This window comes from Bacteroides sp. D20 (assembly GCF_003436255.1).
GTDB lineage: Bacteria > Bacteroidota > Bacteroidia > Bacteroidales > Bacteroidaceae > Bacteroides > Bacteroides uniformis.
On the sequence record NZ_QSOO01000007.1, the window covers coordinates 115,344 to 173,014 of the forward strand.

At 47.1% G+C, this 57,671-nt stretch carries 36 protein-coding genes (2 of these 36 cut by a window edge); 9 read left to right on the forward strand and 27 right to left on the reverse strand.

All coding sequences use genetic code 11. The features are described 5' to 3' along the window. The 3 genes in view from DXD78_RS09340 to DXD78_RS09350 are tightly spaced (at most 4 nt apart) and all read right to left on the reverse strand, a layout consistent with a single transcriptional unit that may run on beyond the window. A protein-coding gene (locus DXD78_RS09340; protein WP_005826357.1) for a Rossmann-like and DUF2520 domain-containing protein crosses the window boundary here: on the reverse strand, nucleotides 1–713 show its 5' portion. The gene continues 85 nt to the left of window position 1, outside the view; the window shows 713 of its 798 coding nt (coding positions 1–713); the start codon lies at nucleotides 711–713; the stop codon falls past the left edge of the window. 4 nt (nucleotides 714–717) lie between these two features. Next, nucleotides 718–1,053, reverse strand: a complete 336-nt coding sequence (locus DXD78_RS09345; RefSeq protein ID WP_005826356.1) for a hypothetical protein — start codon at nucleotides 1,051–1,053, stop codon at nucleotides 718–720. 2 nt (nucleotides 1,054–1,055) lie between these two features. Beyond that, the gene (locus DXD78_RS09350; RefSeq protein ID WP_005826354.1) at nucleotides 1,056–1,592 is read right to left on the reverse strand and encodes a nitroreductase family protein; all 537 of its coding nucleotides are present in this window, start codon (nucleotides 1,590–1,592) and stop codon (nucleotides 1,056–1,058) included. Nucleotides 1,593–1,685: 93 nt separating this feature from the next. Here DXD78_RS09350 and DXD78_RS09355 point away from each other — a divergent pair, with 93 nt between their 5' ends. Further along, nucleotides 1,686–2,669 carry a GNAT family N-acetyltransferase gene (locus DXD78_RS09355; RefSeq protein ID WP_005835764.1) on the forward strand — a complete coding sequence of 328 codons (984 nt, stop codon included), beginning with the start codon at nucleotides 1,686–1,688 and terminating at the stop codon, nucleotides 2,667–2,669. Between the two features lie 12 nt (nucleotides 2,670–2,681). Here the strand turns inward: DXD78_RS09355 and DXD78_RS09360 are convergent, their stop codons facing one another. The 15 genes from DXD78_RS09360 to DXD78_RS09435 all read right to left on the reverse strand — a co-directional run bounded on the left by DXD78_RS09360 (nucleotide 2,682) and on the right by DXD78_RS09435 (nucleotide 34,199). After that, nucleotides 2,682–5,261, reverse strand: a complete 2,580-nt coding sequence (locus tag DXD78_RS09360; protein ID WP_009036588.1) for an alpha-amylase family glycosyl hydrolase — start codon at nucleotides 5,259–5,261, stop codon at nucleotides 2,682–2,684. A gap of 171 nt (nucleotides 5,262–5,432) precedes the next feature. Continuing rightward, the gene (locus DXD78_RS09365) at nucleotides 5,433–7,193 is read right to left on the reverse strand and encodes an AAA family ATPase (RefSeq protein WP_009036587.1); all 1,761 of its coding nucleotides are present in this window, start codon (nucleotides 7,191–7,193) and stop codon (nucleotides 5,433–5,435) included. Between the two features lie 727 nt (nucleotides 7,194–7,920). After that, complete coding sequence (locus tag DXD78_RS09375; RefSeq protein WP_009036586.1) at nucleotides 7,921–9,810, reverse strand: glycoside hydrolase family 13 protein; 1,890 nt, start codon at nucleotides 9,808–9,810, stop codon at nucleotides 7,921–7,923. Between the two features lie 69 nt (nucleotides 9,811–9,879). Next, a complete protein-coding gene (locus DXD78_RS09380; protein WP_016273191.1) occupies nucleotides 9,880–10,980 on the reverse strand; it encodes a glycosyl hydrolase 53 family protein in 1,101 nt (366 codons plus the stop codon). A gap of 100 nt (nucleotides 10,981–11,080) precedes the next feature. Beyond that, nucleotides 11,081–12,538, reverse strand: a complete 1,458-nt coding sequence (locus DXD78_RS09385; protein ID WP_009036584.1) for a DUF5115 domain-containing protein — start codon at nucleotides 12,536–12,538, stop codon at nucleotides 11,081–11,083. Between the two features lie 34 nt (nucleotides 12,539–12,572). Beyond that, on the reverse strand, nucleotides 12,573–13,745 hold the full coding sequence (locus DXD78_RS09390) for a SusE domain-containing protein (RefSeq protein WP_009036583.1): 1,173 nt from the start codon (nucleotides 13,743–13,745) through the stop codon (nucleotides 12,573–12,575). A gap of 39 nt (nucleotides 13,746–13,784) precedes the next feature. Continuing rightward, nucleotides 13,785–15,461, reverse strand: a complete 1,677-nt coding sequence (gene susD / locus DXD78_RS09395; RefSeq protein WP_009036582.1) for a starch-binding outer membrane lipoprotein SusD — start codon at nucleotides 15,459–15,461, stop codon at nucleotides 13,785–13,787. Nucleotides 15,462–15,481: 20 nt separating this feature from the next. Beyond that, on the reverse strand, nucleotides 15,482–18,511 hold the full coding sequence (locus tag DXD78_RS09400; protein ID WP_009036581.1) for a TonB-dependent receptor: 3,030 nt from the start codon (nucleotides 18,509–18,511) through the stop codon (nucleotides 15,482–15,484). 719 nt (nucleotides 18,512–19,230) lie between these two features. After that, nucleotides 19,231–21,708: a glycoside hydrolase family 2 TIM barrel-domain containing protein gene (locus DXD78_RS09405; RefSeq protein ID WP_009036579.1), complete on the reverse strand. Its 2,478-nt coding sequence runs from the start codon at nucleotides 21,706–21,708 to the stop codon at nucleotides 19,231–19,233. 28 nt (nucleotides 21,709–21,736) lie between these two features. Continuing rightward, on the reverse strand, nucleotides 21,737–22,912 hold the full coding sequence (locus tag DXD78_RS09410; RefSeq protein WP_009036578.1) for a glycosyl hydrolase 53 family protein: 1,176 nt from the start codon (nucleotides 22,910–22,912) through the stop codon (nucleotides 21,737–21,739). A 77-nt stretch (nucleotides 22,913–22,989) separates the two neighbouring features. Further along, on the reverse strand, nucleotides 22,990–24,099 hold the full coding sequence (locus tag DXD78_RS09415) for a glycosyl hydrolase 53 family protein (protein ID WP_009036577.1): 1,110 nt from the start codon (nucleotides 24,097–24,099) through the stop codon (nucleotides 22,990–22,992). Between the two features lie 28 nt (nucleotides 24,100–24,127). Beyond that, complete coding sequence (locus DXD78_RS09420) at nucleotides 24,128–25,297, reverse strand: SusE domain-containing protein (protein ID WP_009036576.1); 1,170 nt, start codon at nucleotides 25,295–25,297, stop codon at nucleotides 24,128–24,130. Nucleotides 25,298–25,315: 18 nt separating this feature from the next. Further along, nucleotides 25,316–26,914 carry a RagB/SusD family nutrient uptake outer membrane protein gene (locus tag DXD78_RS09425; protein ID WP_227238581.1) on the reverse strand — a complete coding sequence of 533 codons (1,599 nt, stop codon included), beginning with the start codon at nucleotides 26,912–26,914 and terminating at the stop codon, nucleotides 25,316–25,318. A gap of 36 nt (nucleotides 26,915–26,950) precedes the next feature. Then, the gene (locus DXD78_RS09430) at nucleotides 26,951–30,019 is read right to left on the reverse strand and encodes a TonB-dependent receptor (RefSeq protein ID WP_034528579.1); all 3,069 of its coding nucleotides are present in this window, start codon (nucleotides 30,017–30,019) and stop codon (nucleotides 26,951–26,953) included. A 232-nt stretch (nucleotides 30,020–30,251) separates the two neighbouring features. Next, nucleotides 30,252–34,199 carry a two-component regulator propeller domain-containing protein gene (locus tag DXD78_RS09435; RefSeq protein ID WP_034528576.1) on the reverse strand — a complete coding sequence of 1,316 codons (3,948 nt, stop codon included), beginning with the start codon at nucleotides 34,197–34,199 and terminating at the stop codon, nucleotides 30,252–30,254. A gap of 168 nt (nucleotides 34,200–34,367) precedes the next feature. On the opposite strand from DXD78_RS09435, the gene DXD78_RS09440 reads away from it, so the two are divergent. The 6 genes from DXD78_RS09440 (at nucleotide 34,368) to DXD78_RS09465 (ending at nucleotide 44,901) form a co-directional block, all read left to right on the forward strand. Then, nucleotides 34,368–35,372, forward strand: coding sequence for a LacI family DNA-binding transcriptional regulator (locus tag DXD78_RS09440; RefSeq protein WP_009036572.1), 1,005 nt, complete (start codon nucleotides 34,368–34,370; stop codon nucleotides 35,370–35,372). Nucleotides 35,373–35,391: 19 nt separating this feature from the next. Beyond that, on the forward strand, nucleotides 35,392–36,759 hold the full coding sequence (locus tag DXD78_RS09445) for an MFS transporter (protein WP_009036571.1): 1,368 nt from the start codon (nucleotides 35,392–35,394) through the stop codon (nucleotides 36,757–36,759). Between the two features lie 224 nt (nucleotides 36,760–36,983). After that, nucleotides 36,984–39,302, forward strand: coding sequence for a family 65 glycosyl hydrolase domain-containing protein (locus tag DXD78_RS09450; RefSeq protein ID WP_009036570.1), 2,319 nt, complete (start codon nucleotides 36,984–36,986; stop codon nucleotides 39,300–39,302). A gap of 157 nt (nucleotides 39,303–39,459) precedes the next feature. Next, on the forward strand, nucleotides 39,460–40,512 hold the full coding sequence (locus DXD78_RS09455; protein ID WP_009036569.1) for an efflux RND transporter periplasmic adaptor subunit: 1,053 nt from the start codon (nucleotides 39,460–39,462) through the stop codon (nucleotides 40,510–40,512). Between the two features lie 50 nt (nucleotides 40,513–40,562). Then, the gene (locus tag DXD78_RS09460; protein ID WP_009036568.1) at nucleotides 40,563–43,592 is read left to right on the forward strand and encodes an efflux RND transporter permease subunit; all 3,030 of its coding nucleotides are present in this window, start codon (nucleotides 40,563–40,565) and stop codon (nucleotides 43,590–43,592) included. A gap of 34 nt (nucleotides 43,593–43,626) precedes the next feature. After that, nucleotides 43,627–44,901, forward strand: coding sequence for a TolC family protein (locus DXD78_RS09465; protein WP_009036567.1), 1,275 nt, complete (start codon nucleotides 43,627–43,629; stop codon nucleotides 44,899–44,901). An 89-nt stretch (nucleotides 44,902–44,990) separates the two neighbouring features. On the opposite strand, the gene DXD78_RS09470 is transcribed toward DXD78_RS09465, so the two are convergent. The 9 genes from DXD78_RS09470 to DXD78_RS09510 form a co-directional block, all read right to left on the reverse strand. Next, nucleotides 44,991–46,226, reverse strand: a complete 1,236-nt coding sequence (locus DXD78_RS09470) for a sodium ion-translocating decarboxylase subunit beta (RefSeq protein ID WP_117652689.1) — start codon at nucleotides 46,224–46,226, stop codon at nucleotides 44,991–44,993. Further along, a complete protein-coding gene (locus DXD78_RS09475) occupies nucleotides 46,226–48,064 on the reverse strand; it encodes a biotin/lipoyl-containing protein (protein WP_005826327.1) in 1,839 nt (612 codons plus the stop codon). The genes DXD78_RS09470 and DXD78_RS09475 overlap by 1 nt, the downstream gene beginning before the upstream one ends. 39 nt (nucleotides 48,065–48,103) lie before the next feature. After that, nucleotides 48,104–48,361, reverse strand: a complete 258-nt coding sequence (locus DXD78_RS09480) for an OadG family protein (RefSeq protein ID WP_005835732.1) — start codon at nucleotides 48,359–48,361, stop codon at nucleotides 48,104–48,106. A 192-nt stretch (nucleotides 48,362–48,553) separates the two neighbouring features. Then, entirely contained in the window at nucleotides 48,554–49,045 is a 492-nt protein-coding gene (locus DXD78_RS09485; protein ID WP_005835731.1) for an HU family DNA-binding protein, read from the reverse strand. Between the two features lie 451 nt (nucleotides 49,046–49,496). Then, nucleotides 49,497–49,631 carry a hypothetical protein gene (locus DXD78_RS21445; RefSeq protein ID WP_005826323.1) on the reverse strand — a complete coding sequence of 45 codons (135 nt, stop codon included), beginning with the start codon at nucleotides 49,629–49,631 and terminating at the stop codon, nucleotides 49,497–49,499. Nucleotides 49,632–49,852: 221 nt separating this feature from the next. After that, nucleotides 49,853–51,427: a peptide chain release factor 3 gene (locus DXD78_RS09495; protein ID WP_005835727.1), complete on the reverse strand. Its 1,575-nt coding sequence runs from the start codon at nucleotides 51,425–51,427 to the stop codon at nucleotides 49,853–49,855. 21 nt (nucleotides 51,428–51,448) lie between these two features. Continuing rightward, on the reverse strand, nucleotides 51,449–52,303 hold the full coding sequence (gene rfbD / locus DXD78_RS09500; protein ID WP_009036565.1) for a dTDP-4-dehydrorhamnose reductase: 855 nt from the start codon (nucleotides 52,301–52,303) through the stop codon (nucleotides 51,449–51,451). Nucleotides 52,304–52,377: 74 nt separating this feature from the next. Further along, the gene (locus DXD78_RS09505) at nucleotides 52,378–52,923 is read right to left on the reverse strand and encodes a DUF4924 family protein (protein WP_009036564.1); all 546 of its coding nucleotides are present in this window, start codon (nucleotides 52,921–52,923) and stop codon (nucleotides 52,378–52,380) included. Nucleotides 52,924–52,974: 51 nt separating this feature from the next. Next, entirely contained in the window at nucleotides 52,975–53,628 is a 654-nt protein-coding gene (locus DXD78_RS09510; RefSeq protein WP_008663916.1) for a LysE family translocator, read from the reverse strand. A gap of 141 nt (nucleotides 53,629–53,769) precedes the next feature. Here DXD78_RS09510 and DXD78_RS09515 point away from each other — a divergent pair, with 141 nt between their 5' ends. Together DXD78_RS09515 and purL are read left to right on the forward strand one after the other, a co-directional pair. Then, complete coding sequence (locus tag DXD78_RS09515; protein WP_034528573.1) at nucleotides 53,770–56,022, forward strand: family 20 glycosylhydrolase; 2,253 nt, start codon at nucleotides 53,770–53,772, stop codon at nucleotides 56,020–56,022. Nucleotides 56,023–56,210: 188 nt separating this feature from the next. Continuing rightward, nucleotides 56,211–57,671, forward strand: partial view of a phosphoribosylformylglycinamidine synthase gene (gene purL, locus DXD78_RS09520; protein ID WP_009036562.1) — the 5' end (the start) only. It continues 2,244 nt past the right edge of the window; only the first 1,461 of its 3,705 coding nucleotides appear in the window; it begins with the start codon at nucleotides 56,211–56,213; its stop codon lies off the right edge, out of view.

Genomic DNA, 57,671 nt, shown 5'->3' on the forward strand with positions numbered 1-57,671 from the left:
TGCTCGTCAATGACATTCTCATCATAGCGCACAGCCGGTCCTGTCTGTGCGGCAAGCGGTTCCAGCTCATGCACCTTGCGGGCCGTCTCGTCTATCAAGGGGAGCATTGCCTCGAACGGCAACCCGTACTTTTTCAGCAGTTCAGCAGCCAACACATACATGTGATTGGTAAAATTGCACGTAAACACAGCCGCCAGATGCAAACTTTTGCGCTGCTCAGAACTTGCTTCATACACTTTTTCCGATAGGGCGGAAGCAATGTCCTTCAGAAGCTGCACATCCTCTTCCGAGTTGCTTTCCACAAAACACGGTATCTGTCCAAAATCCACTTCACGCTGCTTACTGAAAGTCTGCATCGGATAAAGCACTCCATAACGCGCAACATGCCCCTGCCAAATATTCATAGGAATACTGCCGGCTGTATGCACCCATAAAGCATTCTCCTTTCCAGAAACAATCTGGGGTAATAATTCTACAAAAGCCGCGTCCTTCAGCGAAACGATATAAAGCTGCGCCTCCTTCGTAACCGCCTGCAGCTCCGTGGTATATGCAGCTTCCACCGTCTGTGCCAATCCCTGCGCCGATTCTTTTGTACGGCTGTAGACCTGCACAATACGAAACCCTTTCCGATAAAGAGCTTTTGCCAGATTAGTAGCTAGATTTCCGGCACCGATAAAGGCAATGGACATATCTTCTATACTTCTTCCTGCCATACGCTTATCTTGTTGCCAACCAATACAGAATAGCCCCTAATGCCAGCAACGCCAACGGCAGCAGATAAGCGGACATCGTACCGAGTAAGGCAGTTATCAACCCGAAGTTCAATATCAGCCACAAACCTATCAATACCAATCCCACTGACTTGTCATGCTTGAACAGCAGAAAAATCACTGCGGTATACAATAGAAAATTATCCTTATTCATCACCCACGGCAAGCCGATTGCAGAAAAATGCACCAATTTGTCCACCAAGTAAAGAATGCCGAATACAATCAGTGTGATGGCAGTGGCCTTATATGTATCACGGTTATTGTTTGCTTTTGCTGCACTCACTGTTACTTTCCTCCGTACTTATTGATATGTATCTTTTCCCACTGCAGATTGTCTTCGTTGAAAGGCTTGCGCTCCATCCCCTTATGGCCGATAGCAATAACACTAAGCACCTGCAACTGCAAAGGAATATCCAACACCTCGTGCACATACTCGCCGGAAGGCATACCGGAAGCCGTAAAACGTTCGCGCACCTGCACCCAGCAGCTTCCCAGCCCCATATCTTCGGCCTGAAGTTGCAGGTAGATGGAAGCAATGGAGGCATCTTCTATCCACACATCGCTTGCCAGCGGGTCGGCAACAACCACTACAGCCAGTGCCGCATCGGCAATGAACTGCGATGCCTGCTCCTTGCAATAGGACAATTCCTTCAATTTATCCTTCTCGTCCACCACTATGAACTGCCATGCATTGCTACGCTTCGACGTGGGTGCCATCAAAGCAGCTTTCATCAAAGTGACGACTTGTTCTTGTGTCAATTCTTCTTCTGTAAACTTCCGCATGCTGCGGCGTGCTTTTATCAATTCACTGAAACTTTCCATAATGATTTTATGTGCTAATATGCTAATGTGCACATCGACACATTAACAATAATTTTTGCAAAGATACGAGATTATTTTTTAAATTTGCAGACCATGCCTTTGAAACTCACTACATATTACCGTGGGAGCAAGGTTCCTGACCTGCCAGGCACCAACACCTTCCATTCCACAGAGTTGTTCCGAATCTACGAGGCAACTCCGGGGTATACCCCCATACTCATTGTGGCATCCGAAGATGACAAGCCCGTTGCGAAACTGCTTGCCGCCATACGTAAAAGTGTCCGCATGTTTCCACCCGGCATCATCAAAAGATGTGAGGTGTACGGTACGGGAGAATATTTCAATAACGAGGCAGACAAAGAGATTATCTTCAGTGACATGCTGCAAAGGCTTACCAATGAAGCATTGCGCGATTCTTTTCTCATCGAGTTCCGCAACCTGGAAAATGCCATGTTCGGATACAAATCTTTCCGGGACAACCAATACATCGCCATCAATTGGCTGCGGGTACGCAACTCGCTGCACAGCGTCGAAAAGGTGGAAGAGCGTTTCAGCCCGTCACGTATCCGGCAAATAAAGAAAGGGCTCAAAAACGGCGCCCAAGTGCGGGAAGCACGTACCAAAGAGGAGATTCTCTGTTTTGCCCAGATGTTGCGCCACGTATATTCTTCCAAGATACGGCGCCACTTCCCCAGCATCAAGTTCTTTCAGCATCTCGAAAACCAGTTGACAAAAGGGCAGCAAAGCAAAATCTTCATCGTCACTTATAAGGAGAAGATTATCGGTGGCAGCGCATGCATTTATTCAGATGATAGCGCCTATCTATGGTTCTCTGGTGGCATGCGCAAGACTTATGCCCTGCAATATCCGGGGATTCTTGCCGTATGGAAAGCACTGGATGATGCCAAACAACGCGGATACCGCCACTTAGAGTTCATGGACGTGGGACTTCCCTTCCGCAGGCATGGCTACCGTGAGTTCGTTCTCCGCTTCGGGGGAAAACAAAGCAGCACCCGACGCTGGTTCCGTTTCCGTTGGAACTGGCTGAATCGGGTGCTGATAAAGATGTATGAATGATTTTTACCGAAATTAGAAATTAGTGTAGACTACATATCCATGAGCCGGTACATTGACCTGTGTATTTATTGTTTCACTCTTTCCGGTAAAATAATTGGTCCAGTTACCAGCTGTTGCCGGGAAAGCTACATCAACCGCATTATGCGTAAAGTTGCCCATAACAACCAGCTGCTTGCCCGTTACACTTTCTACCAACAATGAACGACCGTTGTCCCAATCAGAAACTCCGACCTTCCATGTCAAGATGGCACTTGAATCGAACAATTCCGGATGGGCGTTACGCAATTTCATTAAATCCGCATAAACATCGTGCAGCTCCTTGCGGTTAGTATTCTCCAGATACTCCCAATGCAACGGTTTCCTGCCCGTACGTCCATTCTCCTCAATGGAAATGTCATATCCCATCTCTCCAAATTGCCAAACCATCTTAGGACCTGGAACAGTAAGGAAGAATGTAGTGTTCAGCGCCAACTGATTCATGCGAGCATCAAGGTCGGTTTTCAGTATACCTTCACCCCATTGCGACTGTTTGTAAGCTGCGCGTTCTTCATCATGACTTTCCATAAAACCTACCCATGCAGGTGTTTTCTCATAAAGGCTGCTAAAAGAACTATTTTCAGCATATCCCATAGCCGACTGACAATAGGCATTATTCAGGTTGCGCCATAAGTGCATGCCATCTGCAGCCAGTTCATTTTCTTCCTTTGAATCACAGAAATGCTCCAGGATAACATAAGAGCCCTCTTTCACTTCCTTGATGGCAGCATTATAATCCTTTAGGATAGCAATGCGACTTGCATCGTAATTGGATGCCGTGCTTTCAGTACAAGAAGTCTGTGTGAATCCTTTCGTCAGGTCAAAGCGGAACCCATCCACCTTATATTCCTTCAACAAGAATTGCAGATTGCGCTTCACAAACTTACGCACTAACGGGCTTTCATGATTGAAGTCATGGAACACACTATAAGGATGAGGTGCTTCCACATTGAAATATGGATTATTCTTTGCAGTCTTATCACCATCCCAATAAAGTTTAGCCAGCGGATTGTTTCCTGTAGCGTGATTATAGACCACATCCAGAATAACTGCCATACCCGCCTCATGGCAAGCGTCAATAAACTGCTTATACATGGCCTTTGTGCCATAAGCCTTATCCATCGCAAAAAAGAAGCAAGGATTATACCCCCAACTGTCGTTTCCGTCAAACTCCTGCACCGGCATCAGTTCGATGGCATTGACTCCCATAGCCTTCAGATAAGAAAGCTTGCCCATTGCACCATTGATGTCGCTGGAGGCGGTAAAGTCACGTAGATGCAATTCGTATATCACCAATTGCTCAGGATTTGCTATTTTAAAGTCATTGACCTTCCAGTTATAACTGTCTTTCTGTATCTTGAAGGTCGAAACGATTCCTACTCCTCCCTCAGGATAAGCCATACTTTCGTTATAGGTAGAAGCCGGAATATATTTATCATTATCAGGATCAAGAATCTTTTCCGTATAGGCATCAGCCAGGCGAACCACTTCACCCGCCTTCGTACCTACATAATATTGGAAAGCATACTCTTTGCCAGCATCCAGCCCCGCCAACGTAATCCACCAACATCCGGAAGCATCATCACGATACATCTGCGATTTTTCGTCATTGCCCAATGTCCAGTTATTGAAGTCGCCCACTACATGGGCAAAGTCCTTATGATTCCCATTCGCATCTTTGTCATAAAGTACCAGTGTCACCGTAGAATTATCCACTACATTGATACCCTCGACCATACCGGCCGGCACTGCTGCAGTTTTAATTTCACCAGGAACAAAACCTTCATATTTTGTGTCGGTCACCTCAACAAAGGAATCCGATTCTATCCCTTTCTTATTGCCGTCTGCACTGCGAATCACTATTCCGAGCCGGTTCACCGGTGTCTTCCCGCTTCCAAACCATTCCCGGATATTCGGGCTCAGCGTAATGCTCCATACGTTGGCTTCGGTTGAAGTCATCTTACATTTATCCTTGTTTTCCGTCCACTCTGCCGGAACGAACAGCCAAGTTCCTTCACTGACCACACCAATATGCACATACACATCTCCTTTATGCCCATAGAGAGCAGACTTTGCATCCGCTTTAAAAGTAATTACAAGGGACTGGTCGGCATCCGGTGCTGCCGGTGTAAAACTCAAACCATCCGGAGCTACAATCGCATTGGCAGCCTGAGTGACAGATATTTCTTTCTTCTTCGAACCGGATACAATATTCAATTGTGCCGTCCGCGCTTTCCCTGTCTCATTCTTGCCGACAGAAACCATAATCGTAGCTTTCCCGGACGTACCTTTTGCCGGACTGATGTTGCACCAACCGGTATCTTCACCACTCAGCTCGGCTGTCCACTGCTGCCCGGCCTCAAAACTGACGCTTTGCGAAGAAGCAGCTTCACCAAAGCTAAAACCTTGCTCAAAGATTGATTCACTACCAGAAGCAGGGGTCAAATACTCCTGTAACTCCTCTTTATCGTCACTACATGCCGTGAATGCCAGCACTAAACTGAAGCATATTAAATGCCATAAAACAGAAATCTTACGTTGATTGATAATTTTCATAATATGAAGTATTCAAAGTTATCACTTCACAAATATAGCCGGAAAAGAAAGGGCAAACCGATTAACGCAAGAGAAAAGTAGCAGCAAGCTTACGGAAACGTTTGCATGGCAAGCAAATGTTCCCGTACCACCATGTTTTATGAAAGCTGAATGACAAACTTTTGTAGCCAATCAACCTACTTCCTCGCAGATACGCATTTCCATACCTTTATACACCACCACAATCTTATGCAACCGGGTGGCGCCGATGCCACGCTTCACCGTTTCCGTATCGGCATAGCGGTCGGCCTGGGCGATGGCTTCCCGGCGAAGTTCCTCCACACGGGTTTCGGAATCCTTATACTTGGCATATTTCAGTTCTACGATGTAGCTGTGCTTCATGTCGGAGTAGATTTCCAGCATCGGGCAGAGGAAAATATCTACATAACCTTCCTGCGTGTCCTGCTCGGAGACGGGACGGTAGAAACGGTTCTGCGCAGTCATGGCAAGGGTGAAGCCGTGGACGAAGGACTCGCCTTTCTGCTTGTCGCGCTGCGAGGCATAGCGGTGCAGGCAGTCGGCAATGTAGCCGAAGTAGGATTGCCAGTCGCCGTCGTAAGCCAGAGCCGAGGAAAGTTCGCTCTTTTCGTAACTGCTGAAACTCAGGTCGGCATCGTCGTAAGTATTCAGCAGATAGGTATAGAGCTGTTCCTGCACCACCATGTTGGGGATGGTGAGCCTTGCCTTTCCCTTATACGTGCCGCTGATGGTGAGCATTCCGAAGTAGTAGAGCAGACTGATGAAGTTGTCGGGATTGGTGATGCTGACGGCAGGGAAGCTGTCTTTCAGTTCACCGGTGATGAAGCCTTGACTCACGAGAGTCTGTATGACGGAAGCATCGTGGGCAAACTCCTTGTCCTTGCGGATGAGCATACGCAGTTTCTCGTAGTCAATGCGGATGTTGCTCTCTATCATGTTGCGTGGTGCTTTGCCATCATCAATGTAGTTCTTGACGAAGTAAAGCACCATATTGGAGTTGTACATCGTGGTTTCACCGTAGCATTCCTGCGCGAAGCAGTAGTTGTCGTACCACGGTTTCATCATCTCTATCAACTCGTCCACGCTGTGGTGGAAGGGGCTGTTTGCTGAATAATAGGCCAACATTCCGCGCACCTCCTCCTCGGTGAATCCCATCATCTGGTTGAACTTCGGCGCGAGGGAGTAGTTGGTGCCGATGTTGAAACCGCTGGTCAGGTCGTCCATCGTCACGGGGCTTACGCCGGTAATGAAGCAACGCTTGATGCTGGAATAAGTTCCTGCTTTCACCTTGTTGAAAAAAGAGCGCAGATAGCCTTCGCCATGCGTCTCATCCGTATAGCGGTGCAGGCTTTCGGGACTGGAAAGGATGGCGTTGGTGAAGTGGTCGTACTCGTCGATGAAGAGATACATATCCTGTCCGGCACGTGCGCAAGCCTGATAGAGGTAATCCAACTGCTCCACGGCTCCGCTCACCGCACGCAGTCCTTCCAGAGTATCTTGCGGAAGGAGGTCGGCGTATATCTTGCAGAAGTTCTCGAAAGTAATGCCGCAATGCGCGTCCAGCCCCTTGCGGTAGTCGTTCAGCTCGCCGCTGATGCCCGAGAAGTTGAGATAGAGCACCAGATAGCTATTGCGGCTCGGCGTGGGGTGTTGCCCGATGTACAGGTCACCGAAAAGGGCTTCGAACTTGTCGCGGGTGCGCACGTCGTAGTAGTGTTGCAGCATATTCAGCGTGAGGCTCTTGCCGAAGCGGCGCGGACGGATGAAGAAGAAGAAGCGGTCCGCCTCCTCTATCATGGGGATGAAGCGGGTCTTGTCCACATAATAATAATTGTCTTGGCGGATATCCGCGAAGTTCATCATGCCGTAGGGAAGTCTCTTTCTGCCGGGTACTATGTATTTCAATGGGTCCATCTGCTGTCCTCCTGCTATTTTTTCTATTTAATCCGTCCTTTTCTGCCGTTAACGACACAAAGATAACAAAAGAAATAAACTTTATCTTCTTCATGCCATCAGATTTTCGAGTCATTGCCCTGCTCAAGGATTACATAGGGCTATAAACAAGATGGAAAACAGCAGTAAGGTTACGGAAAATTTGCATGGCAAGCAGTTCTTTCGTTTTGTCTGCCAAGAATAACGGAATATTCAGCAGATTCGTTGTCTGTGAATTGATTCTTTTTCCATGCAAAAAAGATAATTGCCGGATAATTCGTTAGGAATCTTTCGTCGTTCTAAAGATGTCACAAAGTCTGCTTTCCATGCTGACAGATGCTTAAATACTTCTCTTCCAAACATAGCATTTCACGTTTTTGATATCAGAAACGTGAACTTTCTCACATTTCTGATATGAGTTTTGTGCAAAAACACACATTTTCGGCAGTAAGCCGAACTATTCATTTACGTGAACAATAACGCTCACTATAGTGAACTGTTGACATACAAGGTGTTTTAATACAACAAACATCTGTAATCAAGCATAGTAACGCCTTGCCCTCATGGTTACTCTCATAGCTATATGCCCGATGAATAAAGGGATGCAGTACATTATGAGAGCATGAGGGTAAAACTGCATTCAACTCTTAGCTGGCCCTGAAAATGTCTTCTGAAGCAAGACAAACAAAGTATTTGATCCGCAACGCAATCATAATTCAAGCATAAGCACTTCTTTCGGTTGTAGTCGGATAATTGCTCCTAACTTCACATCAGTATCTGTCAGCACATTCCTTGCATCGGTTTTATTTCCTATTACCTCCTTATAATGAGCCAAATCCCAATCGACCTCTTTATTTACCCCATTCATCACGACCAATATACTTTTCCCATTGTACGAACGTTCATATACATATATATTGTTGCGAGGCATAAAGTGCTTCATCTTGCCTTTGGAAATAACATCATTCCCCTTACGCCAATGCAGTAACTTTTTCATAAAACCGAAAGCTTCTTGCTGTATAGCCGTTCTCCCACTCTCTTCGAAAACACTGAGTGCATCTTCTTTCCATCCTCCCGACATATCCGGACGTATATATCCAAAATCAATTTTTGTAGTACCAGTCATCAACAGTTCCTGCCCATAATACAATTGCGGAATGCCAGGAATTGTCAATAACAAGACAACTGCCTGCTTATAGGCATCCAAAGAACTCGGAGTTTCCAATAAGAAACGATCAGAATCATGGTTCTCAAGCAAACGCATCACATTATTAATATCAGAATAGCAAAAGTCATAAGCCAAATGTTCAAAAACGAGTTGCAGACCGGTATTCCAGGAGGTTTCTTCATGAAAAGCCTTACTTGCCACTTCCCTTAAACGGAAATCCATCACAGACTTTAGTCCCGTATCGGCCTTCTCATTAACCAAACTGCCTTGTTGCCAATATGCAGCACCAACCGTATTATTAGGAATCATCACTTCGCCCACAATATTGAAATTGGGATACTCCTCAAACACTTCTCGACACCAACGTACCATCATGTCCGGATCGGGATATACATATGTATCTTGACGTACACCATCCAAATTGGCATATTCAATCCACCATATTGAATTCTGAATTAAATAATCAGCCACAAAATGATTCCTCTGATTCAAGTCGGGCATTGTGGGAACGAACCAGCCATCTGTCATCTCCTCCTTATCTATATCCGAGGCGTAAGGATCAAAAAAGACGGTTTTATCATGATTGGTCTCAACATATTTGTCCTTATCCCAATTATTAAACCAATTATGCATTGGCGGGTCAAGCAACCAAGGATGCTTGCTTCCACAATGATTGAAGACCATGTCCATTATCAATTTCATTCCACGCCGATGCAGGCACTCTGCCAACCGGACATAATCTTCATTTGTCCCCAACCGAGGGTCTATTTTATAATAATCAGTTGCGGCATAACCGTGATAAGAACCTTCTCCCATATCATTTTCCAACACGGGTGTTGTCCAGATGGCAGTAACTCCCAAACTATCCAAATAATCAAGATGTTGCATAATACCCGCCAAATCACCGCCATGCCGGGCATTGACATCTTTACGATTTACAGCATAGGGATAATTCATTTTTATTTGGTCATTGCTTTCATCGCCATTAGCAAAGCGATCCGGCATCAATAGATAAACAACATCAGAAGAATTAAATCCAACCTTTTCATCACCATTTCCTTGACGTTGTTTCAATTCATAAGAGCAGTTCAGTTTCTTCTTTCCTTTCACAAACTCAATATCGAACTTCCCCGGCATTGCCTCTTCCACATCTAAGTATAATACCAGATAGTTGGGGCTTTCCATTGGATGCACACTTTTCAGCACAACTCCCGGATAATTAATGACAGGTTTGTAAGCGCCTATATCATCACCATAAACCATCAATTGCAGTTGGGGATTTTTCATACCGCACCACCAAAAGGCCGGTTCTACTTTTATTGAAGATGTGGATTTTACTTCCACCAAATCAGCAGAAGATAAACCTTGCCATGCAGCGCTCCATTGGCACAAGCATAAAGCGAATAATGCAATAAAATATCTGGTTTTCATATCTATTTTAGATTTGCGCGTTCATTATAATTAGAATACAATTCAATCCATTGACGACTTTGGATGAAGTTAACGGATAAACCCACTGAATTCCTTCATCGCCGGAAGCGATTTACCAGTGCGATTATCAAAAAGCCCCCGATTCAGCCAACCTTCCGTCACCGTATTTCCGCAGGCATTTTCTTCGGGAAACCACCAGAATAGGCCGGTCACGTTGGCATGACGGCGCAATTCGGCTACCAGTTCGTGAGTAAAGATACGTTGCCCTTCAGTGCTGATGGGATAAAACTCAGAATACTGGTCCGCACTCTTTGCCCATTGGTCTTTCTCATGCGAATAATAGGCGGCAGTTTCCACAATCATGACTTCCTTATCGGGAAAATTTACAGCGAGAGAATCGAGCGTAGCACCAAGAACTCCCACCGCTTTGTGCCACATAGGATAATAACTAAGTCCGATAACATCATAATCGAGCTGTCGCAAATGGTTATAATAAGATTTCGTCTTGTCCCATTCGCCCGCCTTCTCTGTATGAATAATAATCTTTGCCCGTGGACATACTTCACGGCAGGCCTTGGCACCACTCTCCAATAGTTTTACAAGTATGTCCCAGTTATCCTTTCCAAGCGGCTCCACCTTCGCCGCAGGCCACATCATCCCGTTGGTTATCTCATTCCCCACTTGTATCAAGTCGGGGCATGCACCGGCTTTCACCATCACTTCAAGGCTTTTTCTGGTATATTGATAGACACTGTCGGGAAGCGATGCTACACCGCTATTTTTCCAACGATACGGCATGAACTGCTTGCCAGGGTCGGCCCACGTATCAGAATAGTGGAAGTCAAGCATAAACTGATACCCGGCTTTTTTTATTCTTTGCCCCAGTTTCATCACATAATCCAAATCTTGACACACGCCTTCTCCCTTATGCTCTGCCGAAGCCCTGTCCGGTTCCACAAACAAACGTACACGAATGGCATTCCAACCTTCTTCCTTGAAATATTCGAGGGGAGCGACAGCTTTTCCTGCTTCGTCACGATATACGGTTCCTGCTTCTTCGTAACTTGGCAACAAAGAGATGTCCCCACCAAGAAGACGCTGCTGTGCATGAATTCCCAAGCACAATACAAACAGAAAAAACAAAGTGGACATTAATCTAAAAGTCTTCATATCAATATCTGTAAATGATTGTTTAACGAAAACATAAAAGCCCTCTTCCTCGTATTTTCCATTGCGAGAAAAAGGGCTTTATTCTTATTTAAAAAAAAGATTATTTGAAAGAACCTATGCCGTCAGTAAAGTTCAAGTAAGCTTTCTGACCGGCAGCAACCTTTACTCGTTCTTGATCATTACCACTACCACGATATACAATCTTTCCATCGAGAACGATGAATTCAGTCTTCCACCAGTCGTAACCGCCAAAGTTCACACACATACGCACTTCATCGGCAGCGCCAAAGGCGGGAGAAACGAATTCGCCGTCTTTTCCCGTAGGAACGGTGAACTTGTTAACGTCTGCAACCTCCCATTTACCATCAGCAGCAGTACCGCCAATCAGATAAATATTCGGAGCAAGCACATTGACTATGCGGTCGGTTGTGTTCACTACGTGCAGTAAGTACCAACCGGCATTCTTAGCTAACAGATTGGTGCCATCAGCAGTCAAGCCGGCACCGGCTTCGTCATTAATCGTTGCCTCGCCACCAAAGTCATTTCCCCAACCGGCTTGCGGAGCAAACTTAATCTGTTCGCCAGCTTCCAGATATACAATAGTCCAGAATTCGCCTTCGGCACTATGAATCGGAGTTAACTGTTTCCATGTATCACCCCAACCATAGTTGCTGCCGGTCATAAAGAGGTCGATTGTCTTGATGGCAACTTTAAAGCTCATGTTGACAACATCCAGCGTAACTATAAAATCATTGATGCCGCTAATGGCAGGTGCTTGTGGGCTGGGGCAAGAAGGATCGCCAACCCACGTCAGGAAGTTTTCAGTCGCCACATCGCCATCTTCGAAAGTTCCCAATACACCGGGATTGATGTCGTCGTCCCAAGAAGGATTCGTTGTATCGTAAGCACGATAGAACTTGAACCAAGACTTCTCGGCAGTAGTTGTCACAACTGCCTTGTAAAGACCATCCCCAATCTTCTCCATCACAATAGGTTCATTTGCATTCCATTTCTGGAAATCACCCATCATGCAATATCCCTTCTCACTGATAGCGGGAGTAGTAACCGGAGTCAACTTCACCTGTGCAGTACCCGATGTAGATACAGCCTCACCGGTAGTCAATTTGGCTGCGGCATCCACATTTACATCCAGAGTACGCTCCACGTGGGCACGGCTGTTAAAAGCTTTTCGAACAGCCAAGTCAAGTTCCAACGTGTTTACCTTAACCTTCCCGTCTTTAAACGCTGCATCAATGGCGACGCCATTCACATTTACGCTTTTGAAGGCAATGGAAGCTATATTCGCATTGCTGCTTGACAATGAAGCAATCACAACCGAATCTACTTTAAGACCTTCTGCATCATCAGCGTATTTGGCATATACATCGTCCATCACAATGGCAGCGTCAGTACCCGCCGCATAATTAATCTCATATTTGGCAGCAGCATCCTCCGGAGAATTGGATTGGGGGTTAGCCCAATCCGTATAATCATCCGTACAAGCACCTAAGGTAATTCCGGCAAGGAACATACCTGCGAGTATTTGATTTTTCTTCATAATGTTTTTCTTTTAAAATAGATTATCATTCAGGTTATTTCACCTCACCCGTTTCGTTGGCATCTACACCCGGAGTACCGAACTTGACGTACAGCTTCTGGCCTGCAGCAGGAACCACACTGTAATCAGAGCCCTTGTCGTTGGCCCAGCTGTCAGGAATGTTGAGATTACGCCAGAATACATTACCTTCGAAGAGTGTAAACTCTGTGCGCCACCACTCGAACGTACCAGCTTTTACGTAAGCGCGCATTTCGCCTCCGCCTACAAATGCCGGAGACACCCAAATGCCACTACCATCGGCAGGAGCCGTCAACTGCAAGGCAGGACTTGCTTCATCCCATCCACCGGTAGCATTACCAATGATATAAAGAGCCGCAGGATATACGGTCAGAGTATAGTCAATGGCTTCACCGTTAATCTTAGCCTTGAAGCAAAGTGTATACCAGCCACCTTTTGCAAACTTGATGTTACCACCATCATCCGAGATTCCGGCTCCGGCCTCGTCAGCGTAAGTCTTCACATCGGCATAGCCCAACCATTGTTCAGCGAAAGTACCCCATTTGAAAGCGCCTCCGTCGGCAATATATACCACTGTAAAATAATTACCGTCCAGACCGAACACACCGGCAAACGGCTTCCAAGTCTTCCAAGCTTCACCAATGTCAGAACCTGCAATGAACAACTTTTCGGGCAACGTGATGCTCGGGGCCTGATAGGTAGCCTTCACTTGCAGTTTGATTACGTTAGAGTAGCAACTGCCCAACTCCAACTTATTCACGTTAGCATGCAAACGCACATAAAGGTCTTTCACCTCGTTAGAAGGATATTCCACACCTTCATTAGCATCCTGGAACATAGTAACTACAGCATCGTTCATTCTCTTGCCCGACACTTTGATGGAAGTAGAAGTGGAACTTGTCACTACCTTATACACAGGTTCTTCTGCGCTAAAATCGTCAAAGGAAATCTCCACATCATAGTTAACGCTCAAAGGTATACCACCATAATCCGGCTGGCTGGTAGTAAAAGTGAGTTCATCGGCAGTCAGCAAGTCCAATACATTATTGGCTGCGTTGGCAGGCATATTCAATACAAATCCTGTAGTATTTTCGTGGAATGTAGGATTGCTATCTATATCCTTCTCACAAGAGGTGACCAACACCAATGCAAGGACGGGAAGCAACATTCTTAACAATATTTTTTTCATATTATTGTTTCGATTTTAATAAATTCGACAATTATTCTATTAGTAACGCGGGTTTTGAGTCAAGTTCTTATTACCATTGATGTCATCAGCCGGAATAGGATACACGTTGAAGAAATCTTCCACGCTCTTGCCTTCGGCTACACCACCCTTGAAATCCCAGAGGTACCCATCACCTGTGAAAAGGCCAAAACGAATCAAGTCACTGCGACGACGGCCTTCCATATAGAACTCACGGCACCATTCGTCAATGATATATTGTTCGGTGATGGTGGCTGGAGTAGAAGCGCCTGCACGGTCGCGCAAAACTTTAATATCATCGCGAGCCTGCTGTGGGTCACCGCTCAAACGGAACTTAGCCTCGGCACGGGTCAGATACATTTCGGCATAACGAATCAAAGGAATGTCCACATCAGGGAATTCATTGTGTGAGGTGGCTGCACCATCTGTGCGGATATTGCTCCATTTCACGATAGAAAGACCGGAATTGAAGCCTGCAATCTGATCGGCCTGCAATTTGCGGAGTCCGCCACCGCAACCGGAATAGAACAATGCACGGTCATCATTCGCTTTCGCCTGCACATCTTTGGTTGTAGTACCTGCCGCCTTATCAAGCGCAATAATATCAGCTTCGGTAGCATCTTTGGGAGCAGCCTCAGTAGCAAGCGGACAATCCTCGATAGTAGAGAAGAATTTCTTAACCAAAGCAGCACGAGAGAAGTTACAACTCCAGCCGTTGGAAGTACCTATATAGGGCATTCCGGTGATACGAGTGGAACTTACCAAATAGTTGGCACCACTATAACACTTTGTCTTGGCACCATCTTGGCGAATGGGTAGAATGATTTCTTTCATGGCTTGTACGTTCTGATCGTTGTCGGCCATAAATACCTGTTCGTAGCCGGTATAGCCATTCTTCTCTGCTTTAGAAAGCTCGTATTTTCCATCAAGCAAGTTACAATAGTCGATAGCCTTCTGGTAATCTTTCACGGCACCTTTAGTATAAACCTCCGAGTTCAAGGCCAAACGGGCGTGAAGCATATAAGCAGCTCCCTTGTCGGCACGGCCAAAATTGGCGGAATTATTGAACTCACCCACTTCAGCAAGCTGCGGTTCTATATCGGTCAATTCCTGGTCAATCCAGTCGTAAAGGTCTTTACCGGCCTTCTCTACCGGCAACTCGTAAATGTCGTATGTAGTCTTGAAAGGAGCTTTGCCCCAAAGGTCAAGGAAATACCACAGATGAAGAGCACGCAGGAAACGAACCTCAGCACGATAAAGTTTGTAATTGGGGTCATCAGCCTTATCTTCAGTGTTAGTAAGATAGAAGTTGCAAAGTGTCACATCAAATGCCAAACGTTGGAATGTCCATTGCACACGAGGAGATGAAGCCGTCCAGTCGATATTGGTGATTTGAGGAATATCGGTGTCAGTCTGCCAAGCCCAAAGACATTCATCAGTACAGAGTTCCTGCAAATTGAATGTAGTACGGTAAAATCCACTTTCACCTTCATCACTACTGATATCGCCACTACCGGCAGGACCTTTTTGCCCTGTCAGGCCCAGCGTACTGTAAACTTTCGCCAGCAATTCCATATCTTCATAAGACGAACTGGATTGCGGGTCGATGGACGAAATATTCAAGTCGTTGATACACGACGTTGCCACTCCACCTATCAGAAGGGCGGCAAGGGCTGTTTTCAAAAATATATGTTTCATCTTTATATACATTTAACGGATTAGAAATTCAGGCTCAAGCCAATTTGAATACTGAAAGGACGTGGATAAGGATTGGAGTCGATACCGCTTGCCACTTCAGGGTCGATACCTTTGTACTTGGATATAATGAATGGATTTTGAGTAGTAACGAATGCACGGCCGGAACATGTTTCATGACCTGCGACCTTGAACAGTGCGGGGAAAGAATATCCCAAAGTAATGTTGGAGCACTTCAAGTAGGAAGCATTACGTACGAAATAGTCACTCAAATAGTTGTCGTTGCCGGCTCCTACACCTGTAAAGCCCAATGCCACAGCTTCGGGAGTAGAGTTGTGCAGAGCACTGTTGGAATACAGACCAGACTGGCTGACCACTGCACGGTTGGACAAAAAGTCATAGTAAACATAGTTACCGAGGGAAGCACGGAAAGACATGCTCAAATCCCAATTCTTATAGAGGAATTTAGTGGTAAAGCCCATGATGACATCGGCAGAGGGTTTCTTGTAGAAATAGCGGTCGCCATTGTCAATACGTCCGTTACCGTCACGGTCCACATACATACCTTCAATGGGTTTGCCATTCTCGTCATATACTTGCTGATACACAAAGAATGAATTAGTCGATTCACCTACAGTATTGGCCTGGATCAAAGTATTGTTACCACGACCGATCTTATCTCCGGCCCATGCATAATAGCCGGCTTCACCATCTACCAGGTCAGTAATCTCATTGTGATTCCAAGCGACATTATAGCTTACATCCCAAGTGAAATCTTTTGTAACAATGGGTTTTGCATTGATGGAGAATTCCACACCATAATTCTTCAACGAACCGATATTCTTGGTCAACTGAGAACCGAACTGCATACCAACAGGAATAGTGATGGAGTTCAGCAAATCCTTCGTTTCACGATAGTAACCATCAATATTAGCAGTGATACGGTTGTTCAAAAAGCCGAGGTCGAAACCAGCATTATAAGTAGTAGTAGTCTCCCACTTCAAGTCGGGGTTATAAGCCGATGGACGCATTGTACCATAGTAAGTATCACCAAAGGGATACTGGGCAAAAGAGTCGCTTGAAGTATAATGAGTTTCATAACCGAAGTCAGTTTTGATATCCTGCTGACCGGTCATACCCCAACCCAGACGAAGCTTAAACTCGTTCCACCAGGTAAGCTTTTTCATAAATGTCTCTTCATTGATTTTCCATGCCAATGCCACTGAAGGGAAGTAACCCCATCTGTTGTCATCAGAGAAACGAGAGGAACCGTCGGCACGGAACGTAGCCGTAAGCATGTATCTGTTGAGTAAAGTATAGTTCAAACGGCCGAAGTAAGAAACCAAAGAACTGTGAGTGGCCCATGCCTGTTCTTCTCTCAGCTTAGCGTCATGAGGTTCACCATTGTAAGGGTCGGTACCCTGCCCGTAGTCATAACCACTGCGGTGGAAATGGCTCTCTTCACCACCAACCATAATGTCAAAGTTATGTGCACCGATTTCTTTCACATACTGGGCATAAGCATTGGCAGTGATACTATATTTATAAGTCTGAGTCACGCCGTTCCAACCGTAGTAGTTGGGGCTATAAGCATATTTAGAAGTTATATCGTCCTGCTTGCTCTCTGTGTACTGACCTCCATAACTTGCATGCAGACGCAAATCCTCAAAGCCATGTACCTTATAATCCACATCAAAATTACCCGTAAAGTCATTGGCTACAGCTTTCGTTTCTTTGAGCATCAGCAGAGCCAAGGGATTCTGGGGAGCGTTGGGGTTATTAGTATATTTCCACTCGGGATTGAGGTCCTTGGGTGCCTGCGTATGCTGGAAATAGCCGCCAAAGAAAGGAGCACGCTCATCATCAGCGTCGAAATAAACAGGCTGCGTAGGATCCATTGAGAGGGCTGCTCCTATCGCACCGCCTGCATCAGCATAACGGTCTTTTTCGTACATATACTTGGCATTAATCTTCAAATTGAGATGATTGTCAAAGAAAGAGGGAGAAAGGCTCAAGCCGACATTGGCACGACGCATCCAAGAGGTTTCGACGATACCGTCAGAAGAATTATATCCCACACTCAAACGGTAAGGCATGTTCTTCAAACCGCCGGACACCGATACATTGTGGCTGTGAGAGATGGCTGTACGGAAAATCAAGTCCTGCCAGTCGGTATTGGCCTTGCCCATACCGACTTCACCGGCTTTGTCGCCCCACATGTTATTAATAAGATCGCGGAATTCATCGCCATCAAGCACATCATACTTTTTCTGGACCATAGAGATGGTCATGTCACCATTGTAGGATACTTTGGGAGCAGATCCGCTCTTACCTTTCTTCGTAGTAATGATGATAACGCCATTGGATGCACGGCTACCATAGATGGCAGTGGCCGAAGCATCCTTCAAAACGGTGAAAGTCTCGATATCGTTCGGATTGACCATCGCCAAAGGATTACTCATGCCTTTCGGAGTTTCGTTATCGATAGTCAAACCATCGATTACAATCAGCGGGTCATTAGAAGCATTCAGAGAAGAACCGCCACGTACACGAATCTGCGCACCGGCGCCCGGGGTACCTCCCGCAGTGATAACGTCCACACCGGCAACTTTACCGACCAACATATCCTGCGCATTGTTGGTGATACCTTTACTGAGTTCATCCGGTTTAATAGCAGTAACCGAACCAGTCAAGTCATCTTTCTTAGTGCGGCCATAGCCCACAACAACAACTTCGTCCAGCAATTCGCTATCTTCTACTAAAGTTACGATGATACTGGGAGCCGCAGCCACTTCCTGAGTTTTATAACCGATGAAAGAAATAACCAAAGTGGAACCCTTCGGAACATTTAATGAGAAATTACCATCCAAATCGGTAATAGTACCATTTGTAGCATTCCCTTTTTCCACTATACTCGCGCCTATCACGCCACCCAAGGCATCTTTCACATGCCCTTTCACAGTGATGTTCTGTGCATAAGCGCCTACAGACAAGAATAGCCCTAAGATTAGGGTAAGAATCGTTTGACAGATTCTAAGATTAACTTGCTTCATGCATTTAATAAATTAAAGTTAACAATATTAATTACCTATATATATTATTCGAAAAATAATTTTCGTACTTTCGCTTTCTAACGTCTTTCAAGTACCCAAAGCATGACGCAACAAAAATATGCTTTATTACCTTAGTAAAGTATAAAGAGAGTGTAAAATGTGGGAAACGAACAGTGCAAACGATTGCATGCGGTTGCACAAGATAGAAAAATCACTTGATATATCATAATACAGCGCTTCTCTCCACTCTACATGTGGCATTCTTGCACATAACATATATGTTTATTCTGCTAAAGTACAGAGATTTTCACCGCCTAACGGCCGTTAGGCGATTTGTCGATGGCCGTTGACAGATCGCTTTACGGCCGTCAACAAATCGCTTTACGACCGTTAAGTACTACACAACATCAAGACAAAACAAAAGAAACACAAAGCTTTTACTGAAGAAATGCCATGCATGTATAAACCAAGCAACATACTTTCAGGATATGAATAACGTGTCTGCACAATATTAATATGCCATTAACACGATATTAACAAAATGGCCGACATGATATTAACTTGTTACATTACAATAAGTTAACATCATGTCGGCCCTAAAAACAGAGGTGGAAGCAAAATTTGCTTCCACCTTTTTCTGTTGCTTCCACCGCACCTCAAACACCGATGAACAAAGGGTTACAGAGCAGGTGTGGTAGAGTGGAAGCAAATAGTGCTATTTATTTCTCTGAAGTATAAAGTACCAGCTTTCCGGACTTCAATCCTTTAGCCCTTGCCTCAAACACAATCTCACCGGCTTGCTCGCCACTCTGCACAATAGCCGTCAGCTGACCGCTGAAAGCCGGCATCTTGGGCAAATGGAACAAATCGAGGCTGGTAGCATCTCCATTGGCAGCAGCACGATATTTTCCGGCACCCTTCACCGAGAAGTTTACCATGCGGCTGTCTGCCGGACAAAGGTTACCGTCCTTATCCACGACACGGACTGTGATATATGCCAGGTCCTTACCATCGGCAGACAAGCGGGTGCGGTCGGCAACCAGCTCCAGATGATGGGGCTTGCCAGCGGTACGAATCACCTTTTCTTCTGCAGGCTTACCGGAAGCATCATAAGCTACCACTTTCACTTCGCCCGGTTCATAAGGAACATCCATCCACATCAAGCGATAGCGACGCTGCAAAGCAAGGGAGTCCTGACCTTCCAAAGCACGGCTTTCATCAGCAGTAAGTTTCCGCTGTTTGCCATAACTCTTTCCGTTGACGAACAGTTCGGCACTGGGATAGCTGGTGTAAACAAAAACCGGAGTATTCTCCCCTTCCCTGCCCGGCCACGTCCAGTGCGGAAGGACATGCAAGGTATTTGCCTGCTTGTTCCATAGGCTGCGGTACAGATAGAAACGGTCTTTGGGGAGGCTTGCCAAGTCTATGATACCGAAAACGGAGCTGTGGCTGGGCCAGGAATCCGTACTATAAGGAGAAGGTTCACCCAAATAATCAAAACCTGTCCAGACGAACTGTCCGATTGTCCAGTCATAATCATCAGCCAAAGCAAAATCCTCATCGGGAAGATTCGACCAGGAACAACACTCCACATCATAACCGGAGCACTGATGGTCATCGTACATCACACTGGCTCCCTTCTGTACGGGAAATTTATAGACACCACGGGAACTTACAGTGGAAGCCGTCTCCGAACCGAGCACAATATTCTGTGGAAGAGTCTCATAAGACTCCACATAGCGGTGAGCCCGATAATTAAGACCGGGTACATCAATCATTGCCGCAAACCCGTTGGCAAGCACACAAGTCACCTGGTCCATACCGCAAGTAACGGGGCGTGTAGGGTCTTCGCGATGGCAAATATCCTGCAGGAAAGAAGCCACTTTGTAGCCCTCGGGACTACATTGGGTAGGAACCTCATTTCCTATACTCCACATTACCACACAAGGATTGTTCCGATACTGATGCAGCATATTTACCATATCCTTTTCTGCCCATTCGTTGAAATAGCGGTGATATCCATTCTCACATTTGGCAATATCCCATTCATCGAAAGGTTCCAGCATCATCATGAAGCCCATCTCGTCACAGAGTTCCACCAATTCGGGGGCAGGCATATTGTGGGAGGTACGGACTGCATCACATCCCATATCCTTCAATAATGTCAACTGACGGCGAAGAGCAGCCACATTGACAGCCGCACCCAACGGACCCAAATCGTGGTGATTGCATACCCCCTGGAATTTACGGTGCTTACCATTTAGGAAGAATCCCTTATCAGCTATAATCTCAATACTGCGGATACCAAAACGCGTGGTATATTCGTCAGTCTGTTTGCCATCTACATAAATCTTAGATACTGCCTTATATAAATAAGGTGTCTCAGGAGACCACAGAGACGGAGCATTTATCAGAAAATTCTGCTCAAATGGCTGTCCGTGATTAATTTTCCGGCTATTATCCTTACGGGCTACTATCTTACCGTCCGGCGCAATAATATCAGTAGAAATACGAACATCCGCATCACCGGCATTCCGTATTGTAGTACGCAGACGCACGGAAGCGTATTCAGCAGAGACATGCGGTGTGGTGAGCTGTGTACCCCAAACCGGAACATGGACACGTTCCGTAGTAACCAGGCGGACATTGCGATACAATCCCGCCCCCGGATACCAACGGGAGGACTGGGGTCTGTTTTCCAGACGGACAGCCAGCACATTGTTTTTACCGTCGGCATTCAGCAAACCGGTAACATCGCAATGAAAAGAGTTATATCCGAAAGGCCAGAAACAAGCTTCTTTCCCATTGACATAGACCCGAGCCTCACTCATTGCACCATCGAAAACCAGAGTGACCTGCTTGTCTGCAGAAGCATCAAAAGCCGTACGATACCAACCGACACCCACATAAGGCAACCCTCCGGTACGCCCGGTCTTTACGGAAGCTTGCTTTTCAAGGTCTTGCGTAACCGCTACCTCCTGCAAATCGTTGTTGCGGTCGAACGGACCAAAGATGGCCCAATCATGAGGAATGGTCACTGTTTCCCACTTACTGTCGTCGAAATTTGTTTGTGTTGCTTCGGGAACATCTCCCTTGGTGAACTTCCAGTTCTTTTCCAACAATGCTTCTGTACGCTGCGCCATTGCCGCCAAGGCAAAAAAAGCGCAGCAGGAAAAGATAAGTATTGTCTTTCTCATTCTTCTTTAAAAGATTTTGTTAATATAATTATTTAAAAGCATCCATTATCACAGTGGGGCGGCCGTCTTCAGTGAATGCCCCCAGCCGATATTGGTTCGGCCTGCATTCCGGTTCCCAGTAGAACACACCCTTGCAGCGTCCGTCAGTATTCTCTTTGCACTCTTTCAGGACACGGGCCAGTTGGCGTTTCCCTTCTGCCAGTACGGAAGCACTTGCCAGGTTCCCTTTGTCGTCGGCACACTCCATACCGGTTTCCACCACCATCACATCACAGTTATACTTCGCACTTACCGCTTTGATATTTTTGATGCAGTCCGTAATAACGGCATCAGCCGCTGTATATTCCGGCTTGGCATCGCGCGACCAGTAAGGATAGAGTGACATACCTATCATATCCCACTTGCCTCCGTTCTTCTTCAGTTCGTCGAAAAACCAGTTGAACAAACCATTGTCCCATCCGTTGTCCAGGTGAACAATGACGATGGCATCGGGGCAGACCGACTTCACGGCATCATATCCGGTAGTGATAAATGCGCCGAGATTGGCCCAATTCATGGGATATACCACCTCGGAAGAAGCGTTTGCCGGAGCATCTTTCAAGTCGGATTCCTTCACGTCATAGGATGCGCCGCTCAAAGCCTTGTCTTTATCCCACAGCATGCCCGGACGGATTTCATTGCCCACTTGCACCCATTTGGGAGTGACACCGACCGCCTTCAGTTCCCGAAGCACACTCACCGTATGGTCGCTGAGAGCTTTCTTCAAGTCCGCCAGATTCTTACCAACCCATGCGGCAGGTTTATTCTGCTGGGCGGGGTCTGCCCACCAGTCACTGTAGTGGAAATCTATCATCACATCCATATTCAGCGCTTTGGCTCTTTGGGCCTTCACCACCACGTCGGCAGTATTGCACCAGTTGTCGCTCGGGTCTACCCATACACGGATGCGGATGGCATTGAGTCCCAGCTCTTTCATCAAAGCCGTACATTCACGCTTCTCGCCTTTAGCATTGTAGAAGTCGTATCCTTTGGATTCATATTCGGTGCACCAGCCTATGTCGGCACCTTTAGCAAAGTCCGTAGTAAGAGGCTCTTCCTTATCGGGAAGTCCACCTGCGTTGGGGTCTGTCTCATTATTGCTGCTGCATGCAAATACAGCAAAGGCAATACAAAAAAAGAAAGTCAAAAACTTCATGTGTTTCATGGCGTTATCTTAATTATTTCCGCAAATATAATAATTTAGCACATTTACTAAGGGATGAGGTTCCCAATAATTTGAAATCAACGGTCAATCGGCTGTACAAACCGTCTGAGCTCTTCCATTGCCGGAAGCACCTTTCCCGTATGGTTATCAAAGAGTCCACGGTTCAACCATCCCTCCGTCACAGTATTGCCACTGGCATTCTCCTCGGGAAACCACCAGAACAGCCCGGTTACATTGGCATGACGGCGCAGTTCAGCTACCAGCTCACGAGTGAAGATACGTTGCCCTTCTGCACTGACCGGATAAAACTCGGAATATTCGTCCGCACTTTTTGCCCATCTGTCATTCTCGTGCGAATAATAAGCTGCAGTCTCCACTATCATCACCTCCTTATTCGGGAAGTGGACTGCCAAAGAATCGAGCGTAGCGGCAAGTACCCCCACCGCCTTGTGCCACATAGGATAATAACTGAGTCCGATAATATCATAATCAAGCTGCTGCAGACGATTGTAGTAGGTCCTGGTTTTATTCCATTCGCCGGCTTTCTCGGTATGGATAATTATCTTTGCTTTGGGACAGACTTCACGGCAAGCCCTGGCGCCACTTTCCAAAAGTCTCACTAACAAATCCCAGTTATCACTTCCCAACGGATCGACTTTGGCAGCAGGCCACATCATCCCATTCGTTATCTCATTTCCTACTTGTATCAAATCGGGACATGCACCGGCTTCCACCATAGACCGAAGGGTGTTTTTAGTGTATCGGTACACACTGTCAGGCAATGAGGCCGTTTCGGCATCCAGCCAACAGTCCGGCATGAACTGTTTCCCCGGGTCAGCCCATGTATCGGAATAATGAAAGTCGAGCATGAACTGATAACCCATATCCTTTATCCGTTGTCCGAATTTGGTTACGTAATCCAAATCCTGGCATACTCCTTCTCCCTTATGCTCCGCGGAGGCTTTGGAAGGCTCAACGAAAAGCCGTACACGAACAGCATTCCAACCTTGTTCCTTGAAAAAGTCAAGGGGAGCAACCGGCTCTCCAACTGCATTTCTATATACAGTTCCTGCCGCCTCGTAAGAGGGGAGCAAAGAAATATCTCCCCCCAAAAGACGCTGCTGGGCATGCCCCAACAAAACTTGGAAAGCCAGCAGAATTCCTGAAAACAATACTTTTTTCTTCATATCGAATCTTACCTTATTATTTCATTAATTATTTGCTGAAGAAATGATAATAACCGTCAATGTCATTCAGGATAGCTACGTATTTGCCGGCAACTACCGGAATATTGGCACCTCCGTTCACTCCGAATCCATATGGGAAAGTGGAAGCTCCCCAGTTGGGGGTCCATCCAGCATATAAGAATTTTGCCGTGGTATCTCCACTTGTCGCATCCAACTCATACTTCCAGACATGATTGACCACACCTTCAACCGTATTTACGGGAATCATCTTCGTATCAGTACCCCAACCGTTGAAGTCACCGGAAATCAATAATCCATCATAAACATTTTTCGGTTCATCAGTGGCAACGATGGAGAGAGTGTTCTCTTTCGTGTTCAAGGAAATCTTATAATATCCACTGGCAGGAACATAAAAATCACTTCCCTCACCATCGGCATCCTTGAGACGCGGTTTGTTGAAGTCACCTCCATCAGCTCCCCACTGGTCATCCCACTCACCGGGTACCCTTACAATCTTGAAACCTTTGTCGGATGGGAAGTAACCGGTATAGGTCAATTCTCCCTTACCCGTAACATCATCATACTTGGCACCTTCCACCGGTGACAATGGAATGACTCCCGTACCTACTTCGCTTCCCCAAGAACCATCACCGATACAGCTTCCAATCAGGTACCACAGTTCCGGAGCAGCTGATACCAAAGCTACATAATAGGGAGCAACAGAAAGTTCTATGACATTTGAATAGCACTCGTAACCGGCATTCAGCCTTGCCCTCATTCTCACGTACAAGGATATCCCTTCAGCAGGCAGTTGGCTCGGGTCAGTATAATTGCCCAATTTCATGATAGCTTTGTTCACCAAATCAGCCGCCGCACCAAACTCACATACTGTGACAGAGCCGTCCATTTCGATATATGTAGCGTCATCCGCTTCTGCAGAAGTGGCGTCATTCCAGGTACCGGAGACAGAAATCTGCGCATAATACTTGACGGGAGCCGTATAACCATAGTCTGGTTGTTCATAGGTCAACCTAATGGAGTCTGTGTTAGCCAAGTCATATACACCGCCTCCCAAGGCAGGCATATTCAGTTCGAAAGTACTGGGTTGCTGTACTGTCGGATTGGAATCTCTATCATCTGTACATGCAGTGAACATCGCCAATCCCGCCAACAACAAAGTGAATAAATATCTTTTCATATTCTGTTCTTTTTTTGATTAATAACCCGGATTCTGAATTAAGTTGGAATTGTTCGCCAAATCGTTTTCAGGAAGCGCAAAAATCGCTCTGATATTGCTGAATTGCGCACCTTCATAAGTGCCTCCCATCCATTCCCATTTATAGGATGCCTGACCGGCATATTTATTGAACCGTATCAAATCCATGCGGCGGCGGCCTTCAAACCAGAATTCTCTCGCCCACTCATCACAAATATCATCCAACGTATATAGATTCTTCTGGGCAGCATTGGCACGGGAACGAAGTTCATTGATTTTCTCCTTTGCATCCGTATTAGACCCGTTCAAACGGGTAGAAGCTTCTGCATAAATCAAATAAGCCTCAGCAACACGGAAAAAAGGAAGGTCCGCATTTACATAATCGACCACCTGATTGGATTGTCCATCCGAACGGACATTACGAAACTTCACACATGCAAAACCTGCAGTCGCATCCGTTTCGTCTTTAATGGAAGCGGAAAAGCCGTCACCATAGAAAAGAGCACGGTCATCATTGGCCGGAGCTGTCATTTCCGCAACCGTCTTTCCCGAAGGAGGAGTTGCCGTATAGAACTTGTCAAGCAATTGCTTGCGGACCCGGGCGCACTTTCCCCAGCTGCAATTCGTGCCAGAAGGAATCGTAACATCCATTGTTGAATTATAAGTGGCAAGAACCAGAAAATTCATCCCACCATAGCTTTTTGTAGTAACCCCGTCAAAGAGTATCGGAAAAATGTTTTCATACTGTGCCCCATTCGTATTGTTGTCTGCCAGGAAAAGCATCTGATAGGCGGAATAAACCTCACCAGTCACCGGATTGGTAGCTCCCTCCGTACACAGATGATAATACCCGTTGTTTATCACCTTTTCTGCGTAATCCATGGCATTCTGCCACTGGGCAGTACCGGTATAAACCTCAGCATTCAAGTAGAGACGGGCCAGCAAATTCCATGCAGCTACCTTGTCTACACGCCCATAAGTATTCTGTCCCGGTTCTGCCATATCAGCCTCACACTCTTTCAGTTCTTTCTCAATATAATCGAAATACTGGGTACGTGTATAGCGTTCTGCCAATTCAGAAGAGACTTCTTCCGTAAATGCTGCGTTACCATACAAGTCCATGATGTAATAATACTGTAAAGCACGGATAAAACGGACTTCCGCACGTTGCATGGAAGACGTCCCGCCATCATCCGGAATCTGCTCCAAGAAAAAGTTACACAACGTGACAGTAAAATAAAGACGATAATATAGTCCGATAGAGAATGCGGCACTCGCTCCATAAGAATTGTGGAGCATTTCATCCATACCGGTATCTGTGAGCCATATCCAGTGTGCCTCATCCGTAGTGAGCTCATTCAAGTTCCATGCCATGCGGAAAAATTCTGAACGTCCTTCGTCCATGTCGTCAATATCCGCATTACCGCTTGGGCCGGTCTGTCCGGTCAAACAGAAGCTTGCATATATCTTGTTAAAAAGAGCATTTTGATCCAAAGTCATGGTTTGCTGCGGATTGATAGGCTTTACATCCAAATCTCCCACACAAGACGAAAACCCTATCATAAGTGTAAAGGCAGCAACCGGAATTAATGATTTCATATTGTTGAATTTCATACTATTCTTAGTTTTAAAGGATTAAAAATTAAGGCTGAGTCCGAAAATTCCCACCAGAGGACGAGGATAGATACTGCCATCATATCCACCGTTGATTTCAGGATCCAGACCTTTGTACTTGGTTATCGTAAACACATTCTGGGCCGTGAGATAAGCACGCCCGCTGATTTTCTGCCCGAACAATTTGTCGAAAGAATAGCCCAGCGTAATGTTGTCACACTTCAAGAAAGAGGCATTCTGGATGAAATAATCAGAAAGGGCATCCAGGGCATCCACTTTCTTCCAGTTCTTGGCCAGTGACATCTGAGGCACATTGTGCCATGCATTGCCCGAATAAATACCGGTAACCGACAAATCAGAACGGCTACATTCAACAGCATTATAAGCATAATTACCCAGACTGGCACGCAGCGAGAAACTAAAATCCCAATTTTTATAAATCAATTTCGAGGAAAGTCCCATCAATACGTCCGGGTCTGATTTCTTATAGAAATAACGGTCGTTGTCATTGATGATGCCATTATTGTCACGGTCTACAAATTCGCCCTCTATCGGCTGGCCTTTCTCATCATAGACTTGCTGATAGGTGTAGAAGGCAGAGACAGCTTCGCCTACGGAATATCCCTTGATTCCATTGGAACCACTATCACCAACGGCAATTCCTCCATGACGAATGATGTATTTGTCACCTGTACTCTTCACCAGCTCGTCTATTTCATTAGTGTTGTGTGTCAGATTGAATCCCAACTCCCAACGCCAATCCTTCTGCTGAATGGCTCTCCATGTCACTGCAAATTCAAAACCCTTATTATGCAGTGAACCGATATTGCTCGTCACCTTATTCTTGAAATTGGAACCGGCAGCTACATAAACATCATTAATCAAATCCTTCGTCTTGCGATAGTAATAATCAAAATTGGCAGTGATTCTGTTGTCCAGGAATCCCAAATCAACCCCAATGTTATAAGTAGTGGTCTTTTCCCAGGTCAAGTCATTATTATAGGCATCCGGACGGTAAGTGATGCCATTACCCAAAACTGGATAATATGCTCCTTCCGAATTGGGGGTATATGAAGCAAAATAGGTATAATCGCCAATGCCTTCCTGCTGTCCGGTGATACCATAACCTGCACGAAACTTGAAATCGGAAACAGCATCCACATCTTTCAAGAAACCCTCCTCTTTCACCTTCCATGCCAATGCAACGGACGGGAACAATCCCCAACGGTTCTTTTTGGAGAAACGGGAAGAGCCATCATCACGCAAGGTGAAGGTCAGCAGATAACGGTCGAGTAAAGAGTAGTTCATACGGCCAAAGAAAGAAACCAGATAGTTCTCCGTCTTGTAGAGTGTATTTTCTGACGGATTATAGATTTCACCGGCATGTTCAAGGTTCGTATCAGGGTAAGTTCCATAATAATAGTAATCTGTCTCTTTGTGGAAATGCTGCCATTCATAACCGGCCATGATATCAAAATGGTGCGCTTTCCCGAAGTCCTTCATGTACTGTGCATACATGTTCAATGACAAATTGTATGTATCTTGTGTATTCCAACCGACACGTCCATAATAATAATTGTCAAGGTCAAAACGGTTGTAATTCTTGTTGGACTTGCCGCTTGCCACATCCATACCACCATTAACATGCAAATGCAAATCCTCGAAACCATGAATCTTATAATCCAGTTCAATGTTCCCCATCAGCACTTTTGACTTTCCTTTATCCGAACGGTTATTCAGCATCCCGACGGGATTGGCTGTAGCCAAAGTATTGATGTTGTATCCCCATTCAGAATCTTTCCAGTCTACTGCTTCGGGCCATTCCCAATATCCACCAAAGTTTTTATCATAAAATTCCGTCCCGCCATAAACCGGCTTGGTAGGGTCCATTGAAGTGGCAGCTCCAATGGCATCGGTATTGGCATAGCTTGTCACAGAATACATGCCCTTTGCGTTGAAGTTAACCTTCAAATGCTCATCAAAAAGAGAAGGGGAAAGATTCACACTGGCCGTATAACGCTCAAAACTTGATGTTTTCAGGATACCTTGCTGATTGGTGTAGCCCAGGGAAACACGATAAGGCATATTTTTCAATCCACCGGAAACAGTGATATTATGGTCGGTACTGACTGCCGTACGATAAATCTCGTCCTGCCAGTCGGTATCGGCAAAAAGATGCTCGCCCTGAGCATTCATATATCCTAATGCCTGATATTCCGCACTCGCCAGAAACTCTTCATCAGAATAACCATATGTGTTCTGTACAAGTTTCATGAACTCTTTGGCATTCAGTACATCCAGTTTGTCCGTAACCATGCTGACGGACACATTACCATTATAAGAAATACGGGGTTTAGAGTTACTCTGTCCTTTCTTAGTAGTAATCAGGATAACGCCATTGGAGGCACGGGAACCATAAATAGCTGTAGCCGAAGCATCTTTCAACACAGTAAAACTCTCTATATCAGCCGGATTCACCAAAGCCAATGGATTGGACATTCCTTGCACTCCATAATTATCCATGGCAAGTCCGTCAATTACAATCAACGGGTCATTACTGGCATTCAATGAAGAACCGCCACGGATACGAATAGTGGCACTGCCACCCGGCTCACCACCATTGTTAACAACACTGACACCGGCAATCTTGCCTTGCATCATGTCTTGGGCAGATGTCGTCAGCCCCTTGTTCATTTCATCCGGTTTAATTGCCGTTACAGACCCGGTCAAATCATTTTTCCTAGCCACACCGTAACCGATGACCACAACCTCATCCAACAATTCACTGTCTTCCTGCAGGGTCACGACTACACTGGAAGCTGCAACCACCTCCTGAGTCTTATAACCGATAAAAGAAACTACCAAAGTAGAACCTTTGGGTACATTCAGTGAAAAATTACCGTCAAGATCGGTGATAGTCCCGTTTGTGGTATTTCCTTTTTCTACTACACTTGCACCTATCACTCCACCCAGGGCATCTTTAACATGCCCTTTCACAGTGATGCTTTGTGCATAAGTGCCTACTGACAAGAATAGCCCTAGGATTAAGGGCAGAATCATCCGATAGATTCTAAGATTAACTTGCTTCATGCATTCAATAAATTAAAGTTAACAATATCAATTATCTGTATATTTGTACGTAAGAAAGTATCTGTAACCAGGAGTCTATTCTTCCGCTATCAAATTCAAGTCTTGCCTTTCACCGGCAAATTTAGAGCAACATCATTTTCCCCGAAAGCAGATATCGGACATAAGAGGATAAAAAAAGGACAAACCCTCACCAGATATATTCTGATGAGGGTTTGTCCTTGTAAAAGCGGCATTATTCTGCCGCGTATTGTTTAGGGGGAAGTCCGAACTCTGCCTGAAAACATTTAGAAAAATAAGAGTGATTGGAAAAGCCTACCATATACATTACCTCTGCCACTGTAAACTTTTTCTGCTGCAACAACATGGCTGCTTTTTTCATGCGGATGGACTTGATATATTCCACAGGGGTCATTCCCGTCAGCTGTTTCAGTTTGCGGTACATCTGCTTGTTGTTGGTCGCCGCCCAGTCACAAAGAGTATTCACATTCAGCTCGGAATCCGAAATATGCTCTTCTATCAAGCGAGTGACATTTGCCAGAAATTTCTCGTCATACGAAACGGCCTCTATCGCTTTCGGAGTAGCAAGTACCTCCATACGCGCCTTGGCCTCATGAGTCTGCTTGCTGGAGAGTAACTGCTCTACCCGCAAGAGCAGGATATCCGGCTCGAAAGGTTTGGCTATGAAGGTATCAACGTGTAACTGTATACTCTCAAGTTCTGTCTCCTTATCACTCTTAGCCGTCAGCAGAATGATCGGGATGGTGGATGTAGGGATATGTTTTTTCAAACGCCGTACCATCTCTAACCCATCCATTACAGGCATCATTACATCCGAAACAATCAAATCGGGCAGCAATTCCATGGCAAGCTCCAATCCGGATTTGCCATTTTCTGCCACACGACAGCGATATTTGGCATGCAGAATCTGGTAAATGAATTCCGCCACTTCCGCATTATCATCTACAATCAATACAAGAGGAGCATCCGGTGAAAGAATATCCGGTGATGAATCAGGTACCCCTACCGGAGCTGTCTGCTCTTGATTCACAACCGGCAAAGTCAGGGTTACCGTAGTACCAACATTCTCCTCTGACATCAGCCGAACATTGCCACCATGCAATTCCGTATAGGTTTTCACCAAATAAAGTCCGATTCCAGTTCCCTCATTTTTTCCCGCAGTCTTGGATGATTGGAAGAAACGCTGGAAAATATACGGTTGGTCCTGAACTGGTATTCCGGTACCGGTATCTGCCACAGAAATATACACCTCCCTCCCACCTTCGGGAGCATCCAAAGAAAGAGTAACGGTTCCGCCTTCCGGCGTATATTTTACAGCATTGGAAAGCAGATTATCCAAAACAGACTCCAACTTGATGGCATCCATCTGAATGTATAGTTGTTCCCGATTCGTCCGAAATTCACAAGCGAGCTGTTTTTCCTTCATTTTTCCTTCTGTATAGAGTGCAAGCAAATCACGTGCAAAAGAGACCAGTTCTATCTGTGATAAAATCAATAAAGTCCTATTGCCGCTATCCACCCGGTTCAAGTCCAGCCCTTGATGAATCAATGAATTCAGTTTCATGGCATTGCGCTGAACCAATTCGAGCTGCTTCTTCTCCTGCTGATTCCTAATTTCCGGCAACATCCTGCTGATAGGGGCAATAATCATACTTAAAGGTGTCTTGAGGTCATGGGAAAGATTGGTAAAGAATTCCAGTTTGGCACGCGACTGTTCCAAAATCTTCTCCTTTTCCAAATGTTCCAGCTTCAAGCGGTTTTTCACACGGAAAAAGTGAATGGTCCAAACAATCAAAGCGCAGCATAACAGCATATAAAATGCCTTCGCCCACGAAGTATAGTACCATGGTGGAAGGATATGGACATCCAGACTATATATTTGTTCAAAGGGTTTGCCATAGGAATCCAGCTTACTTGCCATTAACCGATAGTTTCCATAATCCAGATTATTATAAATGATGCGGTTGGTATTGGGAGCCAGAAGAGTCCACTCACGCTCTACCCCTTCCAGACGATATACAATCCTGCTTTTCTCCTCCAGCGAGTAAGGCAAATCCGACAGTTCAAAAGCAAGATTATTCTGGTTGTACTCCAAGTTTATCTGTTCCATAAGACGGATGCTCCGGCAGTTTTTCTCCGAACCGGGCAAATAAAGCCGGTTATTCACATAAAGGGCTGTCAGCAATAACGGGCGTTCCGGATGTTCCGCCAGCAATGCATCCGGGGAGGAAATGGCAAAGCCATCCGCTGTGCCCAAGTATAGTTCACCCTCTTTCCTATCAAAGAACAAGCTGGTAAAACGTTTGTCGGCAATACTCAGGCGTCGCACTTCCAATGTCCGCTGGTCTGCCACCCAAAATCCGTCAGTAGTGGATATCCATATCTTTCCTTCAGCCTCTATCATGGAAAGCACTTCATAATGATTGAAAGCATCGAACGGCAAAACCTTTACCCTATTATCCGAAGGCTCCACACGCATTACTCCACCGGGAAAGCCAATCCAAATACAACCATCCTCGGCACACAAGACAAAATTGGGCCTTTGCCCCTCCTTGAACTCTCCTGAAGCAATATGGGTAATATTATTGGTAGAAGAATTTATTTTCTCAACACTGTTGGCACTACTGAGCAGGGCCAGTGCATTTCCTTCACTGTCGGGAACCATCTGGTTGATGAACATACCCGACAAACCATTGTGTATGGAATAGGTTCCTTCGGCTACATATGGGTGTGTAGAGGCATGCAGCAGTTTATGTTTGTCCACGACAAAAATACCGCCCAAACAAGTAGCTACCCATAACTTTCCATTCTTGTCTTCGAAAAGACCATATGCCCAGTTAGTATTGTAGCGACGGGTACTGTCTACTATACTATAAGGTATAAACTGGCGGCTTTCCTCATCATAGCGGCTGATGCTCCCGTCTGTTGCCACCCAAAGGTATCCGTCCCGGTCTTCATACAACTGTCGTACCCGGTTATGGGTCAAAGGAAAATTCTTATCTCCCATCTTGTACCAGGTAACATCCCTGCCCTTTCCCGGCACCCGGCCTTCCGGCCTTTCCTCCTCAGAAAACGTGAAACGGATAAGTCCATTTGTTCCCCCAAACCAAAAATTACCATGCACATCACGCAACATGGAATAAAACTGGTTTCCTTCCCCCGTCCCGGTAATCCGCGATATGGGAACATAGCGTAATGTCTCTTTACAACGTGCCATGGATATGCCATAGTCCGTCCCCAGCCAGATATTCCGTTCACAATCCGCATAAACAGTCCATACAATGTTGTTGGACAGTGACTGGAGGTTCCGCGAATCATGCACGATATGCTGTAAAGGTGAATCTTCTCCGTATATGTACAGTCCATTGTCTGTCCCCACCAACAATTGCCCATATCCATCCAAAGCCATTGATTTGACAGAATTGTCATGAAAAGCATCAATTCTCTGTATTTGCCCGTCGGCAGGAGTATATTTGAAAAGACATCCTTCCGTACCTATCCAAATACATTTCCTCACCGCATCTTCCAACAAAGAGTTTACAAACAGATTACTTTTATTCCTGCTAGCAGGTAGTTCTATCATTTCAAAACGTCCGGTAACGGATGTATAGCGGCAACAGCCATTATAGGTACCAATGTAAAGCTGATGGTCTGAAGAATGGATAAGAGAGTAAATTGTCTGATGAGGGATACCTTCTTTTACGGAAGAAATCTCACGGGTCTGTGGATGATACGTATACAGCCCGTTCAGTGTGCCCAACCACAGCAACCCATCGTACATCACCAGTGTACGGATGTCCGTCGGAAAATCAATTCCCGGTTCCTCATAAGTATCTGTCCGGTAATTGTATATCAATAACCCGTTGTCTGCTCCCAGATAAAGATAGGTACTGTCTACTACTTCTCCGCAATAAATACGCGTATTGCTACGTTCGCCAAAAATGAAATGCGGTTGGGTGGAATAGCCGTCATAGCTGAACAGACCTTTATCCGAACCTATCCATATCAGTCCTTGTGTATCTTGCAGAAAACAGCTGATGACAGATGCCTCTGTCCCTAAACTGATATTCTGAAACAACCGGTAATCGGGCTTCTGTGCCCACATATGGCAAGGAAGGACAGTCTGTAAAAGTATAAAAACAAAAAGAATATATTTGTACATACTCAAGGTTATATTCATTAAAGGTCCGGACAAAGATAAGAAACCGCAATCGTTTGCACAAACTTACAACCCGATAAACCTCAACGAATAAGCACAATTTACCATATTACGTTATTTTTGCAATCGGATTAGGGAAGTTTACCTTATCTTTGTCCTCAAAACTATACCATGAATAAACCGCAGATTACCATCAAGGATATTGCCCGGGCGCTGAATGTCTCTCCTTCCACCGTGTCAAGAGCGCTGAAAGACAATCCGGACATCAGCAAGGAAACTCGTGACCTTGTACATGCCTATGCGCGCGAACATAACTACAAGCCCAATGTACTGGCTGTAAACCTCCGCGCAAGCCGCAGCAATACCATCGGCGTCATTGTTCCCCAGCTGGTACACCACTTCTTTTCCTGCGTATTGAGCGGAATTGAGAAAGCGGCGGCAGATGCCGGATATAATATCATAGTGGCGCAGAGCAGCGAATCGTACGAGCAGGAAGTGAAGATTGTGCATTCTTTCCTTGCCGCCCGTGTCTGCGGAGTCATCGCTTCACTTGCCAAGGACACTTCCCAATACGACCATTACCAGGAACTGCTGAACAACGACATTCCCATCGTCTTTTACGACCGTATCTGCACGGGACTGAAAACCGAGCGAGTGGTGGTGGACGACTATGCCGGCTCCTTTGCCGCCGTGGAATACATGATACAGACCGGATGCAAGCGTATCCTTTTCTATGGTGCGGCTCCCCACCTGGAGATTACCAAAAATCGCCGGAACGGCTACCTGGATGCCATGAAGAAGTATAAAATTCCGGTGGACGACAGCATGATTCTGTTGTGCGACACCCGTGAACGCGCCATCTCCATCACTCCCGACCTGCTGGAAAGCGAAGACCGCCCTGACGGTTTCTTTGCCATCAACGACGAGACAGCTTCGGGCATACTGTATGCCTGCAAACTGGTCGGCGTAAAAGTTCCCGACGAAGTATCCATCTGCGGATTCACCGACGGAGCCATTGCGCAAAGCACCGACCCGAAGCTGACTACCGTGGAGCAGCATGGCGAGGAAGTAGGTAAAAGCGCTTTCAGCATTCTGACCGGAAGGCTGGAGGGAGAAGAGAAAAGCAACAACAAGATAGTACGTACCAATCTGGTGATAAGAGGAACAACGAAATAATAAAACATATTAAACCATCATGAAAGTAAAACCCGATTTAAGTTTCTGGAAGCTGTGGAACATCAGCTTTGGTTTTTTCGGCGTACAGATTGCATATGCTTTGCAGAGTGCAAACATCAGCCGTATCTTTTCCACTTTGGGTGCAGACCCGCATAATTTGAGCTATTTCTGGATACTGCCGCCGTTGGCAGGTATCATTGTACAACCCATTGTGGGAGCCGCCAGTGACAAGACCTGGACACGCTTCGGACGGCGCATCCCTTATCTGTTTATAGGTTCGTTGGTGGCCGTACTCGTCATGTGCCTGCTACCCAATGCCGGAAGCTTCGGCATGGCAGTAAGTACAGCCATGATTTTCGGACTGGTATCGCTGATGTTCCTCGATACCTCCATCAATATGGCCATGCAACCCTTCAAAATGATGGTGGGTGACATGGTGAATGAGAAACAAAAAGGGCTCGCCTACTCCATCCAGAGTTTTCTCTGCAATGCAGGCAGCCTGGTAGGCTATCTCTTCCCGTTCATCTTTGCATGGATTGGCATCAGCAATACAGCTCCCCAAGGAGTAATCCCCGACTCGGTGATTTACTCATTCTACATCGGAGCAGCCATCCTTATCTTCTGCGTCATCTACACTTCGATCAAAGTAAAAGAGATGCCGCCTGCCGAATATGCAGAGTATCACGGCATCACCGAAGAAGAGGAACATGAAAAGACCAACATGCTGAAGCTGCTCATCAAGGCTCCGAAAGCATTCTGGACTATCGGACTGGTACAGTTCTTCTGCTGGTTTGCCTTTATGTTCATGTGGACCTATACCAACGGCAGTATCGCTGCCAATGCTTTTGACGCCCCTACAGTGGAGCACCTGGTAGATGGTGTGACCAAAATAGTACTCGACACCAAGAGCCTGCAATATCAGAATGCCGCCGACTGGGTAGGCGTACTGTTTGCCGTGCAAGCCATCGGCTCTGTGCTTTGGGCCATCTGCATACCGATGTTCAAGGACCGCCGCCGCGTCTACTCACTCAGCCTTGTTCTGGGAGGTATAGGTTTCATTTCCACCTATTTTATGCATAATCCGTATATGTTGTTCATTTCCTTCCTGCTGATAGGTTGTGCATGGGCTGCCATGCTGGCACTGCCGTTCACCATCTTGACCAATGCACTGAGCGGAGGACATATGGGTACCTACTTAGGTCTTTTCAATGGTACCATCTGTATTCCACAGATTATTGCGGCAGCTTTGGGCGGCAGTATTCTGTCCTTGTTTACTCCGAAAGGAGTACTGCCCCCCGAAATCAATATGCTTGTATTGGCAGGAGTGATGCTGATAATAGGTGCTTTCTGTGTATATTTAATTAAAGAGACTAAGGGAGAGAAATAGAACCAAGCTCCTACTTCTGCACACAGATGACACAGATAAGGCAGATGAACATGGATTATTAGACAAACTTATCCATGTTCATCTGCCTTATCTGTGTCATCTGTGTGCTATATTATCTTTTTTAATCCCCTCCCTTCCCCTTTCACTATTTTTGTCCTCACTCTTCTCTTTTATTTCCGCATATTGCGTATCTTTACGGCGATAACTACAGAAAACACGTCGCCATGAAAAAATACCTCAAGACCGATGAATGGAACATCATCGAAGACCAATTCCACCCCGACCGTCAACGGATGTCGGAAAGTATATTCAGTCTCGGAAACGGACGTTTCGGGCAACGGGGGTATTTTGAGGAGCCTTACAGCAGTGACAGTTACCGTGGTTCATTTGTGGCCGGCATCACTTTCCTGGACAAAACCCGCGTAGGATGGTGGAAGAACGGATTTCCCCCATATTACACCCGTATACCCAAGGCTGCTGACTGGAGCCGCATCAACCTGCGCCTCATCGATGAGGAACTCGATTTGGCAGGCTGGGATGTCGACAGCTTCAACCGCCGCCTGGATATGAAGGAAGGTATCTCCTACCGGGACATGGAAGTGACGTCTCCTCGCGGAAACCAGCTCCACATCCATGTAGAGCATATCACAAATATGGCAAGACCCAACCTCTGTCTCATCAAGTACAGCGTGTCTTCCATCAACTATACCGGCAGAATCTCACTCGTGCCCATCCTTGACGGGAATATAGTAGACGATGCCGACCTGCCAAACCTGAAAATATGGAACATACTGCGTTCCGGTTCTACCAGCAGCTGTGCCTATCTCTGGACACAGACCCGCCGGGAAGATGCACAAGTGTGCTACGCCATGACTTACCAATTCTTCAAAAACAACAAGGAAACCACTGCCAACCCCATACGGATAGAAAAGGAAAAGCAGACCGGTTTCAGCGTAGGTGCCGACGTAAAACCCGGAGACAACGTGACACTCATCAAATACACCGCCATCGCTTCTTCTCTTTACCACGAACGGAGTGAATTGGTGGAGCACTCCATGACCGAGGCACGCGAAGCCAAGAGCATAGGCTGGAATACGCTGGTAGAAGAGCATCGAAGGGCCTGGCAGGAAATCTGGGACGAAACGGATGTCGTCATCGAAGGGGACCCGGAAGCACAACAAGGTATCCGGTACAACATATTCCAGCTGTATCAGACTTACCGGGGAGATGATCCGCGCCTGAACATCGGCCCCAAAGGATTCACCGGAGAAAAATATGGCGGAAATACTTATTGGAACACGGAACTGTGTTGTGTACCGTTTTTTCTGCTCTCCACTCCCAAAGAGATTGCAAAGAACTTGCTGGCATATCGGTACAACCAGCTTCCCAAAGCCATCGAAAACGCCCGTAAACTGGGTTTCAAGGACGGTGCAGCGTTGTTTCCGCAGGTAACCAACAATGGAGAGGAATGCCACAGTGAGTGGGAAATAACCTTCGAGGAAATCCACCGTAACAATATCATTGTCTATGCCATCGTTCAGCATGCAGCGCTGACGGGCAATATGGACTATATCGCTAAATATGGCCTGGAAGTAATGATTGCCGTCAGCCGTTTCTGGAGACAACGGGTATCCTTCTCCCAACCCAAACAGAAATATGTCATACTGGGGGTTACCGGCCCGGATGAATACGAAAACAATGTGGACAACAACTGGTACACTAACTATTCCTGTATACAGTGCCTCAAGATGACCCTCCGTTTTCTGGAAATGGTGGCACAGCAATATCCAGATGAATATGCCCACATACGCCGCATCACCAATCTCGACCAAGTGAAGGAAAGTGCCCGGTGGAGAGACATCATCGAACACATGTATCTGCCGGAAGACAAGGAACGGGGTATTTTTATCCAAAATGACGGCTATATGGATAAAGTACTGGAAAGTACAGATAACATTCCTGCCGAAGAACGCCCCATCAACCAACATTGGTCATGGGACCGCATTCTGCGCTCTTGCTACATCAAGCAGAGTGACGTGTTGCTCGGACTTTACCTCTATTATTTCTATTTTGACACGGAAACCGTCCGCCGCAATTTCGAGTTCTATGAGCCGATGACCGTACACGAATCCTCCCTTTCTCCCCACATCCATTCCATCCTGGCTGCACGCATCGGCAAAGTGGAAAAAGCTTACCAGCTTTTCCTGCATGCCACACGGCTTGACCTGGACGACTACAACAACGAAGCAGACCAAGGTCTGCACATAACCAGTATGCCCGGCAGCTGGCTGGCCATTGTACGCGGATTTGCAGGTATGCAGGTGCTGAAGGAGACGTTGTGTTTCTCCCCTGTCATACCGCAAAAATGGGACAGCTATTCATTCAAGGTGAATTATCTGAAAAACACACTTCACATACGGGTAGGAAAAGAAATCGAAATCTCGCTTACAGCAGGCAGCAAAGTGGACATACAAGTCTACGGACACCCATATACGCTGGAACGGGGGACGGAATTGAAAATTAATATGCCAATGTGCCAATGACCTGCGGCGTGATAGCGCAGCATAAACATTGCGCAGCCAATTAGCACATTGGCACATTAAATCATCATTTATCCTATAACCGGGAGAACATTTGGTTGTTTTCCCGGTTTTATGTTTTTATATATACCTGAACGAATAACTATATACTTGTTTACCAATGAAAAAGATGTTTCTTTTCGCCCTGGTCATGGCGTTGCTCATCACGTCGTGCGGGCAAAAACAAAAGGGTAGCAATACCCTTATCCGACCGGTGAAGACTGCGCAAGTCAGTTCACAGTCGGTTATCCGCAAAGACTTCTCCGGAATAGTGGAAGCCGTGGAATATGTGAGACTTGCCTTCCGCGTCAGCGGACAAATCATCAGCCTCCCGGTTGTAGAGGGACAGCGGGTAAAAAAGGGGCAACTGATTGCCGCCATCGACCCACGCGACATCTCCCTGCAATATGCAGCCGACAAGGCTGCCTACGAAACAGCTGCCGCACAAGTGGAACGTAACAAACGGCTGCTTGGCCGCCAGGCTATCTCCGTGCAGGAATACGAAATCAGCGTAGCCAACTATCAGAAAGCAAAATCCACTTACGAGTTGTCCGGCAACAATATGCGGGATACGCGGCTGACAGCCCCTTTCGAGGGTTCCATCGAAAAACGGCTGGTAGAGAACTATCAGCGTGTCAATGCAGGAGAAGGGGTTGTACAGCTGGTAAATACACAGAAGCTACGAATCAAGTTCACCGTACCGGATGATTATCTCTATCTGCTCCGTGCCAAAGACGTAAAGTTCAAGGTGGTGTTCGACAGCTACCCCACAGAGGCTTTCGATGCCAGACTGGAAGAGTATCTTGACATCTCCACAGCAGGGACGGGTATTCCGGTGACAATAACAATTGACGACCCGCACTTTGACCGTACACGTTATGACGTAAAACCGGGATTCACATGCAAAATAAAGCTGGCATCGGATGTCGCTCCCTTTCTGGAAGAAAAGCTGATGAATGTACCGTTAAGCGCCGTATTTGGCGACAGTGAAAACCGGAAAACGTATGTATGGGTGGTGGAAGGTAATAAAGTCAGTCGCCGCGAAGTGACCGTTTATTCTCCAACGGGAGAGGCAAACCTGCTTATTTCTAAAGGGTTGGAACCGGGAGAAACCGTTGTGACGGCCGGAGTATACCAGCTGACAGAAGGAGAAGCAATAAAGGTACTAATGTGATTAATCACATTGGCACATTACATTCCCCATTTATCTAAAAAATATTCATTATGAATCTAGCCCAATATTCATTAGACAACACGAAGATAGTCTACTTCTTTCTGGCTGTGCTGCTTATCGGCGGTATACTGTCATTCGGCAGGTTGGGAAAGAAGGAAGACGCACCTTTCGTCATCAAGTCGGCAGTCATCATGACACGCTACCCGGGAGCGGAGCCGGCAGAAGTGGAACGGCTCGTCACCGAACCCATCTCCCGAGAAATACAGTCGATGAGCGGCGTCTACAAGATAAAGTCAGAGTCTATGTACGGACTCTCCAAGATAACCTTCGAACTGCAACCGTCACTCTCTGCCGCATCCATTCCGCAGAAGTGGGACGAACTGCGGCGTAAAGTGCTCAATATACAGCCCCAACTGCCCGCAGGCTCTTCTGTACCGACCGTCTCGGATGATTTTGGAGACGTTTTCGGCATCTATTACGGCCTGGTGGGTGACGACGGTTTCTCTTATGAAGAAATGAGAAACTGGGCGGAACGAATCAAGACACAAGTCATCACGGCAGACGGTGTGATGAAGGTAGCCCTTTTCGGTACACAGACAGAGGTCATCCATATATTCATCTCCGTAAACAAGCTGGCAGGAATGGGTATCGACCCCAAGCAGCTGGCCAGCCTGCTACAATCGCAGAACCAGATTATCAATACGGGTGAAATCAGCGCCGGAGAACAACAGTTACGCATTGTGGCCAACGGTACCTACACGACTGTCGATGATATCCGCAACCAGGTTATCACTACCTCCGGCGGACAAGTCAAGCTGGGTGACATCGCCATCATTGAAAAGGGATACATGGAACCTCCCGGCAATATCATGCACGTCAACGGAAAGCGCGCCATCGGTATCGGCATCTCCACCGACCCGACAAAGGATGTGGTAAAAACCGGTGAACTGGTAGACCGGAGGCTTGCCGAACTCATGCCCCTCATCCCCGTGGGGCTGGAACTGGAAAGTCTGTATCCCGAAAACGTGATTGCCAAAGAAGCCAACAACGGGTTCATCATCAATCTGATAGAATCCATCCTGATTGTGATTGTAATCATCATGCTGGTGATGGGCATGCGTGCAGGAGTACTGATTGGCTCTTCCCTTATATTCTCTATCGGAGGCACACTGCTCATTATGTCGTTTCTTGGCGTAGGTCTGAACCGGACCTCCCTCGCCGGATTCATCATAGCCATGGGAATGCTGGTGGACAATGCCATCGTGGTGACAGATAATGCCCAAATTGCCATTGCCCGCGGCATCGACCGCCGAAAAGCGCTGATAGACGGTGCCACCGGTCCCCAATGGGGATTGCTGGGAGCAACGTTCATTGCCATCTGTTCGTTTCTGCCACTGTATCTGGCTCCCTCTTCCGTAGCCGAAATCGTGAAACCGCTATTCGTAGTGTTGGCCATTTCCCTGGGATTAAGTTGGGTGCTGGCGTTGACACAAACCACTACATTCGGCAACTTCATACTGAAAGCAAAGGCTAAAGATGGTAGCAAGGACCCATACGACAAGCCTTTCTACCATAAATTCGCCTCCATCCTCAGCACACTGATACGCAAGAAGGCGTTGACCCTTGGAAGCATTACAGCACTGTTCATCCTCTCCCTCATCGTCATGGGGCTGATGCCCCAGAACTTCTTCCCTTCTCTGGACAAGCCCTACTTTCGGGCAGATGTATTCTATCCGGACGGGTACAGCATCCGCGAAGTAGAAACCGAAATGAAAAAGGTGGAAGCGCATCTGATGCAGCAGCCGGAAGTGAAACGGGTATCCGTCACATTCGGCAGCACACCGTTGCGTTACTATCTGGCCTCCACTTCCGTCGGTCCCAAACCTAACTTCGCCAATATCCTGGTGGAAGTAACGGACAGCAAATATACCAAGAAGCAGGAAGAGAACCTTGATGCCTACATGAAGGCCAACTATCCCAATGCCATCACCCGTACCATGTTGTTCAAACTCTCTCCTGCTGTAGATGCCGCCATTGAAATCGGGTTCATCGGCAATAACACGGATACGCTGGTCATGTTGACCAACAAGGCTCTGGACATCATGCACCGTGACGGCGAACTTATCAACGTGCGCAACTCCTGGGGCAATAAGATACCGGTATGGCATCCCGTTTACAGTCAGGAGCGTGCACAACCGTTGGGTATCTCCCGTCAAAGCATGGCACAGAGTATCCAGATCGGTACGAACGGCATGACACTTGGGGAATACAGGGAAGGAGACCAGGTACTTCCCGTTCTGTTGAAGGATAAAACTATCGACTCTTTCCGCATCAACGACTTGCGTACACTCCCCGTATTCGGCACTGCACGCGAAACAACCACTCTGGAACAAGTCGTCAGCCGGTTCGACTTCCAGTACAAGTTCTCCAATGTGAAAGACTACAACCGGCAGATGGTGATGATGGCGCAGGCCGACCCACGCCGCGGTGTGAATGCCATTGCCGCCTTCAACCGTATATGGAAGCAAGTGCAAGAAGAGATTGATGTGCCCGAAGGTTACACCATGAAATACTTCGGAGAGCAGGAAAGCCAGGCAGAAAGCAATGCCGCACTGGCAGCTAACCTGCCGCTGACATTCTTCCTTATGTTCGTCACCTTGCTGTTTCTGTTCCGCAGCTACCGGAAGCCGATTGTTATCCTGCTGATGCTGCCGCTTATCTTTATAGGTATTGTACTGGGACTGGTGGTATTGGGGAAATCATTCGACTTCTTCTCCATCCTCGGCTTGCTGGGGCTGATTGGAATGAATATCAAGAATGCCATCGTGCTGGTGGACCAGATTGATACGGAAACCGCTGCCGGAAAAGCACCGCGTGAAGCCGTTATCAGTGCAACGACCACCCGTATTGTCCCGGTGGCCATGGCATCGGGTACCACTATCCTGGGAATGTTGCCGTTATTGTTCGACGCCATGTTCGGCGGCATGGCGGCAACCATCATGGGTGGTTTGCTGGTAGCCTCGGCATTGACACTATTCGTGCTGCCGGTGGCTTATTGCGCCATTCATAAAATCAAGTGAGAGAACATTCAACAATTTACAGTTTACCAATTGAATGATGAAAACAAATATACTTATTCTATCATTACTGTGCTCAGGACTGAATGCCGGGGCACAACAAGCATATCTGAGCCGCGAAGAATACCGCGACAAGGTAGAAGCATACAGCCAGATTCTGAAACAACAGCATCTGAAAACATTCGCCAGTACCGAGGCACGCAAGATTGCCTCCACCGGTTTCCTGCCCCAGATTGACATCACTGCCGAGGGTACCGCCAATCTCAATCATCTGGACCAATGGAACAGTCCGAAAGGAGACTACCACCCTTATACCTATCAGGCACTTGCCACCTTGACGCAGCCGCTTTATACCGGAGGTTCCCTAATAGCCCAAAAGAAAGTGGCGCAAGCCGAAGAGGCACTGGACCAACTTACCACAGAGCTGACCCTCGACCAGATACACTATCAAAGTGACGCCGTCTATTGGAATGCCTCTGCCGCCCGTGCCGGTCTGAAAGCCGCGGCTACCTTTCAGGATATTGTACAACAGCAGTACGACATCATCCAAGACCGCTTTGATGACGGTGCCATCAGCCGCACAGACTTGCTGATGATTTCCACCCGGCGTAAGGAGGCCGAATTGCAGTACATCAAGGCACGCCAAAACCATACCCTTGCCCTGCAAAAACTGAATATCCTTATGGGCTCGGAACCGGACGCTCCCATAGACAGCATAGCCGAAATAGATATACCGACTGCCTCCATCATACCTCTGGGCCTGGATGATGTGCTGCTTCGCCGGGCAGAATATGCCAGTACCTCCGTGAACATCGCCCGCAGTGAAGCGCAACGGCATGCCGCCCTCAGCCGCTACAACCCACAAGTCAACATGTTCCTCGCTACCGGTTGGGATACGGGAATCACCTATATGGGGCAGGATGTACCTCATACTCCCGTCGTAGGAGTCAATGTCAGCATCCCCATCTTCCGTTGGGGAGCCCGCTTCAAGACAAACCGCCAACAGAAAGCCTATATCGGCATACAGAAGCTGCAACAAAGCTATGTAACGGACAATATTCTGGAGGAACTCTCCGCAGCCACCACAAAACTGACGGAAACTGAACAGCAAGTCAAGACGGCCCGGGAGAATATGATACTCGCCGAAGAGAATCTGGGCCTTGTCACCTTCTCTTATAATGAAGGAAAAGCCAGCATGGCAGATGTGTTGTCCGCACAACTCTCGTGGACGCAGGCACACACCAACCTAATTGATGCGTATCTGGCAGAGAAGATGGCGGTGGCTGAATATTGGAAGGTGGTTAGTGAATGAAATGCCCCTCAAAGAAAAACATACAAAAAACTCCGGCATAGCTTTACAAAGCCATACCGGAGTTTCTTTATATTTTTCCTACTGACCGTTTATCCCAGGAATGAAATCAGCACACCCGCCGCAACAGCCGAACCGATTACACCGGAGATATTACTGGACATACAGTAATTCAGCACATGGTTTTTCGGGTCATACTTCGTTGCTATTTCATTGCAGACACGGCTTGCCATGGGTACGGCACTCAGGCCGGTAGCACCAATCAGCGGATTGATCTTCTTCTTGCTGAATAGGTTGAACAGCTTCACAAAGAAAATACCTCCCGTAATGGACAATGCAAATGCCAGGAAACCACCAATCACAATACCGATAGTCGTCCAATTCAGGAATGCCTCACTGGTCATCGTGGCGCCAACGCTCAATCCTAAGAAGATGGTAGCTGCATTCATGATACTATTAGCAGCAGCATCAAACAAGCGGCTTGTATCCGAACCGATTTCCTTAATCAAGTTACCGAACATCAACATACCAATCAAAGGTACTGCTGTGGGCACAAATAAAGCAACAATCGTAGTCACTGCAATCGGGAAGATAATCTTCAATACACGCAGATTCTTAATCTCGGTTTTCGAAGGATACAGCTTCTCCTGCTCCTTCATGTTAATCATCAATTCCCTCTTGGTACAGAACAGCTTCACCACCATCGGAATGATGACCGGTACCAGCGCCATATAAGAATAAGCAGCAATGGCAATCGGTCCCAACAGATGGGGAGCCAGCTTGATGGTAGTAAAGATAGCCGTAGGACCATCGGCACCACCGATAATGCCCAACGCACCTGCTTCCTGCGGAGTGAACCCTATCATCACAGCACAAAGCAGTACGGTGAAAATACCTAACTGCGCAGCCGCACCGAATATGGAGAGACGCAAGTTACGGAGCATCGGACCGAAGTCTGTCAGCGCACCCACACCCATAAAGATAACAGGCGGCAGAAAGCCGGTCTTAATCAGCATATAATAAATGAAGTTCATCAGTCCGAGGTCGTGCGCAATCTCGTGCAACGGCATCTCCCAAATATTCTTCATCACCCCGCCTACCATGACCATTCCGTTTTCATCTGCCTGAATCACCCCCATCTCGCCGCCGGGAAAGTTGGCAATGAGCACACCGAAAGCGATGGGTACCAACAACAATGGTTCATAGTGTTTCTTGATACCTAAATAAAGCAGGATGAAAGCGATGGCATACATCACGAGGAACGACGGATCAGCAATGATGTTGCTGAAGGCCGTCATATCATAGAGTTTTGCAAATATATCTTCCATTATCCTATCTTCATTAATACATCATCTTCAGAAACAGAGTCACCCGGATTGACACAGATGGCAACAACCGTTCCATCAAAGTCTGCGCGGATGGCATTGTATGTCTTCATAGCTTCGATATAGCAGAGGAGGTCGCCACTCTTCACCTTGTCACCCACTTTCAACGGGGTTTCCTGCGCATTCTTTGTCAGGAAGAACTTGCCTTCGAGCGGAGCCGGAACGTCCTGACCTTCGCCTACGGGGGGAGCTGTCACCTTTTCGGTGGCCGAAGCGGGCAGGTCGATGTCACCGTATGCCACCGTCACGCGGTAAGCCTGACCGTCCACCTGCACAGTGAGCGTCTTGGGTTTGGCATCGTCCAGCGGAGACTTGTCACGTTCGGCACGGCGTTTCTCCACATCCTCCAGGAAGTCCTGCTTGGCCTTGCCACTCTTGTAAGCCTCGTATTGAGCCGGGTGCATGGCGTATTCGAAGAGCTCTTCGTCGTCCTCGCCCAGTTCCCACTTGTTCTCCTTCATCAGCTTGCGGTACTTGTCCAGAGCATCGGGATAGTTGTCCTGCGGATTGCCGGTGAAGAACTTGCGTCCTTCGCGTTCGGCCTTCTCTATGATTTCGGGAGCCAGCTGACCCGGCAGCTTACCTGCCTTGCCCAACAGCATATCCCAAATGTCATCGGCAATCATACCCCAGCGTTCCTTGCCTTTCTCCATAGCAATGACGTTCATCATGGAAAGGTTCTTGACGTACTGGCTGAACGGAGTCACCAACGGGGGATAACCCACGCGCGGCCAAACATATGCCACTTCGTTGAACAACTTGATGAGCAGTTCATCCTGCTTCATGAAGGGCAGGTTGCGTTTTGCCTTGTATTTGTTGATGGACTCCAGATTGGATTCCAAGTCTGCCATCAGACTGCCCATCATGCCACCCGGCAGTCCGGGACCAATCAGCAGGGAGTTCATCAGGCGGTTGCGCGGGCTGATGTACAAGCCAAGGAAGTCGTCCATAAACTCCTGGATGAGTGCGCGTACCTTCATATATGCCTCCATATTGACTTCGGGCACCTGGAAGCCTGCATCCTTCAGCATGGCCTGCACACTGAGCAAGTCGGCATGTCCCGTACCCCAGGAAAGCGGCTCCATGCCTACGTCGATATAGTCGCAACCCGCTTCGCACACTTCAAGAATACTTGCCATATTGAAACCGGGACCCGCATGACTATGATACTGGATAGGAATATCGGGATGCGCCGCCTTGATATTGGCCACAATCTTGCCCAAAGAAACCGGACGTCCGATACCTGCCATATCCTTGATGCAGATTTCGTCGGCACCTGCCTTGATAAGCTTCAGTGCCATCTCCGTGTAGTATTCTACGGTATGGATGGGTGAATGGGTGATGCAGAGCGAGCATTGGGAAATCATTCCGGCATCGTGTGCATAGCCAATAGAAGGAATGATATTGCGGGTATCGTTCAGACCGCAGAAAGTACGCGTGATGTCCGTACCTTGCGCTTTCTTCACCTTATAGAACAGCTTGCGCACATCGGCGGGCACGGGACTCATGCGGAGGCCATTCAGGGCACGGTCCAACATGTGGGTCTGGATACCGGCTTCATGGAACGGCTTCGTCCACTCGCGCACGGCTTTATTCGGATTCTCCCCAAACAGCAGATTTACTTGTTCAAAACCTCCACCATTGGTTTCCACGCGCGCAAAACAACCCATCTCAATGATGGCGGGAGCTACTTTCACCAGTTGGTCAACACGGGGTACATATTTTCCGGCACTCTGCCACATGTCCCTGAATACCAAACTGAACTTAATTTCCTTTTTCATACTAAATTATTCGGTGTGTTTTTATATAAGATTATTATTTCAGATTTTTTCTACCTTAGCAACTTTACCCTTACCTTGTGTCACTACTGTTACGGCTGCACTGATAGCTGCCAGAATATTACCGGGGACAGGTGCGGGACCATTTGCCGCAGCTTTAGCCGGTGTCACCTCTTCGGGCGCATATTTATTCACCAATGCAATAAGAGATTTTCCTAAGTTAATAACAATCAGCAGGATAGCGAAGACTGTTGCCATACCTACCACCATCAGCAAAAGTGCTGTATTCAAGTTTTCCATATTATAAATTATTAGTTATTCAGCCGAATTTACGAAAAATCGCTCGAAATTAGCGATAATCCATTAAAGAAAGGCAGAGAAGAATGATAAAAGATGCTAAAAAGTAAAGCTTCCCGCACAACCAATGAGGCGGTACAGGAAACTTTTAGCATAAAACGGTGTCAGTCATCAATTGCTTTCAAGGAAGGAGAATCAGCCCAACGGATTCTCACCCTGGTCGCCGTCGTTGCCGCCGGGGGTTCCACCGGTATTGTCGCCGGGAGTAGTACCGGTGGAGGTAGAAGTCTTACCCCACTCTTTCCAAACAATCTTTGTATTCACCATGCTGCGGGTAGTCACCTGATTGCCACTATTACGCTCCACTTCGGGCAGGAAACGGACACGTACTCCGTTTATCAGCGAAGCGCTTACCTCCTCAGCCGTCGGCACCCCTCTTTTGGTAGAGGTAGCAGTATAGTAGAAAGTGCCTATACCGTCTATCTTCACAGTACGTCCCTGCCCCATGAAATTGCTCAATACACGCCCCAAGTTCTCCATCACCGCATACGTGTCACCACGGGTCACGGTAGAAATGAAAGACAGTTCATCTGCCACTTCACGGGTAGTAACCGCCTTGCCCCAGGTTACTGATTGAGGATACCACAAATCGTTTACTTTTTTTTGAACTCTTTTAAAAAATGCCATAATCGTAATGTTTTAAATGATTAATAATAGGTATATTCTGTTTCTCTTGTCTCACCCGAGAAGCAGAAGTTTTCATCGTGAGGCCTCAACGATTCAGCCGTCTGCTTTTCTCAAATTCGATGTTGCAAAGTTAGGGTGGGAAACAAGGGAAAACAAGAAAATGGCATCTACAACCGATTTTCACAAATCACTCAAAAACAAAGGATTACAAAAACCATATCTCTACAAGAAGAAGGGGGGAAATAAAGCTTAAATAAGAGGAATAAGGTGATAATCTCTACAAGCGACACACGCAAACCCCTGATAATGAAGCCACCTGTATCTTCCTATCTCTACAAGGTAATTGTTATAAGTTATTCTTTGCAATATGACATCATTTATGAGTTTATGCCAGTGAAAAGAAAGAATAAACACATAGAGAGAATGTGCCTCTCTACGTGTTTGGCTGATTTTACTTTGTTACCGCATTATACAAATCCTGATAGGTTTTCACCACACTATACACCAAAGTTCTATCGGCAGGTTTCGAGCAGGCTGTCAGCCCCAGAAGGAGAATCAGCAGGAGAAAAAGGAAGGTATGTTTCATCTTGAAATTTTGTGTTTATAATAAGTAAGGTGTAAAATCGGTAAGGAACGAGCTTACTTCAACAGTTTTCATAATCAATGCATATTAATCGTTGCAGAAACAAAGGTAACACTTTCTTCCCACAATAAATAAAGAGGTACAAAGTTTTTCATTACTTTGTACCTCCTCTTTTTCTTCGACTTGCATCATTTATAGCCGTGAGTCAGCAAAAATCGTATAGCTTAGAACTCGCTCGTAAAGTGGAACTTGATATGCTTGAAGTCCATCTGCGCCATCTGCAACACATATCCGCTGTCCGCCAGGAACACATCCCTACCCTCGCGGTCTTTCGCCATGTACTGGTATTTGCGCTTCTTGAAGGCTTCCAGTTCAGCCGCATCATCGCTCTCAATCCAGCAGGCTTTATACAGACTGAGCGGCTCCCAACGGCACTTCGCACTGTATTCGTTCTCCAGACGATACTGGATGACCTCGAACTGCAACTGCCCCACCGTACCGATAATCTTACGCCCGTTGAACTGGTTGACGAACAACTGCGCCACACCTTCGTCCATCAACTGGTCGATACCCTTGGCAAGCTGTTTCTGCTTCATCGGGTCGGCATTCTCAATGTACTTGAACATCTCCGGAGAGAAACTCGGAAGCCCCTTGAAGTGAAGCGCCTCGCCTTCGGTCAGCGTATCGCCAATCTTAAACGTACCGTTATCCGGCAGGCCGATAATATCTCCCGCCCAAGCCTCATCGACAGTTGTCTTGCGCTGCGCCATGAACTGCGTAGGCGACGAGAAACGCATCGTCTTGCCATGACGTACATGCAAGTACGGGGCATTGCGTACAAACTTCCCGGAGCAGATTTTGCAGAAAGCGATACATGAACGGTGATTCGGGTCGATATTGGCGGTTATCTTGAAGATGAATCCGGTAAATTTAGGTTCTTCCGGCTCCACCTCACGTTCTTCCGCCTTCACGGAACGGGGACTGGGAGCAATCTCCACAAAGCAATCCAGCAGTTCCTGCACACCGAAATTATTCAGTGCCGAACCGAAGAACACAGGAGCCAGCTCACCCTTCAGATATTCCTCCTTATCGAATTCGGGATAAACACCGTCTATCAGTTCCAGTTCGCCACGCAGCTTATCGGCCAGCTGGGCACCAATCCGGTTGTCCAATTCCTCGGTATGGATGTCCACTTCCACCTTCTCCGTCACTACCTGCTTGCTGGGCTGGTAGAGGTTGAGGTTATGCTCGTAGATATTGTAGACACCCTTGAAACGGACACCGCTCTCGATAGGCCACGTCAAGGGACGCACGTGGATGTGCAGTTCCTCCTCCAGTTCGTCCAGCAGGTCGAACGGGTCTTTGGCTTCACGGTCCATCTTGTTGATGAAGATAATCACCGGCGTATTACGCATACGGCAGACCTCCATCAGCTTGCGTGTCTGCGTTTCCACACCTTTCGCACCGTCCACCACGATGATAACGCTATCCACAGCCGTCAGCGTGCGGTAGGTATCTTCGGCAAAGTCCTGGTGACCCGGAGTATCGAGGATGTTGACCTTGTAGTCATGGTAGTCGAACTCCATTACAGAAGTGGTAACGGAAATACCACGCTGTTTTTCAATATCCATCCAGTCCGACGTTGCCGTCTTCTTTATCTTATTGCTCTTTACGGCACCCGCCACCTGGATTTGTCCACCAAAAAGCAACAGCTTCTCGGTCAATGATGTCTTACCGGCATCCGGATGCGCGATAATCGCAAACGTTCTCCGTCTCTCTATTTCGTTGTTATTGGCCATATATCAATTAGTCAGTAATAATCACTCTTCCAAATTCTTCATGCAGACGGCAAGGCTCGCCTCCCAATGGGGTATATCGATGCCGAATGTCTTCTTTATCTTTGTCTTGTCCAACACGGAATAATGCGGACGCGGCGCCTTGGCAGGAAACTCATCCGTATGCAGCGGGCTTACCTTGCAGGTCTTTATGCCGGCCAGGCGATGGATAGCCAACGTGAAATCATACCACGAGCACACACCCTCGTTGCTGAAATGATAGATACCGGGAACAATCCCCCGGTTGACAGCCGCAAAAATGGCACGTGCCAAATCATTGGCATATGTCGGTGTGCCTATCTGGTCGAAGACAACCCCCAGCGTCTCTCGCTCACGTCCCAGACGAAGCATCGTCTTCACAAAATTATTCCCGTAAATGGAATAGAGCCATGCTGTACGGATAATCATGGCACGGCTGCAATGCTTCATCACCGCCTGCTCACCTGCCAGTTTGGTAAAACCATATACTGAATTGGGACAAGTAGCCGCCTCTTCCGTATAGGGGGTGTGTCCGGTTCCGTCGAAGACATAGTCGGTGGACACTTGTATCAATGCAGCACCGCAAGCTTCGGCAGCAGCAGCCAGATAGCCCGGCGCGACATGATTCAGCTTGTCGCAAAATTCCTGATTGTCCTCCGCCTTGTCCACCGCCGTATAAGCAGCGCAATTCACGATTACATCTATCCGGTTGTCCTTCACAAAACCGTGCACAGCTTGTTCGTCGCAAATGTCCAATTCCTGCACGTCAGTGAAAAAATAAGCATGTTGTCCGTTTTCTTTCGACAACACTCGCATTTCATTGCCAAGTTGACCGTTGGCACCGGTTATCAGAATATTCATTTAATAAAGTTACACTTATATATAGAATGTTACGATGAACAATATTTTCCTTCATAATTATCAATCATCCACTATCAATTATCCATCAACTCCAGTTCTCCCCGCTTCTCCTTGTCATAATAGTTGGCAAGCAACGAGATGAAACCACTGATGGCCTCCATAGCCTTTGCCGTGCCCTGACTGATTTCCTTCTTCTGCAAGCGTAACAGCAGCACTCCATAAAGCGCCTCGAAACAAGTGTCTACCTCAGACTCCTCTTTCCGGCCGTTCTTCTGACGCAGTTCCACGATAAAAGGCAGTGCCTTGAAATAAGCCGCATTATAGAACGGATATTTCGTAGAAGCCAGCAATTCGCCATGCAGCTCCGTCAGATTCAGAATGACATTACGGTTGATTTGCAGATGCCCTTTTTCCGTTACGCCTTCCGCACGCATCATACCTGCCAGGTTTCCATACCATTCTTCCAGCGCAGGCCGTTCCTCCTCCGGATAGCGCAAGATGATGTTCTGGCGTATCCGGTCTATGTCACAGCCGTTGGCACGGAGCAAGTCCTCCACCTGCCACATATATATAAGGTATTCGGCTATATTCTTCTCTTTCAGTTGTTGCGCAATCTTCACGATAAAATGTATGAATTATGATTTTTCACCTTCCCACTTTCACCTTTCCACTCAATACAGTGATTCACCCATCAGCGTAAACACCAGTCCCAGCACAGACACCACAATGACAATGCTCCCGATAATACGGTTCAGTATCCAGATACCTCGCAGGTTGAATTGTGTACGGACCTTATTGACAAAAAAGGTTATGCCAAACCACCAAGCCAAAGCACCCAATGCGATGGCCAGGTATCCGGTAACGGCCTCGAACACCAGCACACCCTCACTTACAAAAGCAAAGCGAGCAAAAAGACCTACAAAAAGGAAAATAATCAGTGGATTGGAAAGTGTGACGGCAAATGCCGTTATGAAGTTATGGAAATAGGAACCCTTATTGGTGGATACCGGCCGGATGGACTGTACCGGATTGCTGCGGAACGTATAAATGCCAAATGCCAACAGAAGAATGCTTCCGAAAAGCTGCAGGTAAAAGATGTTCTTGTTGACATAATCAAAAACGAAACTCATCCCGTAGCCCGTCAGCAAGGCATATGCAATATCGCTTAGCGAAGCTCCTATCCCCGTTACGAAACCATACCACCGTCCTTTATTCAAAGTACGCTGAATACACAATACTCCTACAGGACCCAATGGCGCGGACACAATGACGCCGATAATGAACCCCTTCCACAATATGTCAAATATGGTCTCTATCTGAATCATGGCTGCAAATATCGGACTTTTTTATGAGACGAACGAATAGTGTTAACGTTTTTTCGACGGAAAAGGATTTTAAGAAGTAAAGATTATCCATTTTGCATATTATTCCGTATATTTACCCCCGAACTTAACAATCCCCCCAAAATGAAACGATTTAAAAGACCTTTAGCACTCGTTTCCATGACCGTCTTGCTACTGACGGCATGCGAAACTCCCGTGGAACTCGATGTGATTCCATATCCGCAGTACACCCAAACCACGTCAAAAACAATCAAACTGCCATCCACGGTAACTTTTTCAACCAATCTGACAGAACCAGACATGGATGACCTGCTGGCCTATCTGCCGGACTTTGCCATCCCCATGAAGCTTGTCGACAAGAACCCTTTTGTAACGATAGAAGTAACGGACGCAACGGATAATCCAATCGCTGCCGAAGGCTACAACCTGACTGTCAGCAAACAAGGCGTAAATATCCAGGCTTCCTCCGCAGCAGGTGCTTTCTATGGCCTGCAAACCCTGGCACAACTAGCCCGTAACGGAAAGGAACTGCCAGTCACGACCATCAAGGACGAACCCAGATTTCCCTATCGTGGGCTGCATCTGGATGTTTCAAGGCACTTTTTCAACACGGATTATGTCAAAAAGCAAATAGACCTGATAGCCACCTACAAAATCAACCGCCTGCATTGGCATCTGACCGACGGTGCCGGATGGCGGCTGGAGATTCCGGGCTACCCTCGCCTGACGGAATTCGCAGCCTGGAGAAAAGCCGCCAATCTGCAGGATTGGGGGAAATACGACCACCGCTTCTGCGAGAAGAATGAAGAAGGAGCCTATGGAGGCTACTATACGGAAGCAGATGTACGCGAAGTTTTAGAATACGCCCGCTTGAGGCATGTCACCGTTATCCCCGAAATAGAAATGCCGGGACACTCAGGAGAAGTGCTGGCTGCCTATCCGCAATTGTCCTGCACCGGCAAGCCTTATACATCCGGCGAAGTCTGTATCGGTAACGAAGAGACCTTCAAGTTCTTCGAAGACGTGCTGGATGAAGTGATACGGCTGTTTCCTTCCCGGTATATCCATATTGGAGGCGATGAAGCCAGCAGACGCCACTGGAAGACATGCCCCAAATGCCAGAAGCGCATGAAGGAAGAAGGACTCAAAGATGAAAGTGAGCTGCAAAGCTATATGATAGCCCGCATAGAGAAGTACCTCAACGACAAAGGGCGTGAAATCATCGGCTGGGATGAGATACTGGATGGAGGTCTGGCCCCCAATGCAACTGTCATGTCGTGGCGAGGTACGGAGGGTGGCATTGCCGCCGCCCGCATGGGGCATTATGCCATCATGACACCGGAGAGCCACTGCTATCTGGACCACTACCAGGATGACCCTGAGACACAGCCGCTGGCGTTTGGCGCCTGCATCCCCATCGGACAGACCTACTCCTACGACCCGGCTCCCGATTCATTGGGAAGTGATATCTGCAAATACATATTAGGCGTGCAAGGCAATGTATGGGCTGAATATCTGCCCACTTACGAACATGCCGAATATATGATATACCCACGCATCATCGCTCTGGCAGAAGTAGGCTGGACTCCCATGGAGAACAAGCATCCGGAGAGTTTCAAGAGACGTATCAACAACGAAATACGATACATCCGGACGAAAGGGTACAACCCGTTCACCTTGTCGGAACAAGTGCAGACCAGCCAGACCGTTGACTATGCCAAGAAAAAAATCATGCTGTCCCTCACCTCCGAAAAACATCCGATTGACATCCGCTACACAACGGACGGCTCCGAACCGACTGTATCTTCCAAGTTATACAAGAAACCGTTTGCCGTAAAAGACTCCATATTGCTGACCGCACGCCTTTTCGACGGAGAAAAGCCTATCGGAAAAAGCCTTCACCTGCGTACCGACTACCATAAGGGCATAGGCAAAAAGATAATCTATGCACCGGGCGGCGGATACTATCAGCATAAAGAAGTATACAAAGGCGGCGGTGACGCCGGTCTCCTCGACGGACTTCGCGGCGGCAAAAGCTACATGGACGGACGATGGCAGGGCTTCTGCCCCAATGATTTGGATGCCATTATCGACCTGGGCGAAGTGACCGCCATACATCGGGTCATGGCCAACTTCATGCAAATCCGTACCCCACAAGTATTTCTCCCTGCCAAAGTGGAAGTATGGGCATCTGTTGACGGCAAGAACTTCACCCTGCTGGGCAGTGATATCTGCAGCGAGGAAGAGGCCGGAAAGGACGTGATATTCCGTGATTTCGGCTGGATTGGCACCCCCACTGAGGCACGATATGTACGCTTCCATGCCATACAAGGGAAGAAGCAATTCTTATTTACGGATGAAATCGTCATACAATAACACACATCCGGTTTTTATGAAACAGAACAAAAAACGCATACGAGTAAAATTGCATGCGTTTTTTGTTTTCCTTTTTTTCTCCTCCCCACCGATTTTACGTATCTTTGCCCCCAAGAAGAAAAGATGAAGATACTCAAAGAAGTAACTTCAATCGTAAAATCGTAAATCGTAAAATCGTAAATATAACTATGATTCTTTTTTTCAGAACCCCATCCAAGAGCGTGATTGCCGTAGAATGTAATCATGAACTCCCCCAGGCAGACAGCGACAAACTCTGCTGGCTTTTTGGAGAAGCCACCCCCGAAAGTGAAGACAACCTGAAAGGACATTTCGTCGGCCCGCGCCGTGAGATGATTACTCCTTGGAGTACAAACGCCGTAGAAATCACCCAGAATATGGGGCTGGACGGCATCATACGCATCGAAGAGTACTTCCCCGTAAAAGATGAGAACGCAGACCACGACCCGATGCTGCAACGTATGTACAAGGGGCTGGACCAGAATGTATTTACAACCAACCGGCAGCCGGAACCGATTGTACACATCGAAGACCTGGAGGCATACAATGAAAAGGAAGGTCTGGCACTTTCCAAAGAGGAAATGGATTACCTCAAGAAGGTAGAGAGAGACCTCGGGCGCCCTCTGACAGACTCCGAAGTATTCGGCTTCGCGCAAATCAACTCCGAGCACTGCCGTCACAAAATCTTCGGCGGAACATTCATCATCGATGGAGTGGAACAGGAATCTTCACTCTTCCAAATGATAAAGAAGACCACACAAGAGAATCCCAACAAGATTATCTCTGCCTACAAAGACAATGTGGCCTTTGCCGAAGGTCCGGTTATCGAACAGTTTGCTCCGGCAGACCACTCCAAGCCCGACTATTTCCAAGTAAAAGACATCAAGAGTGTCATCTCCCTGAAAGCGGAAACACATAACTTTCCCACAACAGTAGAACCGTTCAACGGTGCGTCTACCGGTACGGGCGGTGAGATTCGCGACCGTATGGGCGGCGGTAAGGGCTCTTGGCCGATTGCCGGAACAGCCGTTTACATGACCTCCTACCCCCGTACGGAAGAAGGACGTCCCTGGGAAGAGATTCTGCCGGTACGCAAATGGCTGTATCAGACTCCCGAACAAATACTAATCAAAGCCTCCAATGGTGCCAGTGATTTCGGGAACAAATTCGGCCAACCGCTAATCTGCGGTTCCGTGCTCACTTTCGAACATAAGGAAAAAGATGAAGTCTATGGTTACGACAAAGTGATTATGCTTGCCGGAGGCGTAGGCTACGGTACCCAGCGTGACTGTTTGAAAGGTACACCGGAAGCCGGCAACAAAGTGGTTGTCATCGGTGGAGACAATTATCGCATCGGTTTGGGCGGCGGCTCCGTATCTTCCGTAGATACCGGACGCTACAGCAGTGGCATCGAGCTGAATGCTGTACAACGCGCCAACGCCGAAATGCAGAAACGCGCCTACAACGTGGTACGCGCACTTTGTGAGGAAGAGACCAATCCGGTGGTTTCCATCCACGACCACGGCTCTGCCGGACATGTAAACTGTCTGTCCGAATTGGTAGAGGAATGCGGCGGTTTAATTGACATGAGCAAGTTGCCCATCGGTGACACGACTCTGTCTGCCAAGGAA

Coding starts and splice junctions, on each gene's coding strand:
- DXD78_RS21445 (WP_005826323.1), bottom strand. CDS start 49,631: ATGAAACATACCTTCCTTTTTCTCCTGCTGATTCTCCTTCTGGGGCTG.
- DXD78_RS09430 (WP_034528579.1), bottom strand. CDS start 30,019: ATGAAGCAAGTTAATCTTAGAATCTATCGGATGATTCTGCCCTTAATC.
- DXD78_RS09415 (WP_009036577.1), bottom strand. CDS start 24,099: ATGAAGAAAAAAGTATTGTTTTCAGGAATTCTGCTGGCTTTCCAAGTT.
- DXD78_RS09440 (WP_009036572.1), top strand. CDS start 34,368: ATGAATAAACCGCAGATTACCATCAAGGATATTGCCCGGGCGCTGAAT.
- DXD78_RS09465 (WP_009036567.1), top strand. CDS start 43,627: ATGATGAAAACAAATATACTTATTCTATCATTACTGTGCTCAGGACTG.
- DXD78_RS09510 (WP_008663916.1), bottom strand. CDS start 53,628: ATGATTCAGATAGAGACCATATTTGACATATTGTGGAAGGGGTTCATT.
- DXD78_RS09390 (WP_009036583.1), bottom strand. CDS start 13,745: ATGAAAAAAATATTGTTAAGAATGTTGCTTCCCGTCCTTGCATTGGTG.
- DXD78_RS09365 (WP_009036587.1), bottom strand. CDS start 7,193: ATGGACCCATTGAAATACATAGTACCCGGCAGAAAGAGACTTCCCTAC.
- DXD78_RS09435 (WP_034528576.1), bottom strand. CDS start 34,199: ATGTACAAATATATTCTTTTTGTTTTTATACTTTTACAGACTGTCCTT.
- DXD78_RS09445 (WP_009036571.1), top strand. CDS start 35,392: ATGAAAGTAAAACCCGATTTAAGTTTCTGGAAGCTGTGGAACATCAGC.
- DXD78_RS09460 (WP_009036568.1), top strand. CDS start 40,563: ATGAATCTAGCCCAATATTCATTAGACAACACGAAGATAGTCTACTTC.
- DXD78_RS09375 (WP_009036586.1), bottom strand. CDS start 9,810: ATGAAAACCAGATATTTTATTGCATTATTCGCTTTATGCTTGTGCCAA.
- DXD78_RS09405 (WP_009036579.1), bottom strand. CDS start 21,708: ATGAGAAAGACAATACTTATCTTTTCCTGCTGCGCTTTTTTTGCCTTG.
- DXD78_RS09380 (WP_016273191.1), bottom strand. CDS start 10,980: ATGAAGACTTTTAGATTAATGTCCACTTTGTTTTTTCTGTTTGTATTG.
- DXD78_RS09355 (WP_005835764.1), top strand. CDS start 1,686: ATGCCTTTGAAACTCACTACATATTACCGTGGGAGCAAGGTTCCTGAC.
- DXD78_RS09360 (WP_009036588.1), bottom strand. CDS start 5,261: ATGAAAATTATCAATCAACGTAAGATTTCTGTTTTATGGCATTTAATA.
- DXD78_RS09485 (WP_005835731.1), bottom strand. CDS start 49,045: ATGGCATTTTTTAAAAGAGTTCAAAAAAAAGTAAACGATTTGTGGTAT.
- DXD78_RS09400 (WP_009036581.1), bottom strand. CDS start 18,511: ATGAAGCAAGTTAATCTTAGAATCTGTCAAACGATTCTTACCCTAATC.
- DXD78_RS09425 (WP_227238581.1), bottom strand. CDS start 26,914: ATGAAATCATTAATTCCGGTTGCTGCCTTTACACTTATGATAGGGTTT.
- DXD78_RS09385 (WP_009036584.1), bottom strand. CDS start 12,538: ATGAAGAAAAATCAAATACTCGCAGGTATGTTCCTTGCCGGAATTACC.
- DXD78_RS09475 (WP_005826327.1), bottom strand. CDS start 48,064: ATGAAAAAGGAAATTAAGTTCAGTTTGGTATTCAGGGACATGTGGCAG.
- DXD78_RS09480 (WP_005835732.1), bottom strand. CDS start 48,361: ATGGAAAACTTGAATACAGCACTTTTGCTGATGGTGGTAGGTATGGCA.
- DXD78_RS09470 (WP_117652689.1), bottom strand. CDS start 46,226: ATGGAAGATATATTTGCAAAACTCTATGATATGACGGCCTTCAGCAAC.
- DXD78_RS09420 (WP_009036576.1), bottom strand. CDS start 25,297: ATGAAAAGATATTTATTCACTTTGTTGTTGGCGGGATTGGCGATGTTC.
- DXD78_RS09515 (WP_034528573.1), top strand. CDS start 53,770: ATGAAACGATTTAAAAGACCTTTAGCACTCGTTTCCATGACCGTCTTG.
- DXD78_RS09455 (WP_009036569.1), top strand. CDS start 39,460: ATGAAAAAGATGTTTCTTTTCGCCCTGGTCATGGCGTTGCTCATCACG.
- rfbD (WP_009036565.1), bottom strand. CDS start 52,303: ATGAATATTCTGATAACCGGTGCCAACGGTCAACTTGGCAATGAAATG.
- DXD78_RS09495 (WP_005835727.1), bottom strand. CDS start 51,427: ATGGCCAATAACAACGAAATAGAGAGACGGAGAACGTTTGCGATTATC.
- DXD78_RS09410 (WP_009036578.1), bottom strand. CDS start 22,912: ATGAAACACATGAAGTTTTTGACTTTCTTTTTTTGTATTGCCTTTGCT.
- DXD78_RS09450 (WP_009036570.1), top strand. CDS start 36,984: ATGAAAAAATACCTCAAGACCGATGAATGGAACATCATCGAAGACCAA.
- DXD78_RS09350 (WP_005826354.1), bottom strand. CDS start 1,592: ATGGAAAGTTTCAGTGAATTGATAAAAGCACGCCGCAGCATGCGGAAG.
- susD (WP_009036582.1), bottom strand. CDS start 15,461: ATGAAACATATATTTTTGAAAACAGCCCTTGCCGCCCTTCTGATAGGT.